The sequence below is a fragment of the Trichocoleus desertorum ATA4-8-CV12 genome, from assembly GCA_019358975.1.
GTDB lineage: Bacteria > Cyanobacteriota > Cyanobacteriia > FACHB-46 > FACHB-46 > Trichocoleus > Trichocoleus desertorum_A.
Genome location: JAHHIL010000023.1, coordinates 1 through 57,671, shown reverse-complemented (window position 1 = coordinate 57,671; position 57,671 = coordinate 1). Strand labels below are relative to the sequence as shown.

Here is a 57,671-nt window from a genome sequence, read left to right as displayed (position 1 = left end):
GTATCAATTGCAGGAATTGGCTGAGGAAAATACGGAATACTGCAATCTAGGGTTGAAGCCTATTAAAGTCCACCTAGCGTTGGTTTTTGAGGCTAACCTCAAGACCGACTCGGAGGCGATTTTCAACTTTTTCGCTCGATCAAGTTGGGAGCCTCGGCATCTACCCCCCAAGTTACTTCACTCATCCTGAAAATTGAAAGTCACAACGCTACATGAATGGAATTGCTAGCCGTCAACATAGCATGGGCTGGGTCCGTGATTATCCAGATCACCGAGATCTCAGGTTGACCAGCCGAGTCGTGCAACCCATGATGGAAACTCTCCTGGGTCGCTCCGCAGAACTCGTAGAAAAAAAGCAGTTCAAGAAACTAGACCTGCCCGCTTTTGTCGATCTACGTCCGGGTTTCTCTCCGGTTGAAGATCAAGGCAAAGTAGAAGCTTGTACAGCCCATGTCGTTACTGCGATCGCAGAGTACTTGGAGCAAAAAGCTCTCGACGAGTACAGCCACCGCTCCCGCTTGTTTCTCTATAAAGCCACCAAAAACTTATTGAGGCCAATTATAAGTCGATCAATTATGTCCGCTTAGATACCCCAAACATCCAAGTTGATGAATTGTTGTTAACTATCAAAACTCAATTGGCGGCAGGCTTTCCCTTGGCGTTTGGCACCATGCTTTTTGATGCGCCTTTACTACATGCCACGCAACCTGAAACCTTGGGTCAACTTCCCTATCCATGCAACAGCGATCGCCCCAAAGGAGGTCATGCAATGGTTGCAGTTGGCTACGACGATTCTATGGTGATTGAGCATCCTAAAGCAGGGGGAAGCAAGAGCAAAGGAGCGATCCTAATCCGAAATTCCTGGGGTACGAGTTGGGGTAAAGAAGGGTATGGCTGGTTGCCCTACAAATATATTCAGGGTGGGCTTTCGGTGGACTGGTGGGTGCTTCTAAAACAAGATTGGGTAGATACTGGCGTCTTTGGCCTGAGTTGCTAAACCCAATGATCTTCAGCGTCATAGTCCTAGCTAAAAGTTTTTTCACTGCAACAGTCAGCAGCCTGAGAGTAATCTCTCCTGTTTCGCCTGCTTCTCAGTTGAATTGCTTTCTATTAATCAAAAACTAAGGAGATCTTAAACATGGCTCGCAATCGCAAGCAGAACAACGATTCCAACACTGATAACTCAGAGCTACAACCTCAGCTCGAAGCGATCGCCCCTGTAGATGAAGCAGTCGCAGGTGGGGTAGACCGCTTGATGGAAGTGATTGAGCGTAGTGTTGAGAAAATTGGCAGTGATGATGCAGAGCGTGAACTGCTACGCCAGGGAGTTACCACAGTTGTGCAGGATACGTTGTTAGAACTCCTGCGACCCCAAGATGCCAATATGGAATCAATGCCGATGGGCTTGGTGGCTCCAATTAACGAAAACTTGGCAATGGGTAATGGTAATGGTACGACAGAGCGGGCGATCGATGCAGCGGTGAGAGGTTCCCAGCAAACCGGGATGGCGTTTGTTGAATTCACTCAAGGATTAATCACAGGTACTTTCAACTCGATCATCAAAGCGACTATTGATCAGATGAAAGCTTACAGTGAGATGGTTGCTGAGCTGACCAAGAGCCTGAAAGAATTTGCTTCTGACAACGTATCAGACGATGCAGTCGCAGAAAAACTTGACCAACTGACGTTTACAGAAAAGGATACTACTGGAAAGGACAAAGCGTTCGGAGTCGTAGTGGGTGAGCCTCGACGAGCTTACCATCTCAAGCGCCTCTACTACATGGCACCTGTTACAGGTGGACACCGAGCGGAGATCTTGAGGCTTTTCGGGCAAGATGACATCGTTAAGTCCACCACTAATGTCATTGATGAAACAAAAGTCAAAGAACTCTTTGAAAGCGATTTTGATAAGGCCGATGGCATTGAGGCCAATAGTTCCAAAGTCTACATCAACACTGATATCAGTACCATTCAGACTGCCATCAAGCATGGTCTAGCCCGTGATGGCATGAACCAACTGCGGCAGATGGCACGCGAAGGGATGGCTCGGATTGTCATCACCGAGGGAGAAATTAATACCAAGCTAATTTTCCGAGTTGCCTCTACTGAGTCAAGCAGCACGAACACTGCTAAGCGAAATAGCACAAGTTATGGAGGTTCGGTCAAGGCAGGCGCAACCTGGGGTTGGGGCAATGCTAGCGTCAGTGCCTACTATAACAACCTCAGCGTCAGCACTGTAGATCAAACTTCTGTGGGCAACATTGAAACCCTGACTCAAATGAGTGGGCAAGTCACCCTGAAGTTCAAAACAGATTACAAGCCGCTAAACGACGGTACAGGTTCAGTAAAAGAGTCTGATCTAGCTCCCATCGTCTAGACGAAGTAGTTGGCTCCCCTTCCACACCCAGGAAGGGGCTGGGGCTTAGGTTTAAATTTTACTTGCAACCAGCACTTCTAAAACCTCAACTGCAAATTTATATCTGTAGAAACGACATGCCTTCTATCCACTTTAGTGACCTAGTCGTGATGACCGCCGGGGAGATGTCCCAAATCCCAGCGACTCAAGGAGTAGAACCGGACGACCTACCAGATCTCCTGGCTCAAGCGAATTTGCCTGAATCCGCCTCGGAACTCACTTCGGAACTCTCTTTGCCGAGCCTGATTTTAGATGAGATTGCTATCGATCTCCCTGTGCATTTTCATCTTTCCCCACGCTCCACAGGTTCGCTAGCAACCGCTCGACTGATGACTACCCTACCCTCGCCCCTAGTCACAAAGTCGGTTAACGCATTGAGCCATTTTAGAGTTACCTTAAAGCTAAATCCTTAAGGCTGAACTTTTGTTCAGTGATATCCATCTCAACGTGACATAGCTTCTGTGACCAATAGCGACCGCCCCTTCATCTCCAATGAGTCTCTCTCCAACGAACCATCAGCGCTGCCCAATGATGAGTGGCAGTTGTCGGAGTTAATTCAAATCATTACGGCAGAGTTGGATCAAGCCCAAGATACTTTGATCCTCAAGTCGCAAAATCGGCGGCTGTCAATGATGGTGAACCAGTTAAACCTAGATCTCCAAGTGGATGTGCGCCGTGACCCCGCAGGGCATCTCATGTTTCGCACTGCTCCGCCTGGACAAACTGGGGCTACCGTGCTCAAACTAGGTTTCACGCCAGCATTGGATACGCAAGTCCAAGAAACTCGCAAGTCTATTGACCTAGAAACTAACGAATATCGAACGTTAGAAACCTTACCGGATATTCAGAGTTCAGAGATTCAAAAGTTAAAAACGGTTGGCATCCATTCTGTAAATGACTTGGAAATGGTAACGCTAACACCTGCCATGCTGACAGAGATCTCATCTAAGAGTGGGCTAGACGAAGCGCGGCTGCGGCTGTGGCGACAGTTACCGTTTATCACCCAAATTAAACCAGAGAGTGGGGCTCCAGGTAGTATTGTGGTGATTGACGGCGGCAATCTGGGTGGTACTGACTCAGTAGAAGTTTACTTTCAAGACCAAGCAGCCAAGGTGAGCGATCGCACCAGTACCCGTCTCACGGTGGAGATGCCCAGAAATGTCATTGGCAGTGGCTTAGTATTTGCCAAAATCGCGAATCAGAAAATCAATTCTCTGCCTTGGCGAGCAGATGTCTGGGATCTCTATGTGAAAGATATTGTTTTAGAGTCATCCCTACCGCTGATCCAGGGGCAGGAAGCGACGTTTCGGGCAGTTTTGAGTAATCAAGGAACCGTCGATGCTACTAACTTCAATGTGAGTTGGCAGCTCTTTCAGGTGAGGGTGCGGAGGTGGCCGCTACCCAGTCCTAAGACTGAAACCATGCTCAGGTTTGAGGACGAGGGAGACGAAATTCAGGAATCAATGCAGGCGATCCAACAAGTCGTCTACGCTCATGCAGCACTGCGATCGCAGCAGCAATCAACCGATAACTCAATCAGCTTTAAATACAAGTTTGATCAACCTGGGGTTTACAGAATTCGTTTCACAGCAGATCCAGAGAACAAAATCTCTGATCTATTGCCAACCAATAACAGCTTCATTCGCGAGTTTGTGGTCAATCGTTTGCCCCCACCTCCTGCCCCGCCTCCGCCCCCTGCTCCTGTTTTCAACCCGTCGCCCAATCAGTTCTCGCCGAAGTCAGGCAGAGCGGGAGATAATGTGACGTTGGTGGGCAACTACTTGAATGTTGGCGAAGTTTCGGTTCGGTTTGGGGCTACCAACGCCACGATTGTGGGCACACCTACGGCAACGCAAATTGTTGTCAAAGCGCCTTCCATTTCGTCAGGCAACTGGCCTATCACGGTTCAAACTGGAGGCGGTACTGTCACGACCACAGATTCATTTACCGTCGCTGCAACCAGTTACTACGGCTCTGGAGGCGCGATCGGGAGCAGTCTTTTATGACCCAATCCATCACTCGCTCCGTGTGGTCGTTCTGGACAAAACCCTTCCGGGCCCATCGGCAGACGATTTGGTTCACTGAGAAGCATCATTTACTGGCCTGGATTTTATCCCTCGAAACAGCAAGAAAACATTATCCAGAAACTGCGCTAGTGACTGATGATGCAGGGGCGAAGATGCTGGTGGATGGTTTGGGTCTAGAGTTTGATACGGTATCTACCGAATTGAATGCTCTCCAGCACCAAGATCCGGATTGGTGGATTTTGGGCAAACTGTGGGCCTACCGTAGTCAAAGCCAGCCCTTTGTTCATGTCGATAATGATGTGTTTTTGTGGAAGCCGCTCCCTCCAGAATTAGATTCAGCTCCGGTTTTCACGCAGAATCCGGAGTCATTTGTCTTTGGGGAACATCATGCGACTTGTTGGTGGTATCGACCTGAACTGTTTGATCAGCGCGTAAAAAGTAACAATGGCTGGCTACCGAAGGAGTGGCACTGGTATTTTTCGGGTCGTCGCAATTTAGCTTATTGCTGCGGGATTATCGGTGGCAACCATGTAGACTTTATTCACCATTATGCCGATATGGCCTTGCAAATTGCTGCAAACTCTGGCAACCAGGCAGCTTTTGCCCTAATGGATAACAAGCTGGGCGACTCTCTCCTAATTGAACAATATTTCCTAGCAGCTTGCCTGGAATATCATCAACAGTCTGCCGAGTCCCGTTTTCCAGATGTCACTATGCAGTGCTTGTTTGATTCTCCAGAAACTGCTTTTGGCTCTAAACGACCCGTTGAGGTAGGTTATACTCACTTGATTGGAGAAGCAAAACGAGATGCCGCGATCGCTCAACGCCTAGAGACACGGGTAGCTAAGGATTATCCAGACCAGTATCAGCGGTGCTTACAATATCTGGAAAAAGTGGACTTTTTTCTAGGGAGCGATCGCAGTAGACAGTAATCAGACCACGATCGTACTTCCGGGCGACTGAGTTTTGCATTTCTCTTTTCAACAACAAAGGCTTCTCCCAGATTCAAGCTAAGAGAAGCCTTCATGACTGATGTCTTTTATACGGTATTGCTACAAAATGTCTTTAAGCTTCTCGCTTCTGACGCTTGAGGGTAGCAGCACCTAGACCAACTAGGGCAAACAAACTTAAGACGGCGGTAGGCTCAGGAACGAGAACGGGGTCTGAAACAGTGACAGTTCCAATCGTTGAATCGAGATTTCCAGGTGAGAAAGATTCAACGTTGTCAGCAAAAGAGATTGCAAATAAGTACTCTAAATCTAGAAATTCATTACCAGAGCCAGAGGTGAATGTTCCCTGGTCAAGCCCATCTAGAAGACCAGGCTGATTCAATCTGCCATCTACATAAAAACTGGAGTCAAAATCTGCGATCGCGCCTGGCTCTTTAGAAGAAAAAGAGAATGCAGGCACCACATCATCACCGCTCCAGCTCCAGAGCCAGGATTTCAATTCATTACTAGAAACGATTCCGTCTTCAGCATCCTTCTCATCAGCCACAATCGTCCCTGAAATGGAAGCGTTCTCACTTCCTTCCCACCAGCCGCTATATTCAATATCCCAAGCAAATGTTGCAGCACTAGCAGGGGCAGCGAGTGATGCCAACCCTAAACCCAAACCGATAGCCAGAAAAAAGCGTTTCATAAAATCACCTAATGAACGAACTATGTGGAACTGGTTAACAAAGCACAACCATGAGCAAAAGAACCTTGAGCAAAAGCAAGTTTCTGGTAATGAGCTTCTTTATGGTCAGAATGCTCGAAAACTCACTGCCGAGCGATCTAGGAACCAATAATGCCGCCGTTTTTTCGGGTAATCACAACGGTTGCGTCGCGAGGGATTTTGCCGCTTCTTGGGGGTGCTGGGAAATTAGTTAGGCTGGGGTCGCCGTCGCCTGGATGCTGGAGGTTAACGAACATCGTGCGGCGATCGGGCGTTACTGTAATGCCCGTGACCTCACAACCCGTTACACCTGCAAAGATCCGGCGGATCTCACCTGTATTTGTATCCGCGACGAGCATCTGGTCATTCAGCTTGACGCCATTGATTTCTGGCTGATCTCCATCAGTTTCAATAAACAGCCGTCCGTCCGGATCGGCCCAAAGACCATCCGGGCTACCAAAGGCACTTTTCTCGATCGAGTGTGTGTCTTTAGCCAGAACAAAAATGTCCCAAGTAAAGGTAGTGCCAACGTGGTTGTTGCTGTCACGCCACTTGATGATGTGACCAAAAGGGTTGGGTGCCAGGGGGTTAGGAGGGGTCGCTTCTGTGCGTCGGGTGTTGTTAGTGAGGGTGCAATAAACATCCCCATTCGGAGCAGTCGCAATCCATTCTGGACGATCCATAGGTGTGGCACCCAGCGTGTCAGCCGCGATGCGGGTGTAAGTCAGAATCTCAGCTTGGTCAGCAAACTTAGCCTTGAGGGCAGGGTTATTGATGCTGAGTTCGAGCCAGTTGCCTGTGCCGTTGTCATTAAATTTAGCGACGTAGAGCTTACCTTGATCCAAGGGGCTAATGTTACGTGCTCGCAGCGATCGCCAGTTGCTATCTGAAACAAACTTGTAGATGTAGTCAAAGCGCTCGTCATCACCCATATAAACCACGACCCGACCGCCTTGTCCAACTACGAGTTCTGCATTTTCGTGTTTAATGCGACCGAGTGCAGTACGCTTTACAGGGGTTTGAGAAGCATCCATCGGATCGATTTCGACCACCCAACCAAAGCGGTTTTCTTCGTTGGTATAGCTGGAATTTGAGAGATCGAAGCGAGGATCGAACAAGTGCCAGCCATAGCCAGCGCCACCTGCACTGAAGCCGTAGCGGGCTTGAGCTGCGGTGGGTGTCCAAGCTCCAGTAGCACCAAAGTAACCGTTAAAGTTTTCCTCACAGGTGAGGTAAGTTCCCCACGGGGTTTTACCGTTGGCACAGTTGTTGACTGTCCCCAAGGTCGGATTCCCCGCACGGGTTCTTAGCAGTCTGCTTTTGGCTGCTGGCCCGCTAAAGGTGACGGGTGTGTTGACATGAATGCGACGAGCATTGGGGCTGCCAACATTCTGCCACCTACCATTCACCTTTCTAATCTCAAGGACTGAAACACCATGAGCATGTTGAGAGAGCCGCACATCTTCCAGGCTCTCTGGTACTTCTTTGCCCAATACATGCTGATTAGTACCGAACTCGTGGTTAATCGCCAGCATGCCGCGATCATTTCCGTTACCAATTGGAAAGAGCCACATGCCGTCATGACCAATTCCCACCTGTTGAGTTTGTTGGGCAGCAGTGGGACGAGTATTGGGGTCGCCCTCGTAGGTGGAGCCACCGGGTTGAAGTGGAGTGCCCCAAGGGATCAGTACATCATACTGGTAATCGGATGAAATGCTAGGTGTGGGGCCTACAGCATCGGTAGGGCGGACAAAGGAAAAGTTGATCAAGCTGCCAGCCTGACTCTGGGCGATCGCAGTACTGGAGCCTGGAGACATAGCACCACTCCCACCTTGGGCGGTAGCCGCTTTAACCCCTTGAGCTAGAAGCTTGTTGCCAGCCAGTGCTGCTAAAAAGCCAGTAGCTGACAGCGCCGCTCCATGCCCCAAAACGTTACGTCGAGACATTCTGACTCGCAGCACATCCTCAAAGGAACGATTGCCCGATTTGTTGCTACTTCCATTATCGTGAATCACCTGTACTCTCCTCTCAATGTTGAACGCTTACTGTTGAATCTGTTTTTCTGTTTTTCTGCTTCTCTGCGATCGCGAACCAAGACTGACTTTTTTGAGCTAAAACTTTTGAGCTAAAACATGGTTAATTTCCCAACCCAAAGGTTGGATTTTCCCTTACAAGAAACACTTCTTTTCTCATGAGCAATCGCATTCATCAACTGGGCAGGAATTCTGACACCTGCTCCTGAGTGGCTAACCTTATTTGTCAATCACGCTTCAATCACGTCAGCCATCCAAACATCAATCCAAGTCACTTAGATATTCCTGAGCAGGTTGTCCAGTTAGACGACCTGAATCAAAAGCTTCATCAATTTGAAAGGCTCGTTCTAGCCCACTCACAGTAGTCGATCTGCTTGGAGCCATTGCTACTATTTCTGTCTGCTCATGCCGTTGTAGTAGAGCCTGGGAAGCACTGTAGTACTTGGTCCAAGCATTGACTTGGGGATTTTCTTGCCACTGAGTCCGAGAAACCGTCGTAGTTAGAATCGGAATAATTTCGCCGTGGCGATCGCCTGTAACCACTACTTGAATAGTTGACAGGCCAGGATTTTGGCCAAACTGATCATTGATGGCATTGCTAACCAAGGACTCTGCCCGTGTTGTCAAATCGCTATATAGGGTTTGACCATACACAGGTATATCAATCACGACACCTTGCGCTTCTGCATGTGCAGGTTGATTAATGCCATTCAGGAACCCTAAAATACACGCTGCTGCAACAGCTATTAGAAGCTGACGAGTTAGAATCTTTTGCGTCACAAAACCAAGCACCTATCTAAAGTAGTTTAGGGAGGGATAATCAATCAGAATTGATATGACTTCATGAATTGCCATCCCGTTAATGCTCCCACGCATTACTTATGGGAACGTGAAGCTATGGTTAAATCAAGTTCAATCGAAGCTTAAAAGGCAGTAATATCTTGTAAAAGATTTGAAATAGACAGAATTACACGGAAACTTTGAGGTATTCAGGTGCCTTGAGACGACCGGTGAGCAGCCAGACAGTTTTAATGAATAGTTGCTGAGTTAAATGGTGCAATGTCACAAGTCAAAATTTATGGTCTGAGAGTGCAGCTTGACCCGATCAAACAAAAACTCTCCGATATCATCCATTCCTGTGTGATGGATGCGCTCCAATACCCTGCTGATAAACGGGCACACCGATTTTTCCCACTTGATGCCAATGACTTTTTCTACCCTAGTGGGCGCACAGAACGATACACCATTATCGAGTTCAGTATGTTTGAGGGACGTAGTGCTGAAGCTAAAAAGCAGTTGATTCGGTTATTGTTTGAACGGGTTCAATCCCTTGGGATCACAACGCAAGACTTGGAGATTACAATATTTGAAACGCCGAAGCATAATTGGGGATTTCGGGGTTTACCGGGTGATGAGCACCAACTCAACTACAAAGTCGAAGTATAAAGATGTGTTGTCAAGAAGGTAATTGGTGACAGTAGCACAATCGGGTAGCAAGGGGATTTTCTCCCCAGTCCCCACAACACCCCACGTGCGGCTCCGCATGGGGCGTTTCCCCAGAACGGTTTAGAGGTCAACGTGATGGCGTTGGGAGGGAAGGGATGATGGATGGTAGACGTAAGCCAGCCCAGCAATTAATTTGTGACAATCTTCTGCACCCAGATTGAACCTCTCCTGGGATAGCCATCTCCCCTCATCTCTGTGGCTAGAACATCACTAAGAAAAATTACGCAGGACTAGTCATCGGTGCCAGCGGAGTGGCCAGAGCCCGAAATTGAACTCGGAGCCCATCTTGCGGACGGGGAGTAGGAATGGTGGACAACTCCAGATTCTGGTCCGGTAGTAACTGCCACTCATAGCTCCGGAGGAGGGCGATCGCAAATAACTTCATTTCAAGACGAGCAAACTCTTTGCCGATACACTCGCGAAGGCCACCCCCAAAGGGCACATAGCCATATCTAGGCCGCTCAGCCGTTTGGGATGCATTAAAGCGCTCTGGGTCAAAACGATCGGGTTCGGGATAGAGGTTGGCTTCCTTATGGGTTGGGCCAATCTGGTAGATAGCGCTCCAACCTACAGGTACCTGATAACCATTGAACTCAAAGGGTTGCAATACCTTCCGGAAACCCGCTCCCACAGGTGGAATCAGGCGCAACACCTCCCGCAACACTTGATCGAGGTAGGTCATTTGCCGCAGTTCGTCCAAGGTGGGGGTCTCAGAGGCGGCAAGACCTTGTTGCTCTGCTCGCAAAGCAGCGGTGATATTTGGATGCTGCGCTGTCAGCATGCAGAACGAGGCGATCGCTGACGTGAGAGTTTCATGCCCAGCAAACAAGAGCAGCAAAACTTGATCCTTCAACTCTTCTAAGCTCAATCCTTGACCATTTTCGTCACGAGCCTCAATTAATAACTGTAAGGCGTCCTCAGTGCGCTCCTGTTGCTGCTGGCGATCGTAGATGATCCGCTCCAATTCTGCTAACAATCGTTTACGACTACGCCGTGCCCGCCCAAACGTAGTCCAAGGTAGAGGAATGGGGATTGAAAACAACCCGGCGCACCAAGTCTCAAATTCATGCCCCAACTTGGTTTGTGAACCTTGATCGAGACCGACGAATAATTTGCAAGCCACATCGAGCGTATAGTTCCGCAGTTCAGGATACCAAGTGAGAGTCTCTAGGCTCTCCCAACGCTTGAGATAGGTGCGAGTAATCTCTAACATCGTGGGGATATAGCTAGATAGCGATCGCGGCAGAAATGCTTGAGCGAGCAATTTGCGGCGACTTTGATGGGTGCCTCCAGTCTGCAAAGACAACGAGAGAGGGCCAAGTAAAACTTTGGTACTTGTTGGCCAACTAATCGCGAAATATTCATTTTCTTGCGACAGAACGAAGCGGTTAGCCTCAGCACCCCGCAAGAAAACAGTGGGCTGCCCCAGTAACTGAGTTCTAAAGACATCCCCATATTTTTCGTGACGTTTAAGGGCAAACTTCGCATCTCCAAAAAATGCCAAGGTTTCCCCTAACAAAGGCCAGCCAGATTGCCCGGGTGGTAGAGATTTTGAGGTAGTAGTATCAGACACAGATTTCATAGCTCAATGCACACAAGTAGCGATCGCAACGTACTGCAACTAATCATAATTGATGCTCCCGCTTGTCCATAGCGCTCAAGCTCAATCCTAAAGATGCAGAAGCGCGCCCGCAACTCCAGCAAGCAGAAGAACCAATAGCGCCGATTCGACTAACCCTCTCTTGACATCAGTAGTCTCTCGGCTTTGAAGGGGTTCCTCAGTTGCCCAAGCCACTACTCCCAATAAGCATCCCAATTGTCCTGGAAAGCTTGTTGGAGTTGCTCATATAAGCATAAGTCTTGATCTTCACCCTCCATAGCTCATCGCGATAGCGACCTCCCTTATACACCACGCCTCCAGCGACTCCGTACTTTCCATTGCGCACGTCCTCGATAAACTGACCCGTCAATTTACCCTGATAGATCACACGGGCAATACTGAGCGTCTTAAAATCTTCAATGAATTGTGCTGGCATCACCATCCCCTGCTCTGTTTGCACATCAAAAAGAACCAGTTCTTTCGAATCATCTTTTTGGTGCATGCCTGCGAAGGAATGAGGACCGAAGAAAGTCCTGGGTGAGCGGCGTTAAAGTCTGCAATCCCCATCGCATCGAAGTCAAAGCGATCGCGCATCCAGCTAAGGCCAACAACAGCCCAATTAAGCACGCCAAAATATTGATGGGCACGTCACGCCTCCCAAAAGCTGCATCTTCTCAATATCTTATGGGTTTTCTAGGAACTCCAGAAAAGATGGCAAAACCTTTGATTGGAATATGTGACGATGGATAGCATCCCACTTATCAGTCTAGAATTGAATAACCAGCAGGACACCTTAAATTATCTATTTCACTTTGAGATGGCTTCGGAGGCAATGCTGTAGTAGGTTGATTGCTCTGGCAGAGAATACTCACGGTTATAATCTCTCCACTAATTTCTCCCCCTCGCGTTGCCACAATACCAGTGTAGCTTTTCAGGCTTTCTACTTTTGCAAGCCCGATACTTTGGGCTATTCCTCTTTCACCAATTAGCCTGACAGAATACTTGTAGCTTTCATTATCTCCGTCTTGATACATGCCTAGAGAAGGTACATCAGAGGCAAAGCGACTTTCCTCCAAATGGAATGCTTGTTGCGCTCTATTGAGTGCACGGACATATAGTTTAGCTTCGAACTGTATCATTATCTTGATCTGATTTTCAAAAGATTCTGAAATTTGGGTGCCTATAGGAATGCTCCCAACATCCGAAATCTTCTTGATCTGTGTTGCTAGCTTAGTAGCTTCATTGTTGGATGGATCGATCAAGTACAACGTGCCGTCTGAAGTGATAAGTACCGTTAATATATCACCTGTCACAAGACGGACTTGCCACTGCCCTACCGAAGAATTTGAGAGAGTTTGAGCTTTAGCGCTTTGAGCTTTAACTGAGATAGACGAGGCCGCAGTTGGTCGAGCAAAACCACTGACTAGAAGCGAGATTATAGCTAGACAAGTAATAAATTTGAGCATGAGGTTGGCGATCTTTGCGGTAAGTAATAACTCCAACTTGACTCGCATTTTTCCAGAATGGTTAAATCATTCACCGTTGTGCAGTCAAATGACGAAGCCGCACCTGGCTATGAGCAGGCAGGCTCTTCAGAAGTGTTTCTGAATGCTGTACTACTCTGCTATCTCTACCCAACACGACGGTGACTGAAAGCGAGGGGGAGAGAAAGGAGAGGCGTGAATACTCCCGATTTCACTCCTAATGCGAGCGGGAGGCGATGGAAGTCTAGGAAGTGCCAACCTGAATGACCAGAGGCGATCGCTGCAACCTCCGATGTACAACTTGGGAGGATTGCACTGGAGGGAGGGAGACACAAAGCAGGATATAAATGCTCACTAGAGGGGAGAACTAGCAGAGACAGGCACACCTCGCATCAGGGCAGCCCAGAGCTGGAATGTCCGTTGGGGTGCTCGCGTCATTGCTAGCGATTGCTGAAGCGCCAGCGGTGCGTGGTCTAATAACTCCTCCAGTTGGGTTACAGCCGTAGGCGATGTTTGTTGCCGACTCACCCAATCCTCAAAGTCGATGGGCAAGCGCCACTGTTGGAGCAGTTCCAAGCTCATGCCGACTGCGGCGATCGCGGAGTGCCATTGAGAAAGTTGCCACTCCCAGTAGTGCGAGGGATCTCGCAACTGTTCGATGCGGTTGATGAAGTGAGCCAACTCGGGATCTTCGGGCGAGATTACATCCACCGCTAAAAACTGTCCCTTCGGCTTCAGGACTCGGTGAATTTCTGCCAAGGCAGGTTCGAGCGCCGAGAAGTGATGGGCGGCAAAGCGACAGGTAACTAAATCAAATTGTTGGTCCGCAAACGGGAGGGCTGTGGCGATCGCAGCTTGAAACCAAACATTCGTCAGCCCGCGATCGCTCAAGTTGCGCTCTGCTTCCGCTAGCATGCCAGCGCTGAGATCGACGCCTATCACTTGCTGCACAAAAGGAGCCAAGGCAAAGGTCGTGTGTCCTGCCCCACAGCCCACATCCAGAACCTGCCAATCAGGACTTGGGTGAGCGGCTTCCACGAGCCACTGCAAGTCTTGGCCGCGCCCAAACAGTGACGCGGTACTGTAGGCTGGGGCCGTCCGGTCAAACTGTTGGCGGGTGATTTCTTCTTGGTTCATCGTGCAGAGCAGGCTGAGGGGTGTTTCAACCATTTATTTTGCCATCGATTTAATGCACGCCCGGATGGACAAGGAGTCAGTCAGCCTCTGGCGGAAGATGGTGTGATGCTTCGGCTTGCGATCGCCTCCGGAATTTGAGTTGGATCAAAGTGACATCATCACCAAGGCAACACCTCTCCATTGGCGTGCCAGAACGTGCCTGTGTTCTCCAACGTCAACTGCTCCATTCGAGCTAACAACCCCTTCACAGACTCTTCAGGTGTGATGCCACTGGAAATAAAGTTCGTCATGCGGGTTTGCACGAGTCCAGGATGCAGAATGGCGACGGCAATGCCACGAGGTTTGAGGTCATGAGCCAGGGATTTGCCTGCCATTGACAACGCCACTTTCGACATGCGGTAGCCATAAGAACTGCCTGAAGTGTTGTCGGCAATCGAGCCCATTCGACTCGTCATCAACCCAATCTTGGAGCCTGCTTGCAGGTGCGGCAGCAGTGCCTGCGTCACCCGGAGAGGCCCCAGCGCATTCACCTCGAACTGTTCTCGGATGCTGTCGAAATCCAGGTTGTCCAGCGTCACGCACTTGACGATGCCTGCATTGTGAATCAAGACATCGATGACCTTGTCACTTAAGCGCTTTCGTAAATCTGCTACAGAAGCATCTGAGGTAATATCAATGCCTGCCTCCACCTGCACTCCTAGCTGCTGCAATGCCTCAGAGGTGCTGCGACAAACCGCAATGACGCGATCGCCTTGAGCTTGCAGTTGCCGACAGTACTCGTAACCAATGCCGCGATTTGCCCCTGTAACAAGATAAGTTGCCATGTGAACTCCGATCGCTTCGAAAGAGTATAGTGACCAATGCAGCCTGTGACTAGGAGTGGTTTTACCATGCCTGAGCGTCCCTATGATGTCATCCTCTACGGTGCCACTGGTTTCGTCGGCAAACAGACCGTGCAATACTTTTTCCGCCATATGCCACCAGTGCGATGGGCGATCGCGGGCAGAAACCGCCAGAAGTTGAAAGCGGTTCGTGCTGAAGTTGGGGCAGCGGTCGATGTGCTGGTTGCCGATAGCCAAGACAAAGCTGCGATCGATGCCATTGTCTCTCAAACCCGAGTGCTCCTCACCACGGCTGGCCCTTTTGTTCTCTATGGCAATGCCCTCGTGGATGCCTGCGTTCGCTTCAAAACTCACTACGTCGATATCACAGGAGAAACACCTTGGGTCAGAACCTTGGTCGATCGCTACCAGACTCAGGCAGCAGCCAATGGCACTCGCATCATTCCCAGTTGTGGTTTTGATTCAGTGCCATCAGACCTCGGCACCTACCTGGTGGTTCGGCATTTGCAACGAGAATTAGGAGTTCCTTGCAGGCAGGTGAAGGCTTATTTTCAGGCCTATGGCGGGTTGAATGGCGGTACTCTCGCTTCCGCTTTCCATCTTTATGATTCGGCAGGGGCAGCTCAGATGAATGAACCTTTCCTGCTTAATCCTCCCCCGCCTCCACCTCCCGCTCCAGATGAGCGTAACCGTGACCCGCACAGGCCCTCCTTTGACGCCGATCTCAACACCTGGGTCGCTCCCTTCTTCATGGGGCTCGTCAATACCCGCATCGTCCGTCGCAGTTGTGCCCTCTACGAGCAATGGCAAGAACCCTACGGACCTGACTTCACCTATCAGGAGTATCTCAAGTTCGATGAGCCCTTCGCTTGGTTAAAGGCAACGGGGGTGACCGCTGGGATGGGCCTGTTTACAGGAGTTCTGCAACAGCCTCAACTGCGTTCACTGCTGCAACCCATACTGCCGCAACCGGGTCATGGACCTTCTAAGCAAACGATGAATGAGGGATGGTTTTCCTGCGAACTGGTGGGCACTGCTGTAGATGGACGCCAAGTGCGGGGACTGATTCGAGACCAGGGAGACCCTGGCAATCGCGCCACGGTCAAGTTTGTTTGTGAATCAGCTCTTAGTCTGGCACTCCATAGCGATGAGCTACCGGGTGGTCGGACGCGAGGCGGCATTCTCACACCCGCAACGGGCTTGGGAGAGGTTCTGGCAGAACGCTTACGCCACGCTGGCATGACCATAGCCGTCCACTCGTAATGTTGCAGGTTAGGATTGGACAGAGGACATGAAATTGAAGTATGGCAAAGCAAGAAGAGCCCTTAACGGGAACAGCCTTGGTCAAAGAAGTTTGTCGGCGGATTCGAGTTGCCCGAAGTTACTGGGATGCTCATAATAATGCGGCTTGTCGCGGAGAGCGCGATCGCGCTTTAGCCCTTTACAATACCCTCACCCAGGAACAAAAGGCGCAAATTCCGCAGGCGTTACGGGTGTGGCTGCGCTATCGCAGTGAGAAGTACTTTGGCACGCGCCGAACCCCGCCTAAGTCAAAGCGTCAGTCGAAGGTTTAACGATCCCACTCATCTCATCACTCGTATTGGGAAATGAGGCAAAGGGATGAATGGCCCAGGTTCAACCGATGTCATGATCGCTAAAGGGGAAAGCAGGCATCAGCAATTTGGAGCCGACCGATTGAGTCACATACTGGGAGATAATTCAGGCCACTCGCTAAAGAAAGACGGAAGGGAGGCGATCGCTATGCGGGTCAAACTCAAGGAAATTGCCTTTGCCAATGGGGCAGTGATGGTAGACCTCTACAACATCAGTTTCAGGGTTAAAGCGCTTGTCACCACTCAGCCTGCTAAGGGGGAAGCAGGAAACTGTCGAGGGGAGCTTTTGCAAGGGGAAGAGATGGCTGTGGAGCGAGTATTCACGCATGCGGGTCGAATCTGGGTCAGCGGCAAAAACTCCAGAGGTGAGCGAGTGGATGTGGACCCCAAAGATTTGCTTTATGTGGAGCTGTAGCGATCGCGGTAGCCTGAACTAACTTGCAAGCATTCCTAGAAGACAGTTCTGTGCTAGTTCACTGCTTCCCTGATTCGTTGCCCAACATCCAGGAATTTTCGCCTGATTCAGAGAGTATCTGCTGCATCTCTTTAGGCCAAACGCATCTACCTTCAAGCACCCTAGAATCTGAAGTTTACTGCGCTCAACCGCGACGCTTGCTGAGTCAGCAAAGCTTTCAGCTCGTCTGCGGATGCTGGAATGTCTAATTTGAGTACACCCGACACGGTTCACTCTCGACATTCAGAGGGCTCTGCTTTTGTAACTCTATTTTGGAGAATTGGTATTAGGCGTTAACAAACGCATTTTTATCGGCTGAAGGACCATTCCAATGAAACGACAGGGTCTTCCTGATTACTCTGAAATAGTGGTAATTAATGGGTCGGGTACCGGGAAGGAGCGCTGCCTCAGCAGCGTAAACTGTCGTAATCCAGCATCATAAGCGAATACCTGACCGGTCTCTATTTCGTACATCCAAGCATGCAAATTCAGTTGCCTGCTATGCAGTTTGGACCGAATGACAGGATACGTTTCTAAATTCTCGATCTGTGTCAACACATTCTGCTCGATCGCGATCTTGAGCAATCGCTCGGGCTGCACGTTCGCATAATTATCTAACACTAAGCGCCGCGTCGCTTCTCCATGGCGCTTCAACCAGTCGTAGACCAGCGGCATCTGCTCACTCAGATTGCCGATTTGCAGCAACCCCTTCATGGCCCCACAGTGGGAATGACCACAAACAATGATGTCTTGCACACCGACTCCAGATACCGCATACTCTACCCCGGCGGCTTCAGCACTACTAGCAGCTCCATAAGACGGAATGATATTACCGACATTCCGCATCACGAATAGTTCACCGGGCTGAGACTGCGTGATTAAGCAGGGGTCAATCCGTGAATCGGAACAAGTAATGAATAGAACTTCGGGTGCCTGCCCGTTCGAGAGTCGTTCAAACAGTGCTCGATTTGTGGTGAAGTAGTCGCTGTGAAACGCATTGAGTCCCTGGATCAGACCGGTCACTGACATAAATCGATTCCTACTGCTGGCAAGGCTAGTGAGTGTACTCGCACTGCATCCTCAAAGCGGATGTAGTTCTATCCTTCCCTTGATACACACGAACCGTAACATTTTCCGTACTTCCGTAAAGAAATGCTAGCAAGTGGCTTGATCAGGGGGACACAAGAACACGAACAAATACCTCAATTCAGCCATGTTTTCGACAAACTAAGCTTGCTCTACTACATGCAAATACTGAAAAGCTGAAGGTATAAACCTCCAGCTTCTCACTCATTTCAATAGAAATCATCCGGTAGTGCATCAAATGATGGTGGGGTAGGTAACGAGGTCGTGCCAAGTTCAAGGCTTTTCGGCTAATCCTGCTCGTTGTGCTGCGGTTGTCTTCAATCGGCTATGCTGCCAAATTCAGTTGAAATAACTCACCATTGGTCCTCTCCAAGCGTTGTGTCTTGTCTTTAGCGATATGATGCAGAATTTCGGCAGGCAAGACTCGTCCATAGCCTCCCCAATCATCGCTATTGAATTGTTTACAAGCGGTTTTTCCTTCACTGCTGACCACTAATGCTTCGATCAATTCATCAGTGTGTTTTCCGACTCGGGCTGCCAGAATGAGTCCACTGGAATCTGCCAAGCTTACTGCAATCCAACAATCTCCCGCTTCTAGCTCCTGGGGCAGGCATTGCTTCTGTTTTTTGAAACAAACGACCACATCTCATCCGCACTCACTTCCCCGGTTTGCACAGCTTTCACCTGGGCGTTGTGAACTAACTGAGCCTTCTGACTGGCAACACGAACAATGCTCACTACGGTGTTGTAGGCAAGCCCACTGGTTCGGCTAATCCCTCGCAAACTGCTGCCTTCACTATGCACCTGTAAAACCTGCCGAATCTGTTCGGGCGTGACGTGGCGAGGTAATACAAGGTGTCAAACCGTTCATTGAAGGTTTGCTTGCATTGGGGGGCAGAAATACCGTTGGCTACCATTGGGGGCTTTACCATGTTTATGAGTGCTGGGATGACCGCACAGACGACATTCCATAGGTCTTGCTGGAGAGTAGTTATCCCTCTACTTTACCTAACCCACTACATCTTGATGCACTACCGCTTCCTCAAACCTTTTCAAACATCCTCTCAACTCAGAACCCTAACTTTCCGTTCAAAATCCTCCTCTGGTCTGAGATTGGAAAAACTTTTAGATAAAAACTGCAAGACTGTATTGTACAGAACAAGAACAGACTTGTTTGTACTCTTAAATATTCTCGTACTAACAGACTTGGTATAACACCCCACTTTGACAATTCATTTGTCTTACCTGTGCGGGCAAGGTTTTAGAATCCTAAACTCTACAACCTTAGTTTTCCCGTGAATTAAAAAGAAAATAATTCAGCAATTCCGAAACTAACATTCTTTACTTTCAATAGTTGATAGTCACTTACTCATTTCATCCACCGTTATTCATTCATCACTTGTCAGGGGTGCTTCATGCTCAAAACCATCAAGCGATCGGCGGTTATTTTAATGACTCAAGCCTTTGTTATGGGGGTGTTCCCAGTATCAGTGCTAGCTGCAACATTTGAGTTAGAAGAAGCAACGATCGCTGAAATCAACAGAGCATTTGATGCAGGTGCGTTAACTGCGGAGGAGCTAGTGCAGCTATATCTCAACCGCATTGAAGCCTACGAAGATGGCGGACCGAAACTCAACTCGATTACAACGATCAATCCCAACGCTTTAGAAACAGCAGCCGCACTAGATTTGGAGCGTCAGCTCTATGGCCCCAGAAGCCCGTTGCATGGAATCCCTATCCTGCTGAAGGACAACATCGACACGTTTGATTTACCAACTTCTAACGGTTCGGTCATCTTGAAGGATTCTATTCCACCCGATGACGCTTTTATCACTCAAGCATTGCGGGATGCTGGAGCGATCATCTTAGGCAAAGCAGCAATGGGGGAGTTTGCCGGAGGTAGCTACAACACGATCGATGGGCAAACCCTCAACCCTTACAATTTCAATCGCAACACAGGCGGGTCTAGTAGTGGTTCTGGAGCCGCTGTTGCTGCCAACTTAACTGTTCTTGCTATTGGAACCGACACTAGCACTTCTGTGCGAGGTCCCGCATCGTTTAACGGCATTGTAGGGCTCAGACCGACAACAGGACTGATCAGCCGAGATGGTATTGCGCCTAAAAATCTGACCTTTGATACAGCAGGTCCGATGGCCCGTACCGTAACGGATATGGCTCTTCTGCTCAATGTCATTGCTGGTGTTGATCCTGCCGACCTCCTTACCTTTGAGAGCGAAGGAAAGATTGCTGAAGACTATACCGATTTCCTCGTTAAAGGTTCACTGAAAGGAGCCCGCCTAGGTATTTCGCGTGATTTCTTTGGTGGTGCTCCAGAAATTGATGTGCTTGCAGAACAAGCGATCGCCAAATTAGAAGAATTGGGAGCCGAGATCATCGATCCTGTTCTCTTCTCTCCAGAATTTATTGATTTCTTTGTCCGGGGTCAAGGTCCTAACATTAGAACGATCGCCGATTACCGCTTTAAAGAGGATTGGGATGCTTACTTAGCAACCCTTGGACCAGATATTCCCAAAACTGTGGAGGAGTTTATCGAGATCTACGAAACGGAAGTCAATCAATCTCCGCTCCCTGTGGAGAACAGCGTTCTTAACTTATTGAAGAGAGCCGCTGCTACATCTACTGATGATCCCGCTTATAAAAACCTCATCGAGAATGTGTTACCTCAAGCAACTGAGCTAAAGCTTGCGCTCTTTGATGCCTACGATTTAGACGCGCTTGTCTTTCCGTACCAAACCAGTTTTGCGCCTCCCATTAATAATCCGGTTTACTCTGTTAATGATCCAAACTTTGTGCGATCGGGCATTCCTAGCCCTGCAACCATAGCAGGCTATAGTTCGGTTGGCTTCCCAGGCATTGTTGTGCCCATGGGGTTTGGTTCACAGGGACTGCCCACAGCTATTTCCTTCTTTGGAAAACCCTATGAGGAAGGAAAGCTAATCAGCTATGCCTATGACTATGAGCAGGCAACGAAGCTACGTGCTCCCTCGCCACTTGTTCCACCGCTTCCTGGTGAAAGAATTGAGTACAAAACTGTACCTGAACCGGGAATGGCGATCGCTTTAGGGGTTGCTGGGTTATCAGCTTTAGGGTTGAAGCGTAAAAGAACCCAAAGTTTAGCCTAATTCTCTCGTTTGGGTTGAGCTATGCAAAACCTAAGCAACATCCATCATTCACTTGAACACAGGAGCTAACACTGTGCTGAAAAGCATGAAGCGAGCGGCTGCTTTGATAGCGGCTCAAACAGTAACACTAGGGCTTTTTCCGCTAGGAGCGTTAGCAGCTACGTTCCGTTTAGAGGAAGCAACGATCGCCGAAATCAATCGCGCATTTGATGCAGATGCATTGACATCTGAACAGTTGGTGCAACTATATCTCGATCGCATTGAAATCTATGACAAAACGGGGGAAACACCGCTTAATTCTATTATTTTGACTAATCCCAATGCATTGGAAACAGCGCGAGCATTAGATTTAGAACGTGAACTTTATGGTTCGCGCAGCCCCTTGCATGGAATTCCAATTATTGTTAAAGACAACTACGATACGTTTGATCTGCAAACTACGGCAGGCTCTTTATCGCTTGCAGGTTCGATTCCACCTGATGATGCATTCCAGGTGCAACGGCTGCGTGATGCAGGTGCGATTGTGTTGGCAAAGTCAAATTTGGCGGAGTTTGCCTTTAGTGCTCAGCGCAGTGTGAGTTCGATTTTAGGAACGACTCGCAACCCCTATGATCTGAGCCGTGTTCCTGCTGGCTCCAGTGGCGGAACAGGAGCAGCAGTCGCGGCCAACTTTGGCACAGTGGGCTTGGGAACTGATACAGGTAACTCGATTCGAGGTCCGTCTTCTCACAATGCTCTGGTTGGTATTCGTTCTACGATTGGTCTAACCAGCCGTGATGGCATTGTCCCGCTCAACCTCTACCGTGATATTGGTGGGCCAATGGCACGAACGGTTGAAGATGCTGTACTCGTTTTTGAGGCGATCGCAGGCTACGATCCAGCGGATTCATCAACTGAAGTGGTGAAGAATCTAACGCTCCCTGACTACAGCGAATTTCTCGACAAAAACCGCTTGAAGGGAGCGAGATTGGGAGTGTTGGATGAGTTGTTTAGACCGTCCAGCGGAAGTACCAGAGCAGCAACGGCCAGTCCAGAAATTGAGAGGTTAATGGATCAGGCGATCGCTGATTTAAGATCCCAGGGTGCGATCGTTGAGCCTACTGTGATCCCTGACTTTAACGCACTGGTGACGGCTACAGGCGGCTGCAACAGATTTGAATACGACATTAATAACTATCTGAATAGTCTTGGACCCAATGCACCGGTGAAATCCCTGGACGACATTATTGCATCTGGAAAGTTTGATCCGACCGTAACCAATAGTTTGACTGCTGGGGCGGCTGTTGAGGACTTGCCGCCTGAGCAGCGAGAAGTTTGCCAGACAGCGGAGTCAAACCGGGATGTGATGCGCAAGGTGGTTTTAGATGTGATCGATTCCAACAAATATGATGCATTTATCTTTCCGACTTGGAGTAATCCACCTCGGTTAGTGGGCGATGAAAGCAGTCCAGATGGCAACAACAGCGGTATCACTGCTCCACCCACAGGTTTTCCAGCAATCACAGTGCCGATGGGTTACACCGTCAATAATACGCTCCCCGCAGGACTGCAATTCTGGGGCCGTCCCTTTGATGAACCAACGCTCATTGGATTGGGGTATTCCTACGAGCAAACCACTAAACACCGTCGTCCTCCATCACTTTTCCCGGCGCTTCCTGGAGAGGAGATCGAATATGAGACTGTACCTGAGCCAGGAGTGGCGATCGCACTAAGTATCACCGGGCTATCAGTTTTAGGTCTGAAACGTCAGAAAGCACAAAGCCCAGCTTAATTCTGTTAGCAAAGTTTTGCACATCAACCCAATCTAAATCATTCATTCAACTGGTCTATAGGAGTGAATACTGTGCTAAAAAGTATGAAACAAACGGCTACATTGGTAGCAGCTCAAACGGTAGCACTAGGGCTTCTTCCGCTAGAAGCGTTGGCAGCAACGTTTCAGCTAGAAGAGGCAACAGTTTCTGAAATCAATAGAGCATTTGATGCGGGCGCGCTGACATCTGAACAATTGATTGGGCTCTATCTCAATCGAATTGATACTTACGATGACAGCCTTAATTCAATTATCACGGTTAATTCAGATGCACTAGAAATTGCTAGGGCGTTAGACCTAGAGCGCCAAATAACCGGGCCAAGAAGCGCACTACATGGCATTCCAGTCATTCTCAAAGACAACTATGACACCTTTGATATGCCCACAACGGGGGGTTCAGCGGTTCTTGAAGGGTCGGTGCCTCCAGATGATGGATTTTTGGTGAAGCAACTGCGGGATGCAGGAGCTGTTATCTTTGCCAAGGCAAATATGTCAGAGTTTGCGGCTGGTGTTCCGGGTGGGTCTCTCGCTGGTTTAACAAGCAATCCCTATAACTTAGAGCGCAGCCCGGCTGGATCTAGCGGTGGTACTGGAGCTGCGATCGCCGCTAACTTTGGCGTGATTGGTACGGGTAGTGACACAGGTGGCTCGATTCGAGGTCCAGCGACGGCTAATGGACTGGTGGGAATTAAACCAACATTAGGCTTGACAAGCCGTGACGGCATTATTCCGCTGGCCCTGTCATTTGATGTGGGGGGACCGTTAACGCGAACCGTTGAAGATGCTGCTATTACTCTTGGCATCATGGCAGGTATTGACCCCGCTGATCCGGCAACGCTAGGAAGCGAAGGTAAGTTTTTCAAAGACTATACGCAGTTTTTAGATAAGGGCGCATTGCAAGGTGCACGAATTGGCGTAGCGCGTGATTTCTTTGGTCGTAATCCTGAGGTCGATCAGATTGTTGAGAATGCGATCGCCACCATGAAAAGGTTGGGAGCAACTATTGTTGATTCTGTCTTTTACCCGCCCGAGATTCTTACAGCCAAAGAAACGATCTACACACGGGTTCGATGGCCAGAGTTTAAGGATCAAATTCCTGATTACTTAGCAACCGTAGGCGATGAATATCCCAAAGATCTTGATGACATCATTGCTCTTGCAGAACAGGATGACTTTTTTAAGCAGTATCCAACGCGCTTAAATTTGTTTAGGAATGAGCAGGCAAGTGCATCTATTACTGATCCTGATTACATAGATGCATTTACCAATGGCAGAGCGTTAGTTCGCAATACGGCTCTAGACTTGTTGAATGGCAATAATCTCGATGCCTTAATTTACCCCACATCAGGCTGTCCAGCGAGTCCGCTTCCCGGAATAACTGACCCCACGTTTGTGTGTAACCCAGGGATATCGCCTACAAATATTGCAAACATTTCAGGCTTCCCAGATATTCAAGTTCCAGCAGGGTTTACTTCCGATGACTTGCCAGTGACGATTTCCTTCTTTGGACGGGCTTACAGTGAGCCAACGCTATTGGGCTATGCCTACGCCTTTGAGCAAGCGACTAAAGCTCGTCGCTCTCCGGAATTGTTTCCTGCACTTTCCGGGGAGGAGGTTGAGTATGAAACGGTGCCTGAACCTGGCATGATTCCAGCGCTAGCAGTTTTAGGGATTAGTGCTTTTGGAGTCCAGGTCATTAGGCGGGGCAGGAAACAGAACAAAGATCAGCCTGAAACCGTTGTCCTAGTTTCATAAGTGTTTCAATCCTTGTAGCAGCAAAAGGTACAGATGATGAAACTAGCTAGTCGAGGTGCATCACCATCTACGATCGCCCAGACCTTAAAAATTGCTGGCGTCGTTCTCATTGTTTTATTTCTGATTGACTGTATCAGCTTTACTCTGTCGCCTAATCTACTTAACAGCCGATGGTTAACCAATTGGATTACCCAGATCGCTGATCGCGGGGTTATATCAATGGTAGGCATTGCTCTACTATTGATGGGGCTTTGGATTGGCAATAGTCCTAAACCAACTGAATCAAGAAGGCGATCGCGCCCTAGTTTAATTACGATGACGCTGCTGCTCTCTGGGTTATTGGGGGTTGTCTTTTTGCTGTTTGCACCGCTACATTTCAATGCCAGTCGATTGATCAATGCAGAAGTGTCAAAGCAGATCAATGAAGAAGCATTACGTGCTGAAAGTAACCTGAACAGCCAACTGGAACAGCAGCGTAGTCAGGTCAATGCTTTGTTGTCTAATGATGAGCAGTTAAAACAACTGGAGCAACAGCTCCAAGGAGATGAGGTAACAGAAGCACTACGTGTACAGTTGCAACAAGTTAAAGAAAATATTCAGCAGGCAAGAGCAAACCCAGCATTTGTAGAACAGCGAGTCAAAAGACTGCGGGATCAGGGATTGATCCAAATTCGTCAAACTCAGCTACAGACAAAAAGGCAAATCGTAGCTGAAATTCGCAAGTCACAATTTCGCGTTACAGTTAGCAGTTTATTACTGTCACTTGGCCATTTGGGCATCTGTTGGAGTGGAGCCAGCGTAACCCGAAAGAACGCACAAACTGTGGCTGCCTCTATTCGATAGGCTTTTGATTTAGGTTGTGTATTTACCTGTTTGAGGCAATAGAACATGTTCAAATTAACAAAGCAAACAACGGTTGCCTTAGGAGTTCCAGTAGCGCTTTTGGTTCTAGGTGCTAAACCTGCTCAAAGCGCCACCTTCAACCTGCAAGAAGCCAGCGTTTCTAGCATCAATCAGGCATTTGAGGCAGGTGCATTAACCTCTGAAACGCTTGTTCAGCTCTATCTCAATCGAATTGAAGCTTATGATGATGCAGGTCCGACACTAAACTCTCTGATTACAGTTAATCCTAATGCACTTCAAACAGCAGCAGCACTCGATTTAGAGCGGCAAGCCACCGGACCGAGAAGCATTCTGCATGGCATCCCCGTGATTTTGAAGGATAATTTTGATACTTTTGATCTGCCTACAACAGGTGGTTCATTTGCCCTTGAAGGATCAATTCCACCGGATGATGCATATGTCGTTAAACAGCTACGCGACGCAGGAGCAATCATTCTCGCTAAAGCTAATTTAGATGAATGGGCACATGGAGGAGCACCTGGTGGTGGTTACAGCTCTGTAGGCGGGCAAACTAAGAATCCGTATAACCTCAATCGGGGTCCGGCAGGCTCAAGTGGTGGTCCTGGAGCTGCGATCGCTGCTAACTTTGGCACAATTGGTTTAGGAACCGATACAGGCGGCTCGATTCGCGGTCCAGCTGCTGCTAACGGGCTAGTTGGCATCAAACCCACGCTGGGTCTCACCAGCCGAGATGGCATTATTCCCTTCTCGTTAACGCTAGACACGGGCGGTCCACTCACCCGAACTGTCACCGACGCCGCAATTACACTGGGCTTTATGACGGGTATTGACCCCAATGATTCAGTTACTAAAGAGAGCGAGGGTAAATTTTTTACAGATTACACTCAGTTTTTAGATAAGGATTCACTCCAAGGTGCACGCATTGGAGTTGCTAGAGATTTCTTTGGACGTAACTCTGATATTGATCAAGCAATTGAACAGGCGATCGCGGACATCAAAGCATTAGGGGCAACCGTTGTCGAATCAGTCACCTTTCCTCCAGAGGTGTTGGCAGCTCGCGGAGGAGTATACAGCACCATTTCTGATACAGAGTTTAAGGCGCAGATTGCTGATTATCTAGAAACACTCTCGGTTGACTATCCCAAAACATTAGCGGAGGTGATTGAGATCAGCCAATCACCGGAAGTCGTTAACTCGGAGTTTCCGGTGAATCCTAGTGTGTTAGCGCGGCTGATTGAGGCAGAAGTCAGAGGTCCGCTGACTAACCCTGACTATCTAGATGCTTTAAACAATGGACGTACCCTGATCAAAAATGCGACGTTGAATGTCTTGAACTCAAACGATCTGGATGCAATTATCTACCCGACATCTGGATGTCCAGCAGCCCCACGGAGTGGCATTGTGGACCCGACCTATGTGTGTAATCCTGGTACATCAGCCACCAACATCGCCAACCTAACTGGCTTCCCTGACGTACAGGTTCCAGCTGGATTTACCTCTGACGGATTGCCGATCGCCCTCTCCTTCTTTGGCAGTGCCTACAGCGAACCCAACTTATTGGGTTATGCCTACGCGTATGAACAAGCCACTAAGCTACGTCGTCCATCCTCCCTTGTTCCATCCCTTCCCGGTGAGAGGATTGAGTATGAAACCGTACCTGAACCGGGAATGGCGATCGCTTTAGGAGTGGCTGGGTTATCAGCTTTAGGTTTGAAGTGTAAGAGAGTTTAAAGTTCAACCTGATTTCCTTGGGTATTACTGAATCCCGTATGATTTTGCCCCTATATCCTTTGGCTCTGCCTCACATTAACTTCGTGCTCTCAACTCGTCTGTGAAACCTGTTGTCAGCAGATACCGAAAGCACTTATTTAACGGATCTTTGCACCACTACGAAGGCCGTCTATCAAGGAGATAAAGATATTGTTTACATTGGCTAGACGCACTGCTGTGTACTTGGCAGCTCCAGCTACACTTATTGCATTTGTTCCCAGTATTGCTGAAGCAGCAGTTTTTACGCTGGAAGAGGCAACCATTGCCGACATTAATCAAGCCTTTAATACAGGAATACTGACCTCTGAGAGCTTAGTGCAGCTTTATCTGAATCGGATTGCTGCCTACGATGATGCAGGCCCCACCATCAATTCGGTTCTGACTATTAATCCTAATGTTTTAGAGACTGCCATACAGCTCGATCTGGAACGCCAGATCTCTGGACCTCGTAGTCCACTTCATGGCATCCCTATTTTGCTCAAGGATAACCATGATACGTTTGATCTGCCAACGACAGGTGGATCAGCTGCGCTGATCGGCTCCATCCCTCCAGATGATGCCTTTGTCGTCCAAAAATTTCGTGAGGCAGGCGCGATTATTTTGGGCAAGACTGAAATGGATGAGTATGCGATCTCTGGATCGGGCTATAGCTCTATTGGCGGAGCTACGGTTAACCCTTATAATTTCTTGCGCACTTCCGCTGGTTCAAGTGGAGGTACGGGTGCGGCAATTGCCGCTAACTTTGCAGTGCTTGGCATGGGTAGCGATACGGGCGGGTCGATTCGGACACCTTGCTCATTTCAAGGTTTAGCTTGTATTAGACCAACGCGGGGTCTTGTCAGTTTGGATGGCATCATTCCCTTCGTATTATCTAGAGACATGATTGGTCCTATGGCACGGACTGTGACGGACGCAGCATTTGCTTTGGGTACAATTGTAGAGTTTGACCCCAACAACCCAAGTTTCATCACGCCAATTGCAGCGCCCGAGGTTGAACTGGACAAGTTCTTTACCGATTACACGCAGTTTCTCAACTCTGGTGCCCTAGAAGGCGCACGAATCGGTGTGGTTCGCAATTATTTAGGGCTGGAAAACGGAGTTGATCCAGAGATTACTCAACTAACTGAGGAAGCGCTGGAAATTATGCTGAGTCTCGGCGCTACCACGGTTGATGTCTCCTTTGAAAGAAGCTTCTTATCTACCCTGAATGGTCTGTATGGCACTGCTATTCCGGTTGAGCAAAAAGTGTATTTGGAGGATTATCTATCAACGCTGGGTTCTGAGTACCCGAAAACGATTGATGACCTGATTGCCGTTTTAGAATCTCCGGAAGTAGCAGAGTCTGAAACACCCTCGATTATTCTCAATACTTTGAGGAGATCAGCAGCAAGTGAAGGCTTTTCTGATCCTAACTACATCAATGTTGCTGATGTTCTGACTCCTTTTGTCAGGAACACACTGTTGGATACGTTAGATTCGATGAATCTAGATACCTTTCTTTTTCCAACCGTAAATTCTTTTGCTCGTCCACTGTTTGGAACGACAGATCCGACCTTTATTAGTTATCCAGGTGCCCCTCCAGCACGTCAGGCAGAATTTGCCAGCTCGGTTGGATTTCCAGACATTACCGTTCCTGGTGGTTTTAGCTCAACTGGACTGCCGATGACACTTTCGTTTACCGGACGCCCGTACAGTGAGTCAAAGCTGTTGGGGTTGGCCTATGCCTTCGAGCAGGCAACTCAATTCCGCCGTCCGTCTCCCTTACTGCCACCTCTGCCAGGAGAAGTCATTGATCAGGAACCTATCCCTGAACCTATTCCTGAGCCTGGTATGATTCCAGCGTTTCTGGCCTTCGGCGCGAGTGCCTTTGCAGTCAAGCAAATGAAGCGCAAGCGTAAAGCTGACTACAAAGCTTTCTTGGCACAGACCTCGATGGAATCCTGTAAGCTCGTGAATGCTTCTACGGCGGTTAGTTCTGCCCGAAGCTGAAGGGCGCGATCGCCCCTCTGGCTATGTGGAGGAGCGGTCGTCTGATAGAGTCACTCTAAATCCTAGTTTGGCTCTGTCTTCGCTTTAGCCCTACTGCCGTGACGCCGAATATCACTAGCGCAACCACAGTACCCGGTTCTGGAATCGTTTCCCCTTGGAGAGCGGGGGTACTGCTAGGGGGACGGCGGACTAAAGTTGCTTGTTCAAACGCATAGGCAAATCCTATCAGTTCAGGTTCTGTATAGGCCTTACCCAAAAAAGTGATGCCGTAGGGCGCGAGATTAGACTGGTACCCTGCTGGGACGATGATACTGGGATAACCCGCTTTCGCACCAATCGAGGCTCCCGTTGTACCGGGGAAGAACACAGTGTCTAAGTTGTAGGTGTCAATAAAAGCATCGAGTCCTTTCTCTTTGGACAGCAACAGATCCGTAGCCCGATCAGAAAGATATTTAGCAGTATCATCACTGCCTAGAGAGAGATCAATTGCCTCGGATGCCAGAGCCCGGGTTTGTCCATATTTGAGTGCAATGTCCGCGTTTGCTTCGTTGAAAGCAATTACGTCTGCCAGGGTTTTAACTGGAGCATCCGGACCCAGGCTGGCGAGGTAGGCATTGAGGTCACGTTTAAATTCGTAAGTCAGCACGGATGAGCTAAATCTGGAGAGTTCTCGTGCCGTCGGAATTTCTGCCTCGATAATTTCGGCTCCCAGGCTTTCCATTGCCGCGATCGCAGAGAAGGCGATCGCCCGTTGTTCTTCATTCAGAAAATCCCAATATAAATCTTTGGGCACCCCAATTCTTGCGCCTTTGAGTGCGCCTGCATCCAGAAAAGATGTGTAGTCGTTGTAAAACTTACCCTCACTAGTGAGCGTAGCCGGATCGCTTGGATCAACTCCCGTAAGTGTGCCTAGAAGAATCGCAGCATCTGTAACAGTTCGCCCAAAGGGTCCTGCCGTATCTTGACTGGCGGCGATCGGAATCACACCATCACGGCTAATTAAACCCACCGTTGGCTTAATTCCAACCACTGAGTTTTGGTTGCCAGGGCTAAGAATAGAGCCAGAGGTTTCCGTTCCCACAGATACCGGGACCAAGTTTGCAGCCACGGCTGCGGCTGCGCCAGCGCTAGAGCCCCCCGGAGACAGGATCGCTCTGCCATCTCCATCGGGCAAAGGAATTGGATTGTAGGGGTTAAACGTATAGCCGTTGAGAGAGCTGTAGCCCGCAGGCATCCCATTGGTCAAGAAATTGGCGAACTCAGTCAGCCTAGCTTTGCCCAAAATGATTGCGCCCGCATCCCGGAGTTGCTGAGTCAAAAAGGCATCATCTGGAGCAATTGACCCTTCCAGAGCCACCGAACCTGCCGTTGTCGGTAAATCAAAAGTATCAATGTTGTCCTTCAACAGCACCGGGATACCATGTAGCGGGCTGCGCGGCCCAGACAAATCTCGTTCAATATCCAGGACAGCAGCGGTTGCTAACGCATTGGGATTAATTTTAATGAATGTGTTTAGTCCGGGACCATTGATGTCATAAGCTTCAATGCGGTTCAGGTAAAGCTGCACCAATTTTTCAGAAGTTAACTTGTCAGCATCAAACGCCTGGTTAATTTCAGGAATTGTTGCTTCCTGAAGGGTAAAAGAAAATGCCTGGGCGGCAGATGGAAAAACGCTCACCATCGCCGTCTGCATTGCTAAAGAGGCGATCGCCTTCGTGATTGAATTTTGCATAGATGCACCAGTTCCACTCCTGATTCAGCCAATTGAAAGAACTGCACTAACAGATGCGTTACTCAGAATAGTGCCTGTGCAGATCTCTCATGCCTAAAGTTATGAGTTCCCCCAAGAAATAACTGTTCAGTGAGATACAAGCATTCAACACTGGGGAACATTTAACCTCATCTCTAAATTCTGCGTATGTCGTGAACATAGGATTTGAGGCGATGGTCAATCGAAGCTAAGTGAAGTTGCCGTAAAGATTGCAGTGCATAACATCGTTACTTTGAAGGTTAAGTCAAGCGATCCTATCGTTTGTAAAGTGGGTCACAGTATTTGCACGCAAGAGTTTCTCATAATAGCCCCGTGTTCTTGATACTGTTTACCTCTGCTTAGCGGCTAGAGCAGTACAGCGTTCACATAACCCTGCGATCGCGTTTGGGTGCTGTTTACCTGGAGGCTAAAGTTTTGTTGACGATCGCCCATAAAATTGCTGTAGGAGTTGCAACCCCAGCCGCGTTTTTAACGCTGTTGCCCGGAATTGCCAACGCTGCAACATTCCGCTTACAAGAAGCAACTGTTACCAGTATCAACGAGGCATTCGACGCTGGGGTGATTGATGCTGAACAACTGGTGCAGCTTTACCTCAATCGGATTGCTGCTTATGATGATCAAGGACCTGCACTCAACTCTCTCATTACCGTCAATCCAAAGGCTCTAACAGAAGCGGCGGCGTTAGATTTAGAGAGACAAACAACAGGAGCCAGAAGCCCGCTCCACGGCATTCCGGTCATCCTCAAAGACAACTACAACACATTTGACCTTCCTACCACAGCGGGTGCAACAGTCTTTAAGGACTTTATTCCTGAGCAAGACGCTTTTCAGGTGCAAAAGCTACGCGAGGCTGGTGCAATTATTCTGGCAAAAGCTAATCTGTCAGAATTTGCATTTTCGGGAGGCTCCTCTGAAAGTTCTTTAGGCGGCATCACACGCAATGCTTATGACCCGCTAAGAACGCCTGCGGGTTCGAGTGGTGGAACGGCAACGGCGATCGCGGCCAACTTTGGGGTGATTGGCTTTGGTACAGACACAGGCGGCTCCATTCGCAACCCAGCATCTGTAAGTAATCTAGTTGGGCTTAGACCCACCATTGGTCTTTCCAGTCGCTCTGGCATTGTTCCCCTGGCACTCTCTCAGGATGTCGGCGGTCCAATGACACGCACTGTCACGGATCTAGCGTTTGCTTTAGATGCCACAGTCGGTTTTGATCCTCAAGATCCGATCACGGCTACCAGTATTGGCAAAATCCCTGATACTTACACCAGCTTCCTGAACTTAAATGGGCTGCAAGGCGCAAGGATTGGGGTGGTGCGATCGCTGTTTGGGTTAGATGCTGACCCAGAAGCCGCAAAGGTCAATCAGGTGATCAATCAGTCAATTGCTGACCTGAAGCTGTTGGGTGCAGAGGTCGTGGATGATGTCACCATTCCCAATCTGGACACCATTCTTTCTTATCCCAGTTTGAGTGCATTTGAATTCAAGTTCAACTTGAATGACTATTTAGCTGCAAACCCCAATGCTCCTGTGCAATCTCTTACTGAAATTATTGAGAGTGGCGGCTTTTTGCCTTCTAACTTGAATACGTTGATCACCAGAAACAGCGTAGAACCTCTTGAGACAAACGCCAGATATCAAGAGATTATCCGCGATCGCCCCAAACTGACCCAGCAAAGCCTTCTTCAGGCTCTCAACTTGTTGGATTCAGACTCATCGAACAATCTGGATGCGCTGATCTATCCCACTAACACGAGACCCCCCGGACTCATTTCGCCGCCTTCTAATCTAGGATCAAATAGTCGTCTTAGCCCCTTCTCTGGCTTCCCAGCCCTGACAGTTCCTGCCGGATTTACATCTGGCAATCTCCCCATTGGTCTAGAATTTTTGGGACCAGCCTTCAGCGAATCAACCCTGCTGCGACTCAGCTATGCTTATGAGCAGGGAACCCTGAATCGTCGCCCTTCCTCCATTGTGCCACCGCTTGAGGGCGAGACAATTCCTGAGCCCGGTCAAACCGTAGGCTTAGCAGCGATCGGGTTGTTGCTCATAGGAGGCAGACTGAAACAGCGACATGGCAACCAAACTAAGCTTAAGACTTTGTGAGCTGACAAAGCTTAAAAGCCAAAATTCAACCAGCAATTCAAGGTTGGTGCGTCTATAGCAACTCATTCATCTCACGACTGATTTAGAACTGGGCGTTGCCGATTTGGTAATGGTATAGCTATCTCAAAAGCAGATTTCTTCGTGAAAAAATCATTACTTTTCAGCAACACCTAGAGCTGTTATAGAACACAGAGGGGCTGGGTTTTGCGGAAGCTTAGTCCTTCTGTGTTCAGCAAATATTGCTTAGCTGACGTGATAAATAGTTTCTAACTTACTTGTACTATCTGCCTCATGTCTGCTTTGTTAGGAATCATCCTCCTCTGCATTAACTCAACCACAGTGAGCAATCTCGAAAGCTTATCTTTGGCAGAAGAACCCATTCTTTGGCTATGTGAGGCGGAAAGTCGGTTGCGTTCTTATAAAGTTGCCCAACTCGATCGAGCTGTCGCACACTTTGTTTTAGAAATTTACAACGGTTCTGTGTTTGCTCCTGACCATTATCTTGAAACCATACAGATTGCAGTAGAGCTTGTAGGAAAACGACAACCCATGGGTTCCGGGCAGACGTCAGCAGGCACAACGGTTCGAGTTAGAGCGTTTGGTGGCAACATTGAGTGTCACGTAGAAGACAACTCTTGGGGTGCCGCAGCAGGCCGGTGTGAACGCATCGGCGATCTCAACTAGCTACATAAAACTAGTAGCAGTAGTACGTCAGAATGATGTGGGATTGAGCAACACCAGCAGATTAACGAGTTAATAATGGCGAGGGCTGAGGCACAGTTGGAGGTGAGCTTGGTAGAGTGAAGGCAGCGTTTGTTCGGGTAGGCTTGTGGTCAAGTAGCAAGCCTCAACTTTTTTCCACTCTCCTAGATGCGATCGCAGACATTGGCATCCTCCTATTAAGCTAGCTTGATCAGTTCTTCAGTTTCATCATCATTGCTGCTTCATCCCAGTAAGATGATACCTTTTGAATCTTGCCGGTATCATTAATTTCAAAGACACTAATTCCCTCACTTGTAACATTGCGACCGTTTTTTGCAGCGACCTGCATTGTCCATTTGACCGCTGCCCCATCTTTCACAAAGAAAATGTTGTCTTTTGACAGTTCTATCTTTTCAAAAAAGTTAGCCAACACCTTAAAGAACTGCTGAGCATCATGATGTATATGCTTTGGGGGAGCGCCAACAGGGTCATAGATGATGGCATCTTCTGAAAAAATCCCTAACCAACCTTCTGCATTCATCGCCGCCATGTTATCAAAGTAGACAGTCAGCAACGCTCCAATCTCTTCTGTTGACATGTTATCTTCCTTCTCATACGAATCGAGCTTTGCAGAATCTTCGGCAGATCCTACAAGGTTTACTTTTAGCCCAACTTTACAGTTGTATTTATGTACAAGAGGGGCATAAGTGGCGCTTATAGATCCCAATGAGTTACATACATTAATGGCATTTATGTTGATAAATAGCTGAAATGTATGGGCGATCGCTCACATTCAAGTTAGTAATTAGTTGCTCCCTACATATTGGGACAGGTTGGCATATCCTCTCCAATCAGCAGTCTTGCCAGACTGGGCAATGCTTCACCATAGGTTGGGTGAATGTGAACTGATTGTTCGAGTACCTGCCATGTTGCTTTAGCTTCCATGAGTGACAAAAAGACATGCACGAGTTCAGCCACTTCGTATCCCACTAGCGTTGCGCCTAAAATCAAATTTGTCTGAGTGTCGATGACCATGCGGTAAAACCCTAGATCGTGTCCCCACTCAATGCTGCGAGCGATATGAGCCATTGGCAGGGTGACTTCGCAGGCAGCAATGCCCTGTTTCTGAGCCTGCTCTAATGTCATCCCCACTCGTCCCAGTTGCGGCTCTGTATAGACGGCATAGCCTAACACGCGATCGTTGCGTGTCCGGTGTTCACCACACAGAATAGCTTTCAAGCGACGATAGTCTTCCCAAGAAACATGGGTAAACGCAGGCTGTTTGGCAACGTCTCCGATCGCATAGATTCCAGAGCAAGTCGTCTGAAACTGATCGTCAACTTTAATAAAACCTTGGGCATCTAATTCAACCCCTGTTGCCGCAGTATTTAATGCCCCAGTATTGGGCTTGCGTCCAGTCGCAATCAGCAATGCTTCCCCATCGAGTCCTTCACCATTACTCAGCGTTAGGGTAAACACACCATCGGTATAAGCAACTTGCTTGACCGTCGTGTTGAAATGCACCCCAATTCCGTCTTGCTTCAAGGCATCCAACAGCACAGCACTGACATCAGATTCCTCTTGAGCTAGCAGGCGATCGCCCCATACAATCAATTCGGTCTGACTTCCTAATCGCGCCATTCCCTGCCCTAACTCCAGGGCAATATAGCCACCGCCGACTACGAGCAACCGGGGCGGCATCTGCTGCAACTCAAAGAAATTTCGGTTGGTGAGATAAGGCGTTCCCGCTAAACCAGGAAAGTCAGGAATGGCAGAGGATGTCCCGGTGTTGATAACCACGATTGGAGCCTGCACCGTCACACCGCCGCCGCTGACCGTTCGCTCTCCGGTGAACGCAGCTTCAGCGCAGATGACTCGAACCCCGGAACTATCTAATCGCCGTTGAGTGCCCTGGTTAAACTGGCTGCGAATGCCACGTACCCGCTCCATCACCGCCGGAAAATCGACTTCAACCTGTGCGTGGATGCCGAGCTTTGCAGCTTGTCGAGCCCGACCTGCGGCATGGGCAGCGGCTAGAAAGGCTTTGGAAGGCGTACAGCCATAGTTGATGCAACTGCCGCCCAAGGCATCGCGCTCAAATAAAACCACGTTCTTTCCTGCTTTGGCAAAGTCAGCCGCGAGGGGAACTCCACCCTGACCACTGCCAATCACAATCACATCTGCTGTTTCCATGATTCCTCTGTTGATCGTTGGTTATTAAGGTTCCTTGGGTGAATCGATTGGTCTTAAACTAACGCAGTGACCTGAACGCGGCGCGGATCTCCTCAGAGAAGAGCTGTGACTCCTCCCACGCGGCGAAGTGACCGCCTTTATCCGCCTCGTGGAAGTAGATCAGGTTGCGATAGGCACGCCGGACCCACGTCTCTGGTGCTGGATAGATCTCTCCCGGAAATACCGTGATGGCCACCGGGAGCGAAATCTCATTAGTCTTCTGCGCGATCGCGTTTAAAAGGCTGGTGCTGCCATTCTCCCAGTACAGCCGAGCTGATGAGACTGCGCTGTTTGTTAGCCAGTACAGCGTGATGTCATCCAGCACCTCATCTTTTGTCGGGGACTTTTTGGCATCGCTGCTTGTCCAGTGTGCAAAACCTGGATGCCCTAAAAGCCACGCTGCAAGACCGACCGGCGAGTCTGTCAGTCCGTATCCGACCGTCTGCGGTCGCGTGCCCATCATCACAGCGTAGGCTCGGTCCTGTTTATTGAACAGGTTGAGTGAATCGAACGCTGCCCGTTCCTTCTGGGAAAGCCCTGCTGGTGCAGAACCGCCACTGGCGAGCACTGGGGCTATATCGGGCGGAATCGTTGCTGGCAAGTTGAGGTGGATGCCGAGTAATCCTGCGGGTGCTCGGTGCGCCATCGCGGTGGAGATAGGAGACCCCCAGTCACCACCCTGGGCAACGTAGCGGGTATACCCGAGGCGCTTCATCAGCTCCGTCCAAGCTCGCGCGATGCGATCGGGGTCCCAACCAGTGTCGGTTGGCTTGTCGGAGAAGCCATAGCCAGGAATCGACGGAATGACTAGGTCAAAGGCATCCTCTGGTTGTCCTCCGTAGGCAGTGGGGTCAGTCAGCGGGCCGATGACTTTCAGCTGTTCAACGACCGATCCGGGCCATCCGTGCGTGATGATCAACGGCAAAGCGTTCGGATGTTTGGAGCGGACGTGGATAAAGTGAATATCTAATCCGTCGATGTTCGTGACGAACTGCGGTAAGGCATTTAGCTTCGCCTCGGCTTTCCGCCAGTCGTACTCTGTTCCCCAGTAACGGACGAGATCCTTCATTGTCGCCAGTTGCAAACCCTGTGACTGGTCGGTGACCGTCTCTTGGTCAGGCCAGCGAGTTGCGGCGATGCGTTGGCGGAGATCGTCGATCGCCTCTTGCGGAACATGAACTTGAAAGGGGCGAATTGCAGTTGTGCCAGTGGACTGCGCGGTTTCAAGTTGGGTTATGGCAGTCTCATTGCTAAAGGGACGGAGTGTGTTGTCTTGGGTCGCGATCGCCTCGATTACAACCTGGGCTTGTGCGCCAGTCTGGGCGGGTTGCTGCGCCAGCACGCGGTTGAGCGGTGCTAGAAACACCGTTGCTACCAAGAGCGCAACGAGAAATCGTGAGAGGAAGAAAGCACCTACCGTGCGGGCTTTGGTTGGGTAATATGCTCTTTTCAGTTTGATCATGGTGTTTTCTCCGCGCTGCAAATTGTCCGTTTCACGACTTAGGCAAAACACCATCAGTAACCGTCAACTTCGACGATCGCATTTGCAAACTCTCGCGGCGCTTCTTGCGGTGGGTTGTGCCCAACTCCGCCATTGATAACCCGGTGTGAGTATCTGCCCGAGAATTTCCTGGCATAGGAATTGGCATCCGGGTGCGGCGCACCGTTGGCGTCACCTTCAAGGGTGATGGTGGGCACGGCGATCGCAGGAAATGTGGCGAGGCGCTTCTCAAGCTCATCGTACTGCGGCTCACCTTCGGCCAGACTGAGCCGCCAGCGGTAGTTGTGGATGACGATGCTGACATGATCTGGATTGTCGAAAGACTCGGCGCTGCGATCGAATGTCGCGTCATCGAAGTGCCATTGTGGCGAAGCAAGCTTCCAGATGAGCTTGTTAAAGTCATGTCGGTATTTTTCGTAGCCCGCGCGGCCCCGCTCCGTCGCGAAATAAAATTGATACCACCATTCGAGTTCAGCTTGCGGAAGCAGTGGCATCTGGTTGACTTCAGGGTTGCCGATCAAATAACCACTAACGGAGACGAGAGCCTTGCAGCGTTCGGGCCAAAGCGCCGCGATGATGTTGGCGGTGCGCGCTCCCCAATCAAACCCGCCGATGATCGCCTGATCGATCTTGAGCGCATCCATCAAAGCGATGATATCGACCGCAAGTGCTGACTGCTGCCCATTCCGAGGCGTCTCGCTTGAAAGAAAGCGCGTCGTACCATAGCCGCGTAGATACGGGACGATCGCCCGATATCCCGCCGACGCCAACAATGGGGCGACATCAACATAGCTGTGAATGTCGTAGGGCCATCCATGCAGGAGGATGACTGGACGACCATTCGCAGAACCAACCTCAGCGTATCCAACATTCAGGACACCAGCCTCGATCTGCTTGAGTGAGCCAAATGATGTGTTTGTCCCTGACTTCATCCTGGGCAGAGCTGCTGGTTTTGTTTGGCTCGATTGGGCGATCGCAGAACCGAAGATGCCTAGCTGTGTAGTCGCAATGGTCATAGCCGCAGTACCCAAAAAGCGACGGCGCTGGCGGTTGATTTTTTCAGACATTGCTCTTTTTCCAATTGGATTTAACTCAACTTGCTTTCACTCGGCGTGAATTCAGCAGCGTGCAATTTCACGAAGTCGTACATACTCGTCGGCATCTTGCCCGTGAGCTGGAACAGGTCATCCGTCATGCGGTCATACCGCCCCTGCGCGTGAAGCTCGGCCATCACCGCGAGGTGGTGGGCTAGGTGCGTTGGCACCCCAAACTCACGCAGCTGATCAGTCCACCCGGAGAGCGGCACATCACGATAGCGGATTGTTCGACCGAGGGCTTCGGACAAGACACGGGCGTAGTGGTCCAGATCGGCTGACTCAAATCCGGTCAGATTGTAAATATGGCCAATGTGTGGGCCAGGATCGTCGAGGATCACGGAAAGGGCGCGCGCTACATCAACCGCCGAGATCGGCGAGGTCTTGCTATTACCCAGCGGCAGAGCCAGTTCGTCGTTATCCCGGACGCTAGCAGCGGCGAGACGCAGGAAGAAGCCTTCCAGGAAGACCGTCGGTCGTACCGTGATAACTGGCAACCCCGACCATGCCAATGCCTGTTCCGCCAGCCAGTGCAGCTTGTGCTGTGGGCTATCCGTGGTCTCGGTAATGCTCATCTGCGTTACTGTCATCTGCGATATATTCACGAAAGCTTCGACCCCGTGGTGCTTTGCCACCGCAGCAGTGTTGACCGTGGCTTCGAGATACGCCGCCGAGACCGACATGCCGAAATAGACGCGCTTAACCCCTGCGATCGCCCGGTGCATTGAGGTAAGGTCGGTCAGGTCACCCTGCACAACCTCGGCCCCAAGCTGGCGCAGAGCTTCAGCGCGTTCATCCTCCCGCCGGACCAAGGCGCGCACCTTGTGCCCCTTGTCGAGCAGCATGGCGGTGAGGTTGCGACCGATCGCACCGATATCTCCGGCGGCTCCGGTGACGAGGATGGGGCTGTCATGGGTGGAGTTTATCGTCATATCATTTACCTTGCGTTCACTGTCTTGTCTGCGTTCACCATCTTGTCGCTCGTTGCGAAAACATATCTGTTTGCGGGCTCAACCGAATGTGAACGCAAACGCCTCCACCCCAGAATCCAGAAACTCGATTTCGAACTGGCGATCGCGGATGGGCTGTGGCTGTCGAATCAGTTGATACAACCGCTGCTCAGTGACTGTGCCTATGCCTCGCTCATCGACATCAAGCCCATGAGCCGCGACTGCTGGTTGCCCGTCTAGGAGCACGCGAAACCCCACCGACGTTCCTGGCTCAGTCGGCCCCATGACGAGATGCAGGTCGCGGGCATGAAAGCGGTACACAATCCGCCCGCCGGGCTGGTTCAGGACAATGGCTTGTTTTCCGATTGTCCAATCGCCCGAAAGCGCCCATTGATTACGTTGTAGTTGTGTGGGGGCGGTATATGCATGAGGCTTGTTTAACACCGCGCTGCCGAAAGATGCAAAATTCTCTGTTCTTTCGTAGCCGAGGTAGTTTTCAGGCGATCGCAGACTGTCCCAATCGGCGGCAGCCTCAAAACCACGAGCGTTAACTTCAACCATTTCCTGACCGACACGACCAGCCCCAGACTCAGACAGAAGCTGTTGAATGACCCGTTCCGATTGCTCATACTCGCCCTCGCCGAAGTGGTGATGCCGAATGCGTCCTTGCCTGTCTATAAAATAAAGGGCTGGCCAATAACGGTTTTCAAAGGCGCGCCACACCGCATAATCGTTATCCACGGCGATTGGATAATCAATGCTCATATCCGTCAAAGCTCGACGGACATTATCGATATGCTTGTCGAATTCAAACTCGGGTGTGTGCACACCAATCACGGTTAGCTCCTGATCCTGATACTTCTCGGCCCAAGCACGCACATAAGGGAGTTGCCGCAGCCAATTGATGCAGGTATAAGTGCAGAAGTTGATCAGCACGACTTTTCCGCGCAGTTCGTCAACCATTAATGGCTGCGAATTGAGCCATGCGATCGCGCCGCCAAGAGAGGGAAGTTTGCCTTCAATCGGTAACTCAGCCGTTGTTGGCGTAGCGTGCTGTTTGGTGCAACTGATCATGCCGAGCTGGGTGGCAGCAATGGTTTTAATCATGGTTGTTAAAAAGGAGCGGCGATTAGGATTGATTGCTTTGAACACACGCTGACCTCCCTGTCGTTGCGTTCAGAGGTGCGGTGGAATTAGCATCGGACTGGCAAGGATATTTTTCATAATTAGCGCAGCGACCTGAACGCCGCCCTGAGTTCCTGAGTAAAAATTGTTGGTTGCTCCCACGCTGCAAAGTGTCCACCTTTGTCGAGCTGGTTGAAGTAGATGAGATTGGGATACGCCCGCTCGGTCCAGCTTCGTGGGGCCTGATATGCCTCGCCGGGAAAGACGCTCACGGCCACCGGAATGGAGACGCCCTTGGCGTCCCAAAAACCACCTTTATACTCCCAATAGAGGCGAGACGCAGAGACCCCCGTGTTCGTCAGCCAATACAGCGTGATGTTGTCGAGAATCTCGTCCCGCGTCAGTTCGCCCGTGGTGCTCGTGGTCCGGTTCAGAGCCGCGACGACCGCCGCCGCTGGCTGACCGCCATCATCATCGTGGTCAAGCAGCCAAGCGGCCAGTCCGACGGGTGAATCCGCAATGCCGTACAACGTTTGCGGGCGCGACGCCATATATTTGGCATAGGCAACTTTTTGCTTCAACGTTTTGTCCAGCTGCTCATAGGCGCGTCGTTCCTCAACCGAGAGACCGGATGGCACCGGGTCGCCAGCCAGGAGAGCCTTATAGACATCGGCTGGAACGGCACCAGGGTAGTTGGTGTGGATGGCGAGCAATCCCGCCGGTGCCTGTACACCCATCAGGTCAACCACAAACGCACCCCAGTCACCACCCTGAGCGACGTAGCGGTTGTAGCCGAGACGTTTCATCAACACGTCCCAAGCACGTGCCATGCGCTCGACGCCCCAGCCCGTAGTAGTCGGCTTGCCGGAGAAGCCGTAGCCAGGCATCGACGGAACCACCACATGGAAAGCGTCCGATGCGCTTCCGCCATGTGCCGTGGGATTAGTCAGTGGATCGATAATCTTTAGCTGCTCGATGATTGAGCCAGGCCAACCGTGCGTGACGATGAGCGGCAATGCGTTCTCATATTGCGATCGCACGTGAATGAAATGAATGTCTAGCCCATCGATCTCGGTGATGAAGTGCGGCAGGGCTTTCAGTTTCGCTTCGACCTTGCGCCAATCGTAATCGGTTGCCCAGTAGCGTGTGAGTTTCTGCATCGTCGCGAGCTGCAAGCCCTGCGAGTAGTCAGCGACCGTCTCCTTTTCAGGCCAGCGGGTCGCCGCGATGCGTTGGCGGAGATCGACAAGCGCCTCTTGCGGGATGTTGATACGGAAGGGGCGGATGGCGGTTGGGTCGGTGGACGGCACGGTTCTGGGTTGAGCCGTGGGGGGCTCCTGGGGTTGTGTTTGGCTTGATTGGGCGATCGCCGAACTGATTCGACCTAGCTGTGTAGTTGCGATCGTCATGCCCGCGATACCTAGAAAGCGGCGGCGTGGATGGTTGATTTTTTCAGGCATTGATCTTGCTCTAATTGCGTTTCACTGAGGTTACGGATTGTCTGTCTACGTGGCTCAGTTGTGATGGTGGGGCGAGAACCCAACTTGGTCGATGCCATTGCGATCGCATCATTTGGCAAGAGCAGGCAAAATCTTCTCCATGTAGCGGTCAGCGGCGGCGGCTGCCTCTTCTGGAGTACTGCCACTCTGACGGGCACTTAGATAGGGCGCATACCAGTCCCACCAATGATGCTCGCCGTGAGCCTTCTCGTAGGAGTCGTGGTGCTCTGCCGTCTCGCGGAGCAAGGTTGCAAGGGTTGCAACATCTAGGTCTTGTGCTGGCGTAGAGTCCCATAGGCGACCAGGAAGCCGCGTTTGGATTTCCTGGAGCAACCAGACATTCCCGTCCGGATCTTCGAACGAGGCAAATGAGAAGTAGGAACGACCTTCCGGGTCACGCCCACCGACATGGGAGTTTTCCACGGCGTTGTTAAAAGGCCCACCAGCGTAGTGGAAGATCTCACTCACATTGACACCGCGATCGCTCAAATCTTTGCGGACAGCATCGAGATCATCCACGGCGAGGACTAGGTTTTGCGTCGAGCCAGAATTGTTGGGAGTGACTCCCTTACCGAAGATAATCGAAGCGTCCGAGTTGGGTGGCGTCATCTGGATGCCACGAAAGTCGCCACCCACCACATCGATGTCGAACCGCCAGCCGAGATTTGCGTAGAATGCTTTCGCGCGATCGATGTCGGAAACGTTGAATAACACCACTTCGAGTTTCATGTTTGGACTGACGTGATTGCTGCTCATCTTGATCTCCTTTTTGGTTGGTAAGTTTGATGTTTAGACTGGTTACGTTGCATTCTTCTGCGATCGCCCCATCGCTCACTTCACTGAGGAAAAGGCAGTCGGGGCTAGCAACTCGCTGCTGATGTTTTGCACGAGTTGTCCATCCTTCTCGGTTTCGGTTTTGATCGCGATCCATTCAGGGTCGGCGAGGAATGCACTCCAACGATCCTCACGCTCAGCCATGCTGTTCCACGCCAGCAGGTAGATGAGGTTACTCTCGCTCTCGCCAATTAACGTTGTCCAAAATCCAGCCTGACGGATGCCATGCTTTTCCCAAATCTGTATTGTGTGGTTCTGGAAGCGCGAAAGCAGCGCGGGTAGTCGTCCGGGCATGGCGCGATAAATGCGTAATTCGTAGATCATGCCTTTAATGCCCCGCACTCTGTCCACCATCGACGTGCAGGATTTCGCCCGTTACAAAGTTGGCTGATTCGAGGTAGAGGATGGCATCGACGACATCGGAGATCTCGCCCATATGTCTGATCGGGTGTAGGGCATCAAGCTGTGCATGGGTCTCCGGGGGATTCATTGGCGTCTTGATGATACCCAGCCCGATCGCGTTCACCCGGATACCGCGCTTGGCATACTCGATCGCGAGGGATTTGGTCGCGGCATTCAGTCCGCCTTTTGTCAGAGACGCGAGTACAGAGGGTACACCAGCGATCGCGTTGTCAACTAGGCTCGTCGAGATCTGCACGATATGTCCACTACCCTGTTTCTCCATCTCAGCGATCGCGAGTTGTGTCATGTGAAAGAAGCCAGCAACGTTAGTGCCCAGGTACACCTCGTAATCATCCTTGGTGTACTCGGTAAATGGCTTGGCGATGAAGATGCCAGCGTTGTTGATCAGTGTGTCGATGCACCCAAATCGGGTCACACCTTCGACGATCGCCCGCTCCGCAGTTTTTCGATCGGCGATGTCACCAGATATCGTTATGACTTCATCGTCATCTGAGGGTTGTATTGAGCGTGAGGTTGCAATTACCCGGTAGTTGCGATCGCGGTACGCCTTGACCAGAGCTGCACCGATGCCTTGCGACGCACCAGTGATTACAGCAACTTTCTGTTCAGTGCCCATCGTAAAACTCCTTTGGAAATCATGTGTGAATGTTGTAGGTCAGGCTGTGGTCGCAGCCGTAACGCGATGGTCATGGTCAGTACTGAGGCATACTGGTAGCCATGTTTCGAGTTCCTGTGACATTTTTGTGGCATTCTTCTGGCACAGATCGACCGCATCTTTTCCGAGGGGCAAATGCAGTGGTGGACGTTCTGTATTGGCGAGTTGAATCATCACCTGAGCCAACTTTTTCGGATCACCGGGCTGGTTTCCATGTAGCGTATCGGCTCCCCTACGCATCGCTCCTACCGTTTCCTGGTAATCGGCGATAATAGTTTTAGCAGCAACATAAGATTCAGTGCTCAAGAAGTCGGTACTAAAAAGGCCAGGAGCCACTGCTGTAACGTGGATGCCAAAGGGAGCCAGTTCGACTGCTAGCCCTTTGGAGATGCCTTCGACGGCAAATTTAGTGGACCCATACAATCCCCAACCCGCAACGGCATCGTAGGCAAACAAAGACGAGATATTGATCACTCGCCCGCACCTTTGTTGGCGCAGGTAGGGCAACAGGGCACGAGTCACATTCAGTAAACCAAACACGTTGGTGTCGTACTGTTTGCGAACTTCAGCATCCGTAGCTTCTTCGATCGCGCTCACCATGCCAAACCCAGCATTATTGACTAGAACATCAACCCGACCAAAACGGGCAATACCTTGCTTTACAGCCTCTCGTACCTGGCTTTCCTGGGTGACATCCATCTGCACCACATACAGATCCGGGTGGTTGTGCAGGGTAGCAGTAAGTTGTGCGGGATCACTGCGAACCGCTGCCACAACGCGATCGCCTGCCGCTAGGGCTGCTTGGGTAATTTCTAACCCAAAGCCTCTGGAAGCTCCCGTAATGAACCATACTTTCTGCGTTGTCATCTGACGTCCTCGCTATAGATGTTGTCTAGTGTGTTGGCTCTAACTCTTTGGGTTCGTGCCTGACTGCTGCACCCATGATGAGGATCAAAAGGAGGGAAAAGTCTGTTATGCGACTGAGTCTGTTTTTACGGTGGTTTGCAGCTGGTATTCGAGATGTAGAATTTCTGCTGCCCGCTCCCCGACGATCACGCAGGGAGCCATCGTGTTGCCCGTGGTTATTCGCGGCAGAATCGATCCATCAGCAATCCGGAGATTGTCAATTCCATACACTCTCAGGTTGCTATCCACCACCGACATAGAATCTCGACCCATCTTCGCGGTGCAGGTTTCGTGCCAGAAACTGGTCGCAGCATCTCGAATAAAGCGTTCAAGTTCAACTCCTTTCAAATTACCTGGCATGACTTCACGCTTGACGAACGGACGCAGCGGCGCACAGTTACCAACTTCGCGACAGAGTTCGACGCAAGCGATCGCAGTTTTGAGATCGTCCGGGTCAGACAGCGTGTTGGCATCAATCAGAATTGGGTCGGATGGATCGGCTCCCGTCAGGCGTAGACGGCCTCGGCTTTTGGGATGTGAGAGCGCCCCAAATAACGTCCAGCCTGCACCAGGCAGCCCAAACCGGACGGCATTCTCAGCACTGGATTTTGGCACCTCGGCCTGACAGACAAATAAGTCTGGACTGTCCATCCCGGACTGGTGGCCCGTGAAAAAGATTGCCTCGGAGAAGTTGTTTCTGGGTTCGAGAGCGGTTTCATATTCCCAGACACAATCGAAGGCAACGTGGTCTTGAAAATTTTGCCCCACACCGGGAAGGTGCTGCACGACAGGAATGCCAAATCGCTGCAACTCAACCTCATCGCCAATACCCGATTGCATCAGCACTTTCGGCGTATGGATTGCACCAAGCGACAGCACGACTTCGACTGCCGCACCAATGCGATAGATCGCATCCTGATAAGCAATCTCCACGCCAGTAACCCGTTTGCCCTGGAACGTTAGCCGTGTGACCAGTGCCTGACTGAGAACCGTCAGGTTTGGTCGATCCAGATACGGGAAGACGTAAGAACGGAATATGGATTCGCGCTTGCCATTGCGGACTCGCACATCGCTGATAGCAGCACCCTTCGCCGCTTCCATCATGCGTCCGTTGGGATTTTCAAACGTCGGAATACCCACCACCCTTGCTGCTTCGACCGTGGCGGGTGCGCTCGGGTTTGGATCTGGTGCGGGCTGGACAAAGACTGGTCCTCCCGTGCCGCGATACATTGGGTCCGGTGCACCATGCCAATCTTCCAGACGGCGATAAATCTGCAAGATGGATTCATAACTCCAGGCAGGATCGTTGGCAACGGATGCGAAGAGATCCCAATCCTGCTTGTGTCCGCGTGCCCAAACCATGATGTTGATGCTCGATCCACCGCCGAGTACCTTGCCCATAGAGAACGGAATCGAACGACCGTTCACATGTCGATTCGGCTGTCCCTGGAAGCTCCAGTCGCGATCGCTGCCAAGGTTAATCGGCCATTGATTCGCTTCCATGACACTGGGCACATCATCGCTGCCTCCAGCTTCAAGCAGCAGAACGCTGACATCCGGATTCTCGGCTAGTCTGCGGGCAACTACCGAGCCAGAAGATCCAGATCCGCAAACAATAAAATCGTACTGGTGCCTCAGCTCCGAGGTGAGCTGGCGCTGGTTGCGGCGAACACGTTCGGCGAAAATATCATGGCTATCAGTTTCATGTAGATAGTTCTCACGTTCATCCTCAAAGAACTTGTGCTCAAAATTCGTCTTCATCACGCTTACCTCGTCTTTAAAAGCGATCGATATCCTGTTACCGTCCAGGAAGCCGCACCCTAACCTCTTGAAGTACCCAACCGTTGCCGTCTGGATCACTGAACGAGGCATACGAGGCATAGTCGCCACGTTTCGGATCGGTACCCGGTACCCGTCCCTCAGTTCCGGCGTGGTGGAAGATGCCGTCGATGTCGTGAAATATCTCGCTCACCTCCACACCCCGCTCAACGAGTTCGGCGCGGGCTGCCTCGATGTCATAAACGATGAGGTACAAACCTTGAACTGAACCTGGCTCGGCTAACGACACTCCCTTACCAAAGATGATTGAGCACTCCGATCCGGGAGGAGTTAATTGCACCACCCGGAAACCATTCTCGCCAGGAAAATCAGCATCAAGTCGCCATCCCAACGTTTTATAGAAGTCTTTGGAGCGATCGACATCGGCAACGGGGATCACCACAATTTCGAGTTTCATATTTTGGCTGCTTACAGTATTGCTAGTCATCTTGTTCTCCTTTAGGTTGGTGGATTTGATGTTCAGATTGGTTGCTTTTTATTCTTCTGCGATCGCCCAGCGCACATCACTCAAGTTCTTTGAATTAAAACGCGACTTAAATGGAAATCTGCTTAGTTTGAGCTGCCGTCGAAGTTGATGCGTCCATATCCTAAGAACTGCCCTAGCCCATTCTCTCCATCTGGATAAGCGGTAACGCCGAGCAGATAAACAATCATCTCCTTACAGCATGAACGGTTAGTGACAGTCATGGAGTTTAGAACAATAGAATTGCTACATCCTCGTTGCAACGGTGGGTAAAGTTCCGGGTGGGCCTAGAATCTCATCGCCAATTTCAGCACTCATGCGCTCAAATAGAGCCATATCTGATGCTGTTGTTTCATCCTGTGTTCCCACCGCTGCAATCAACTGGGCAAAGGCACTGGGGGCAGCAATGACTAATCCGCGAGCTGGCTTGTCACTGAGTGCAGCAACCACATGAGTTGTACCGATAGGAATGAAGAAACTTTCACCTACGCCTAACACAACTTTGTTCTCATCTGCCCAGATCGTAAACTCACCTTCCAGCACATAAAGCTGTTCAGAGTAACGGGTGTGGCGATGGGGAGGAGTCTGTGAACCTGGTGGAAGATAGCCTTCAATCAAATCATAATGACCTCCGGTTGTGGTGCGATCGGCAACGATGCTGAGGCGAGAACCAAAAAACCAGAAAGATTGTGTCATGAGATGAAGACCTTTGAGATAACCATCAAAAATGTTGATTAACTGCCACCGCAATGGCTGCTATCAATTGCTCAATCGTCCAACGTTCGCGGTAACGAATCCCATTCACAAACAGAGCGGGTGCAGTTTCTACGCCACTTCGATGTCCACCTTGAATGTCTGTAAGGATGCGATCGACATATACTCCTTTGGATAAGTCCTGCAAAAAATGAGGAATATCAAGCCCTAGACGCTGGGCATACTCGACCAGATAGCCGTTTTCCAACTCCTGTTGATGAATGAACAGCATCTCGTGCATCTGCCAAAATTGACCTTGGGTTGCTGCTGCTTCCGCTGCTTCCGCTGCTCGCTGGGCATGAGGATGCATTTGCACCTGGGGAAAATGACGAAAGATAAAACATGAATTGTGATCTCCCAAAGAGTCTCTCAACTCTTGTTGAGCTGCTTTAATTGACCGATAGCCAGTTGCACTCTGAAAAGATTCATAATCTCCATACAGGACGAGCACTACAGTGGCATCTAGCAAACCGTGACAATGATCATGATCTGAAGGTGGTATAGCTAAAAAGCTATTAAAATGGTCGTAAGTCATGTTTCTGAAGGCAAACGTGAGCCTCACAACCTAGCTACGTCAGCCTTTATAGGCAACAGTATAGGTATTTACCTCTTTCCTGTCGTCCACATAAAGTTGACACTTCTGTGCGAACGAGTGATGGATGATCTAATCCATCTCTTAGGTAAAGTTAAATCCACCTAAAGTAGGATTTAAAACCCAACTTAAGTACGCCTACAGACTGACAAGCCCACGCTTAACGGCAATAATCACGGCCTGAACGCGGTCATTCACTCCCAGTTTGCTCAAAATACGATTCACATGTGATTTGATGGTACTTTCACCAATACTTAAAGCTGTGCCAATTTCTTGATTACTCATCCCTTGCGCCATCAGACGAAGCACTTCTAACTCTCGTTCGCTGAGTTCTGGATTGTTCATCCTCTGTAATAATTTCGCACCCACAGCTGGTGGAATATATTTTTCACCGCTATGAATGGCGCGAATGGCATTTAAAAGCTCGTTGGGCTTAGCATCCTTGAGCAGGTAGCCCTGAGCACCTGCCCGCAAACCACGATAAATATCTTCATCCCCATCGTAAGTTGTGAGCACAGCAATCCGGGCCTGTCTAAATTCGGCACAAATCGCAGTAATGGCTTCAACTCCTTCCATTCTGGGCATGCGCAGATCCATGAGCGTGATATCGGGTTGGTGTTGACGATAGAGTGCGATCGCCTGCTGACCATCTTCGGCCTGAGCAATGACGGTCATTTCTGAATCATGGTTGATGATAGTTGCCAGTCCCTGCCTGACAACGGCATGATCATCAGCAATCAAAACACGAATCGGAGTAGATTGTTTCATCGTCATCCTCATGCTCGATTAACAATGACAGTAATTTCTGTTCCCTGCCCAGGTTGGCTTTGAATCGTCAGTTGTGCGCCAATCAGCTCTGCACGTTCGCTCATACCTAACAAACCAAAACCGCTGCCCAATGGGATAGTACCAACTCCAAAGCCTTGTCCGTCATCTTTGACACGTAAAAGGCACTGGGTGTTGTTGTATGTCAATTCAACCAAGATCCCACTGGCATTAGCATATCTCATGGCATTGGTGAGCGCCTCCTGTCCGATCCGGAGTAAATGATCTTCTACTTCGGCTGGCAGAGAGAAAGCTTCACCTTGGGTCCTGTAAATCAGATTGGTATTAGCAGTTGCTCGGATTTGATTGACAAGGCGCTGCAAAGCACTCTGTAGATTGCCCTCTTCCAGCAGCTGAGGACGGAGAGCTGTCACAGATCGACGAGCTTCAGCCAGTCCGGTACGGGCTAGCTCATCAATGATTTCTAGTATTTCCAGATGCGTTTTGGAGATAATCAAATCGTCGGAGAGCATTTGCGTTGCTGCCCCGACTTGAAGCAGAATGCCAGTAAAGGACTGCGCTAACGTATCGTGGATTTCTCGTGCCATGCGGTTGCGTTCTTCCAGAACTGAGGCTTGTTCGGCCCGTCTGCGTTCACGTAGTGCAGCGTCTCTCTGTTCGGTAAGGTCTGTGATCAGACTGTAGAACCCTCTCACCTGAACATTGGTATCAAAATCAGGGATCAAGGTCGCACTGATGTACCGTTTACCAAGCGGAAGAGGGATTTCTGCCTCGAAGTTGACCGTCTGTCCTGCAAACACCTGATTAATATACGGCTCAACCCGTTGGTAAACCGCTTCACCGAGAAGTTGACGAACCGGGTTGCCCAGAATTTGATCACGGCTACGGTTGAACCAGACTTCATAGGTTCGGTTGATAAATTGATAGCACCGATTGGCATTGACGTAGCCGATTAGAGCTGGTAGAGCGTTGGCAATCAACCGTAGTTCCCGTTCTCGACGGCGCAGTTTTGCTTCGCTTCTCTGTAAAGCTGATGTCCGTTCTGCAACCTGCTGCTCTAAGGTGCGATTATAATCAGCAAGTAGTTGTTCAGCTTGTTTACGTTCTGTAATGTCTTGAAAGGCTGCGATTGCATAAACTACATTGCCCTGTTCGTCAAAAACTGGAGTTCCCCACACCTCAATTGGAATTCTGTCTTGGTGAATTTCCATATCATCAACTGTGGTGCGTTCGCCGCTCAACGCTCGGATAATTGGCAGCCTCTCTGTCGGATAGATTTGATTCGTTCCCGCTAGATAAAACTGATAAACTTCTGGGATTTCATCTGGTGCTACGGAAGGATCAATTCCCTTACCCATTAGTTGAACGCCGCGTTGATTGGCATAGTAGGGGCGACCTGCCGCATCAACAATGCCAATCCCGACTGGAATTGCTTCTAGAAATTGAGCCATCTGACTTTCGCGGGCGCGGAGCTTTGAGTAGAGCCTTGCATTTTCGATCGCGATCGCAGCCTGAGTTGAGAGTAGATTGAGAAGTTGCGATCGCTCTGCTGTGAATACCCCAGTGACTAATCGATTTTCCAGATACAGCACACCAACAAGATTGCTTTGATTCAGCAACGGCAAACACAGGACTGATTGAACTTGATGATGTTGAATGTAAGAATCATTAATAAATTTACTGTCACGAGCAGCATCATTGAGAATCACTGATTCATGGGTCCGAATCACATACTGAATAATTGATTCAGGTAAACGATTTGCTATTGGAGCTGATAGCAGCACTTGCGTAGCACAGACCTGCTCACCATCGGTAAGTTCACAAGCAGCTGCGATCGTCCATTCTCCTGCATTTTCTAAAAGTAGATATCCGGTTTGTGCCCCAGCATTCTCAATTAGGAGCTGCATTAAAGAATAAAGTAACTGTTCTAGCTCAATCTCGCTTGAAATTGCTTGAGATGCTTTCATCACCGCTGCTAAATCGAGAGCGCCCTGTGAGGTGTTAGAAGTCGTTCCAGCAGTGGTGCGAATGGGTATGGAATCTATGTTGCCTGACTGAGGAAAGGATGAGGGATAGCGGATCTCTAAATCTTTGACCTTTGCCATTGCGCCCCACCGCTCATAGCAGTAGTGAGCTTCCTTCATATAAAGCTGAGCAAACTTTTCTCGACCACGAGCCAAGTAATGTTTAGCTGCTAACTCATAGGCTAAGGCTTCTTCTTGAAGATACTCGTTTTCTTTAGCACCTTGAATGGCTTGTTCGTAAAACTCCTCTGCTTCAAAAAACTGACCCAACACTCTTGCTTTCTCTGCTTCAACTAACTGAAATTTATGCAAAAAATTCATGGGGGCGTGGTGTGCCCATTTCTGCATCTTCTCCTGGTTGGCATTAACGCGATACAACCAAGCTGCTTTTTCAGGGTTTGAAGCATTTGCCCACAAGCTCAAAAATATGAGGGAGTCATAGAAATGAAATGGCGGTACAGAGACTAATGCTGTGGCTGCGCTTAAATATTGTTCTGACAAAGTAGCCGTTTTTGCAGCTTGCTCATAATCCCCGAACAGATAGCATAAAACCAGCTTATTTAAGTAAAAGTAGTGAAGGCTAGTTCCATCCTTGACCGCGATCGCCTGTGATAGTGTTTCCTCTTCGTCATAGAGATAACCCACTAAGCGACTTGGATTTTCAGATTGACCTCGCAGGTTAAGGATCGTTTGCTGCAACATTGCGAGCCAAGTGGAAACAGTCTCTCGTCTAATTTGACTGGCAGCTTTACGATAAATCGCTGTTTGTTGTTCCAGTTCTGTCAGTTCTTGTCCTGCAAAAAAGGGGCAATAACATAGACTAAATGCACAATAACCCGCAAATTCAAACTCTCCACTTTCTATCCCGCTTTGATAACCATCGGCTAAAACGGGGAACGTCTCTTTAAGGTGGTCTTTCCAGTGAATTATGTGGAAACCCGCCACTAGCAATGCTTTGCAGTTACCTTTCTTGTTACTTGATCTTTTCGCTAAATTTAAGGATAGTTTGCCAAATCGATAGCCCAGTTCAATGTCTTGTACAACTCCACAGAGCATCATGCCATAGGTAGCATAACCAAGCAGCGACCAGATAGCGTTTCCATTGGTAATCGACAAATTCACCATCTTGCACACAATCAGCACCATCAGAGCGGGTGACACCATAAAAGCCGCACCCACTGTGCTTGCTAAAATGTAGATTGCTGCTAGTGGGACAGGTTCAGCCATCTCTGGCAGATCAATCAAATCTTCGATTTCCCGCCCAGCCAATCGTGAAGCGGTTTCCTCTAATCCTGCTTCAACGTCTAACTGACTTGGGGCTTCTACTAAACTAATTCCCAAGAGTTGCAGCACTTCCAAACCAGCTTTTAGGGCTTCTTTAGAGTCTCCCCGCGACAGCCAAGCTTGAATCCTGCTGTCGTAAGCTTTCACGGTGTCTAGCACTGTCTTTGTATGACTGAGCACTGCTTCGACAAGCCGCTCCATTTCGTCAAAGTGACCACTGAGGTAGGCTGCCTCTGCTGCCCCCGAATGCAACGCCAAGGTCAAGTCATACTCATGCTGCCAGCTCTCTACATCAAGCAGTTCAAGCCCTGCCTTGAAATACTGGAAAGCAGCTTCATAAGCCGTCGCTGCCAGCGCTTTCTCACCTGCTTGCAAATTCAATTTGGCAATCTCATTCCGTTCAGCTTGATCAGTGGCGAGAGCAATCCCATGATTGAGATGATCAACAATTTCAAACAATCGCTCTGTTATCCGCTCTAGTGAGGATTTTTCCAGTAGATTGCGACCGATTTGAAGATGAACAATTTGTTTCTGCGACTCATCAATTAAGGCGTATGCTGCTTGCTGTACGCGATCGTGCAAAAACTTATACTCTTGAACTAACAAGTTCTCGTCTAACTCAGAGAAGGGTTGAATGAGTCCAGCTTGGATGGCTGCTAACAAATCCTGAAAAACTGTTTGAGGCGATTGCTGAAAGACGATCGCCAACGTCTCCAAATCAAATTCAGCTCCGATGCAGGCGGCTAATTGAAGCAGTTGCTGGGTGTTTTCTGGCAGTTTCTTTAACTTGAGCAGCAGCAACTCCACTACATTATCAGTAATATTCTGAGCTTCAATCTGAGCAATGTCCCACTGCCAGCTTCGCTGTTCAGGATTAAAGCTCAACAGATTCTCACTGTATAGCGATCGCAAAAATTCGCCCACAAAGAAGGGATTGCCTTCTGTTTTGTGTAGCACTAACTCGGCTAGGGAAGCAATCTTGTCTGCACTCTGATGCATCGTCTCGGCAATTAACTGATTCAGCGGTTCCAGTGTGAGGGGTGCTAGAACGATTTTCTGAGGCACTACCCCTCGCTTTCGCAAGTGCTCCAATGACAGCGCTAGTGGATGGGTTGCAGTGACTTCATTGTCTCGATAGGCTCCGATCAGAAATAGCGCTTGGGTTTGCTCATCGAGCAGTATCAACTCAATTAACTTCAGGGTGGCAGAGTCAATCCACTGCAAATCATCCAGGAAGATAACCAACGGATGTTCTTCAGAACAAAACACCCGAATAAACTGTTGAAAGACTCGATTAAAGCGATTTTGCGCTTCCGTTGCCCCACCTTCCGTTACAGGGGGCTGTTTGCCAATGATCAGTTCGACTTCGGGAATGACATCAATAATCAATTGTCCATTGCTGCCTAAGGCAGTGAGAAGGCGCGATCGCCACCGTTGTAACTGCTCATCTGGTTCACTCAGCAGTTGCTGCACCAGTTTTCGCAAGGCATCCACAATTGCACTGTAGGGAATATTGCGCTGCAACTGGTCAAACTTACCTGAGATAAAATACCCGCGCTTTGCCGTAATCGGCTTGTACAGTTCCTGCACTAAGGCTGATTTACCAACCCCAGAATAGCCAGAGACCAACATCATCTCGACTTTGAATTGCAGCTTTTCTATGCTCTCTACCTGGGCATCTTCGTCGATATCCTTCCCTTCAGCTACTCTGTCAAATATTTCCAGTAATGCTGCAAGCTCTACCTCTCGCCCATACAGCTTCTGAGGAATCTGAAATTGATCGGAAACATCTTGCAAACCCAACCGAAAAGGATTAATTTGACCCTTTGGTTCGAGTTGAACAGCGCAGTTCTCTAAATCTGCTTTGATGCCCCAAGCGCTTTGATAGCGATCCTCGGCATTCTTCGCCATCAATTTCAAGATAATATCTGAAACTGGCTGGGGAATCTGAGGATTCAATTCATACGGTGGTATAGGAGGTTTGGCAAGATGACAATGGACAAGTTCAAGGATATCCGTTGTCGGAAACGGCACTTGTCCGGTAAGTAATTTGTAGAACGTCACTCCAAGTGAGTAAAAATCGGTGCGGTAATCGATCGGACGATTCATCCGCCCAGTCTGCTCCGGAGAGAGATAAGCGAGAGTGCCCTCTAATACATGCGAACCTTTAAACCTGCGATTGGTGCGATTAAATTGAGTAGCAATTCCAAAATCGATGATTTTGACAACGCCAGTATTGGGATTGAGAACGATGTTGCCAGGATTAATATCTTTATGAATGACATTAGCAGTATGGATTCTGCCTAAAATTTTGCTGAGCTTGATGGCAAGCGGAAGAAACTCAGAGACAGGCATGGGGCAGAAAGTTTCTGAGCGCTGCTGTATCCAATACTCCAGGGACTCCCCGCCAAAATCTTCTAGAAGAATGACGAGCGTACGTTGATAGTCTTGTTGGCTGTAGGCTCTGATTACACCTTCTACATCTAGCGATCGGGTAATGGCATATTCCTGCCTGTAGCGCGTTAATTCCTGGGGAGAAGGATAATCCTGCTTGAGCAGTTTGATAATGATTTCCTGACAATCTTCTTCCCTAATGCCCCGATACACTAAAGACGCCAAGCTCTCATAAATCTTGCTTTGGATCGTAATTCCAGATAGGGCAATCATAAAACTCTCCCCAAATGCAAGCTGTGATTAATTGTAATTAATACTGTTAATTACATGACTTTCATTATGGACAAAAAAATCAGAAACTCAGCAAATTGACTTTGGGAGATGATGACCTCTGGAGCTTTCTCTGCAACCTGATGTTAGTTCATCTCGAAAAATTCATGAAGAGGTATTTTAGGCCGAGACAAATTATGAGATCGTAGTGATGAAGCGGTCGAGGTAGATTCAATGAGCCAGCCAGGGTTTTGGGATTGGGAAAAACGCCAAAGCAAACTCAATGAGAAGAAGGATTTGCTGGTTCGACTCAATGAAATCATTAGACCTGCTTTGAAAATCAAGAGCTATCCCTAAGGTTGAGCAACAGTAAGCGGAACGAGTTGAACCTGATAGCCCAACCGCTCGACCTGTTGTTGCAGCCTCTTCAAACGTTGTTCTTGGGAGCGTTTTCCAGTATCGCTAGCCCGGTAATCTCGATAGGGCTGATGCTGCTTCAACATATGGTAGACCGCGATCAACAATCGATGGGCCACGGCAACAATCGCTCGCTTGTGTCCTCGCCTTGGAGCTAAGCGACGATAAACACTAGCAAAGTAGGAGGTTTTACAGCGTACCGCCGCATTCGCCATCTGCACCAACATCCCCCGCAGCCAACGATTACTCGGTGGGGTCTTACCCGAATACTGCTTGCCCGCACTCTCATGATTGCCCGGACAAATTCCCGCCCACTTACACAAGTGAGCCGCACTGGGAAAGCGTCCCATATCTACCCCAACTTCTGCCAACAGCAGTTCAGCGCTTCGACGAGCCACCCCAGGAATGGTATCGAGGAGCGTCATCGCCTGCTGCCAGGATAACCATCGCTCAGAGCCATCATCTGTGGAGTCGGCAGGTGCTAGGGGCTCAGAGCCAGGTGGGAGAGATTGAGATTGAATCAACTGCTCAATTCGCTCATCGAACTGTTGCACATGGGCTTCGAGAAACTCGAGTTGCTCAAGATGGGTTTGGATCAAAAAGCGATGATGCTCTCGCACTCGACCTGTGAGTGCTTCGCTCAAAGCAGATTGTTTGCGCCGCAATCGTCCTTTCGCATGCTCTGCCAAAGCTTCTGGGCTCTCGGTTCCATTGACTAGTGCTTTGAGCATGGCTCTGGCAGAGACGCCACTAATATCAGTCACGACCGATGCCAGTTTGAGATTGGCCCATTCCAGCACCTTCTGCAAGCGGTTGATCACACAGGCCTTGTCACGGATGAGGGTGGTGCGCTGGCGGGTTAAATCTCGTAAGTCGCGCTGGGGGAGCGGTGGAATGAAACTGCCTCGCACTAGCCCATAGCTCAGTAGCTCAGCCAACCATTCCGCATCTTTGACATCGGTTTTGCGTCCCGGGACTTGTTTGAAGTGGTGGGAGTTGACCACCCTCACCTCAAAGCTGCTTTCGAGCAAGTTGTAGACAGGTTTCCAATACTCCCCCGTGCTCTCCATCGCCACATGGGTGATGTGTTCACTCGACAACCAGTCACACAAGCTCAGCAGCTCCCGGGTGGTAGTACCATAGGTTCGCGTTTCCCGATTTGGTTTGCCGTTTTCACTCGAGTTTAGGCAACAGACCACAACGGTCTTTTTGTGGACATCGATTCCAGCGCAGCGCTCATGGGTTACTTGCATCTGCTGATCCTCCAATGGAGTTGAACTGGTTCGCCCGCCATGAAGGTAATCGATCCTGCTTTGCGTGCTACCTCGTGTTGAACGAGATGCACAAGGGGTTGTGCCGTTAGCGGGCGCGGTCAGTCTCCTGCTCAGGCTTGGGGCACTAGTTCCAATCCGACTTCTGAACCAGTTTGTCAGTGTGACTTTACCACTTTCATTCGCGGTTGTGAGCAGTCGCTCATGATGTCTCCTGCACGAATAGGAAAGGGTGTGACACTTAGCGATCGCCGGAAGGAAAAGCGCGCTAAATTCTGAATAAGCATGAGTTCAGAAGCAGCGATGCAGTACCGAGAGTCGGAGCATTTATCAAATCGTGAGTTCAAGCGCTGGTGCGGCGTGAGCCGAGGGGCCTTCCGTGAGATGGTCGAAGTGGTACGCCCCCACCTAGATCGGCAAGGACGACGGGGTGGGCAGACGACGCTAAGTGTCGAAGATCAAGTACTAGTGGCCTTAGCCTACTGGCGAGAGTATCGCAGCCAGTTTCACATTGGCGTGAGTTGGGGGTTGCATGAAACGAGCGTCGGACGAATTGTGAAAAAAGTGGAAGACCTGCTGATCAAAAGCGGCA

50 protein-coding genes and 2 pseudogenes are annotated in these 57,671 nt (G+C 49.8%); 21 read left to right on the top strand and 31 right to left on the bottom strand.

Annotated features, from left to right (window positions below; all coding sequences use genetic code 11):
• Positions 1–212: 212 nt before the first annotated feature.
• The 6 genes from KME12_16495 (at position 213) to KME12_16470 (ending at position 5,375) form a co-directional block, all read left to right on the top strand.
• On the top strand, positions 213–587 hold the full coding sequence (locus KME12_16495) for a hypothetical protein (protein MBW4489389.1): 375 nt from the start codon (positions 213–215) through the stop codon (positions 585–587).
• A gap of 29 nt (positions 588–616) precedes the next feature.
• Positions 617–997: a hypothetical protein gene (locus tag KME12_16490; GenBank protein MBW4489388.1), complete on the top strand. Its 381-nt coding sequence runs from the start codon at positions 617–619 to the stop codon at positions 995–997.
• Positions 998–1,138: 141 nt separating this feature from the next.
• Positions 1,139–2,377 (top strand): hypothetical protein, encoded by a 1,239-nt coding sequence (locus tag KME12_16485; GenBank protein MBW4489387.1) that lies wholly within the window; start codon positions 1,139–1,141, stop codon positions 2,375–2,377.
• A 116-nt stretch (positions 2,378–2,493) separates the two neighbouring features.
• Entirely contained in the window at positions 2,494–2,829 is a 336-nt protein-coding gene (locus KME12_16480) for a hypothetical protein (GenBank protein ID MBW4489386.1), read from the top strand.
• Positions 2,830–2,877: 48 nt separating this feature from the next.
• Positions 2,878–4,422, top strand: a complete 1,545-nt coding sequence (locus KME12_16475; GenBank protein MBW4489385.1) for an IPT/TIG domain-containing protein — start codon at positions 2,878–2,880, stop codon at positions 4,420–4,422.
• A complete protein-coding gene (locus KME12_16470) occupies positions 4,419–5,375 on the top strand; it encodes a hypothetical protein (protein ID MBW4489384.1) in 957 nt (318 codons plus the stop codon). Before KME12_16475 ends, KME12_16470 begins: the two co-directional genes overlap by 4 nt.
• Before the next feature lie 133 nt (positions 5,376–5,508).
• On the opposite strand, the gene KME12_16465 is transcribed toward KME12_16470, so the two are convergent.
• The 3 genes from KME12_16465 to KME12_16455 all read right to left on the bottom strand — a co-directional run bounded on the left by KME12_16465 (position 5,509) and on the right by KME12_16455 (position 8,915).
• Positions 5,509–6,084, bottom strand: a complete 576-nt coding sequence (locus tag KME12_16465; GenBank protein MBW4489383.1) for a PEP-CTERM sorting domain-containing protein — start codon at positions 6,082–6,084, stop codon at positions 5,509–5,511.
• Between the two features lie 137 nt (positions 6,085–6,221).
• Positions 6,222–8,117 (bottom strand): PhoX family phosphatase, encoded by a 1,896-nt coding sequence (locus KME12_16460; GenBank protein ID MBW4489382.1) that lies wholly within the window; start codon positions 8,115–8,117, stop codon positions 6,222–6,224.
• Positions 8,118–8,396: 279 nt separating this feature from the next.
• Positions 8,397–8,915, bottom strand: coding sequence for a hypothetical protein (locus KME12_16455; GenBank protein ID MBW4489381.1), 519 nt, complete (start codon positions 8,913–8,915; stop codon positions 8,397–8,399).
• A gap of 279 nt (positions 8,916–9,194) precedes the next feature.
• Between KME12_16455 and KME12_16450 the strand changes: the two genes are divergently transcribed.
• On the top strand, positions 9,195–9,581 hold the full coding sequence (locus tag KME12_16450; GenBank protein ID MBW4489380.1) for a tautomerase family protein: 387 nt from the start codon (positions 9,195–9,197) through the stop codon (positions 9,579–9,581).
• Between the two features lie 280 nt (positions 9,582–9,861).
• On the opposite strand, the gene KME12_16445 is transcribed toward KME12_16450, so the two are convergent.
• Positions 9,862–11,223, bottom strand: coding sequence for a cytochrome P450 (locus KME12_16445; protein MBW4489379.1), 1,362 nt, complete (start codon positions 11,221–11,223; stop codon positions 9,862–9,864).
• A 196-nt stretch (positions 11,224–11,419) separates the two neighbouring features.
• Positions 11,420–11,743, bottom strand: coding sequence for a hypothetical protein (locus tag KME12_16440; GenBank protein ID MBW4489378.1), 324 nt, complete (start codon positions 11,741–11,743; stop codon positions 11,420–11,422).
• Positions 11,744–11,778: 35 nt separating this feature from the next.
• On the opposite strand from KME12_16440, the gene KME12_16435 reads away from it, so the two are divergent.
• Positions 11,779–11,991, top strand: a complete 213-nt coding sequence (locus tag KME12_16435) for a hypothetical protein (GenBank protein MBW4489377.1) — start codon at positions 11,779–11,781, stop codon at positions 11,989–11,991.
• Positions 11,992–12,002: 11 nt separating this feature from the next.
• Here KME12_16435 and KME12_16430 read toward each other — a convergent pair whose 3' ends face one another.
• Together KME12_16430 and KME12_16425 are read right to left on the bottom strand one after the other, a co-directional pair.
• Complete coding sequence (locus tag KME12_16430; protein MBW4489376.1) at positions 12,003–12,755, bottom strand: type IV pilin-like G/H family protein; 753 nt, start codon at positions 12,753–12,755, stop codon at positions 12,003–12,005.
• A gap of 324 nt (positions 12,756–13,079) precedes the next feature.
• Positions 13,080–13,862: a methyltransferase domain-containing protein gene (locus KME12_16425; protein MBW4489375.1), complete on the bottom strand. Its 783-nt coding sequence runs from the start codon at positions 13,860–13,862 to the stop codon at positions 13,080–13,082.
• Here KME12_16425 and KME12_16420 point away from each other — a divergent pair.
• The gene (locus KME12_16420; GenBank protein ID MBW4489374.1) at positions 13,854–14,000 is read left to right on the top strand and encodes a hypothetical protein; all 147 of its coding nucleotides are present in this window, start codon (positions 13,854–13,856) and stop codon (positions 13,998–14,000) included. The genes KME12_16425 and KME12_16420 overlap by 9 nt on opposite strands.
• Positions 14,001–14,020: 20 nt before the next feature.
• Here the strand turns inward: KME12_16420 and KME12_16415 are convergent, their stop codons facing one another.
• Positions 14,021–14,686 (bottom strand): SDR family oxidoreductase, encoded by a 666-nt coding sequence (locus tag KME12_16415; protein MBW4489373.1) that lies wholly within the window; start codon positions 14,684–14,686, stop codon positions 14,021–14,023.
• A gap of 66 nt (positions 14,687–14,752) precedes the next feature.
• Here KME12_16415 and KME12_16410 point away from each other — a divergent pair, with 66 nt between their 5' ends.
• The 3 genes from KME12_16410 to KME12_16400 are packed head-to-tail and all read left to right on the top strand — an operon-like array spanning position 14,753 to position 16,732.
• A complete protein-coding gene (locus KME12_16410) occupies positions 14,753–15,967 on the top strand; it encodes a saccharopine dehydrogenase NADP-binding domain-containing protein (GenBank protein MBW4489372.1) in 1,215 nt (404 codons plus the stop codon).
• Positions 15,968–16,008: 41 nt separating this feature from the next.
• Positions 16,009–16,278, top strand: a complete 270-nt coding sequence (locus KME12_16405; GenBank protein ID MBW4489371.1) for a Precorrin-3B methylase — start codon at positions 16,009–16,011, stop codon at positions 16,276–16,278.
• 46 nt (positions 16,279–16,324) lie between these two features.
• Positions 16,325–16,732 carry a hypothetical protein gene (locus tag KME12_16400; GenBank protein ID MBW4489370.1) on the top strand — a complete coding sequence of 136 codons (408 nt, stop codon included), beginning with the start codon at positions 16,325–16,327 and terminating at the stop codon, positions 16,730–16,732.
• Positions 16,733–17,125: 393 nt separating this feature from the next.
• On the opposite strand, the gene KME12_16395 is transcribed toward KME12_16400, so the two are convergent.
• Together KME12_16395 and KME12_16390 are read right to left on the bottom strand one after the other, a co-directional pair.
• Positions 17,126–17,800: a carbonic anhydrase gene (locus tag KME12_16395; protein ID MBW4489369.1), complete on the bottom strand. Its 675-nt coding sequence runs from the start codon at positions 17,798–17,800 to the stop codon at positions 17,126–17,128.
• A 330-nt stretch (positions 17,801–18,130) separates the two neighbouring features.
• Positions 18,131–18,829, bottom strand: a pseudogene (locus KME12_16390) (IS1 family transposase).
• Between the two features lie 443 nt (positions 18,830–19,272).
• Here KME12_16390 and KME12_16385 point away from each other — a divergent pair.
• From KME12_16385 to KME12_16360, 6 genes are all read left to right on the top strand, one after another.
• Positions 19,273–21,000 (top strand): PEP-CTERM sorting domain-containing protein, encoded by a 1,728-nt coding sequence (locus KME12_16385; protein MBW4489368.1) that lies wholly within the window; start codon positions 19,273–19,275, stop codon positions 20,998–21,000.
• Positions 21,001–21,073: 73 nt separating this feature from the next.
• Positions 21,074–22,771, top strand: coding sequence for a hypothetical protein (locus tag KME12_16380; GenBank protein ID MBW4489367.1), 1,698 nt, complete (start codon positions 21,074–21,076; stop codon positions 22,769–22,771).
• A gap of 84 nt (positions 22,772–22,855) precedes the next feature.
• Complete coding sequence (locus KME12_16375; GenBank protein ID MBW4489366.1) at positions 22,856–24,565, top strand: amidase; 1,710 nt, start codon at positions 22,856–22,858, stop codon at positions 24,563–24,565.
• A gap of 33 nt (positions 24,566–24,598) precedes the next feature.
• Positions 24,599–25,408 carry an HpsJ family protein gene (locus KME12_16370; protein MBW4489365.1) on the top strand — a complete coding sequence of 270 codons (810 nt, stop codon included), beginning with the start codon at positions 24,599–24,601 and terminating at the stop codon, positions 25,406–25,408.
• A 45-nt stretch (positions 25,409–25,453) separates the two neighbouring features.
• On the top strand, positions 25,454–27,160 hold the full coding sequence (locus KME12_16365) for an amidase (protein MBW4489364.1): 1,707 nt from the start codon (positions 25,454–25,456) through the stop codon (positions 27,158–27,160).
• Between the two features lie 189 nt (positions 27,161–27,349).
• Positions 27,350–29,188, top strand: coding sequence for an amidase (locus KME12_16360; GenBank protein MBW4489363.1), 1,839 nt, complete (start codon positions 27,350–27,352; stop codon positions 29,186–29,188).
• A gap of 55 nt (positions 29,189–29,243) precedes the next feature.
• Here the strand turns inward: KME12_16360 and KME12_16355 are convergent, their stop codons facing one another.
• Positions 29,244–30,920, bottom strand: coding sequence for an amidase (locus KME12_16355; GenBank protein MBW4489362.1), 1,677 nt, complete (start codon positions 30,918–30,920; stop codon positions 29,244–29,246).
• 423 nt (positions 30,921–31,343) lie between these two features.
• Here KME12_16355 and KME12_16350 point away from each other — a divergent pair, with 423 nt between their 5' ends.
• On the top strand, positions 31,344–33,065 hold the full coding sequence (locus KME12_16350; protein ID MBW4489361.1) for an amidase: 1,722 nt from the start codon (positions 31,344–31,346) through the stop codon (positions 33,063–33,065).
• A 291-nt stretch (positions 33,066–33,356) separates the two neighbouring features.
• A complete protein-coding gene (locus KME12_16345) occupies positions 33,357–33,749 on the top strand; it encodes a hypothetical protein (GenBank protein MBW4489360.1) in 393 nt (130 codons plus the stop codon).
• 229 nt (positions 33,750–33,978) lie between these two features.
• On the opposite strand, the gene KME12_16340 is transcribed toward KME12_16345, so the two are convergent.
• The 20 genes and pseudogenes from KME12_16340 to KME12_16245 form a co-directional block, all read right to left on the bottom strand.
• Complete coding sequence (locus KME12_16340) at positions 33,979–34,365, bottom strand: nuclear transport factor 2 family protein (GenBank protein MBW4489359.1); 387 nt, start codon at positions 34,363–34,365, stop codon at positions 33,979–33,981.
• A 218-nt stretch (positions 34,366–34,583) separates the two neighbouring features.
• Positions 34,584–35,960, bottom strand: a complete 1,377-nt coding sequence (locus tag KME12_16335) for an FAD-dependent oxidoreductase (GenBank protein MBW4489358.1) — start codon at positions 35,958–35,960, stop codon at positions 34,584–34,586.
• A 58-nt stretch (positions 35,961–36,018) separates the two neighbouring features.
• Positions 36,019–37,461 (bottom strand): epoxide hydrolase 1, encoded by a 1,443-nt coding sequence (locus KME12_16330; GenBank protein MBW4489357.1) that lies wholly within the window; start codon positions 37,459–37,461, stop codon positions 36,019–36,021.
• A 53-nt stretch (positions 37,462–37,514) separates the two neighbouring features.
• A complete protein-coding gene (locus tag KME12_16325; GenBank protein ID MBW4489356.1) occupies positions 37,515–38,567 on the bottom strand; it encodes an alpha/beta hydrolase in 1,053 nt (350 codons plus the stop codon).
• Positions 38,568–38,587: 20 nt separating this feature from the next.
• Complete coding sequence (locus KME12_16320; protein MBW4489355.1) at positions 38,588–39,526, bottom strand: SDR family NAD(P)-dependent oxidoreductase; 939 nt, start codon at positions 39,524–39,526, stop codon at positions 38,588–38,590.
• A 78-nt stretch (positions 39,527–39,604) separates the two neighbouring features.
• On the bottom strand, positions 39,605–40,618 hold the full coding sequence (locus KME12_16315) for a redoxin domain-containing protein (protein ID MBW4489354.1): 1,014 nt from the start codon (positions 40,616–40,618) through the stop codon (positions 39,605–39,607).
• Positions 40,619–40,770: 152 nt separating this feature from the next.
• Positions 40,771–42,129, bottom strand: coding sequence for an epoxide hydrolase (locus KME12_16310; protein MBW4489353.1), 1,359 nt, complete (start codon positions 42,127–42,129; stop codon positions 40,771–40,773).
• Positions 42,090–42,227 carry a hypothetical protein gene (locus KME12_16305; GenBank protein MBW4489352.1) on the bottom strand — a complete coding sequence of 46 codons (138 nt, stop codon included), beginning with the start codon at positions 42,225–42,227 and terminating at the stop codon, positions 42,090–42,092. Before KME12_16305 ends, KME12_16310 begins: the two co-directional genes overlap by 40 nt.
• 10 nt (positions 42,228–42,237) lie before the next feature.
• Entirely contained in the window at positions 42,238–42,924 is a 687-nt protein-coding gene (locus tag KME12_16300) for a VOC family protein (GenBank protein MBW4489351.1), read from the bottom strand.
• Between the two features lie 75 nt (positions 42,925–42,999).
• Positions 43,000–43,356 carry an NIPSNAP family protein gene (locus KME12_16295; GenBank protein MBW4489350.1) on the bottom strand — a complete coding sequence of 119 codons (357 nt, stop codon included), beginning with the start codon at positions 43,354–43,356 and terminating at the stop codon, positions 43,000–43,002.
• Positions 43,331–44,041, bottom strand: coding sequence for an SDR family oxidoreductase (locus KME12_16290; protein MBW4489349.1), 711 nt, complete (start codon positions 44,039–44,041; stop codon positions 43,331–43,333). Before KME12_16290 ends, KME12_16295 begins: the two co-directional genes overlap by 26 nt.
• A gap of 39 nt (positions 44,042–44,080) precedes the next feature.
• Positions 44,081–44,947: an SDR family NAD(P)-dependent oxidoreductase gene (locus tag KME12_16285; protein MBW4489348.1), complete on the bottom strand. Its 867-nt coding sequence runs from the start codon at positions 44,945–44,947 to the stop codon at positions 44,081–44,083.
• A gap of 105 nt (positions 44,948–45,052) precedes the next feature.
• A complete protein-coding gene (locus KME12_16280) occupies positions 45,053–46,747 on the bottom strand; it encodes a GMC family oxidoreductase (GenBank protein ID MBW4489347.1) in 1,695 nt (564 codons plus the stop codon).
• Positions 46,748–46,784: 37 nt separating this feature from the next.
• Positions 46,785–47,252 carry a VOC family protein gene (locus tag KME12_16275; GenBank protein MBW4489346.1) on the bottom strand — a complete coding sequence of 156 codons (468 nt, stop codon included), beginning with the start codon at positions 47,250–47,252 and terminating at the stop codon, positions 46,785–46,787.
• 122 nt (positions 47,253–47,374) lie between these two features.
• Positions 47,375–47,473, bottom strand: a pseudogene (locus tag KME12_16270) (DUF2808 domain-containing protein).
• Between the two features lie 61 nt (positions 47,474–47,534).
• Positions 47,535–47,984 (bottom strand): cupin domain-containing protein, encoded by a 450-nt coding sequence (locus KME12_16265; GenBank protein ID MBW4489345.1) that lies wholly within the window; start codon positions 47,982–47,984, stop codon positions 47,535–47,537.
• A 25-nt stretch (positions 47,985–48,009) separates the two neighbouring features.
• Positions 48,010–48,576 carry a DsbA family protein gene (locus KME12_16260; protein ID MBW4489344.1) on the bottom strand — a complete coding sequence of 189 codons (567 nt, stop codon included), beginning with the start codon at positions 48,574–48,576 and terminating at the stop codon, positions 48,010–48,012.
• Between the two features lie 195 nt (positions 48,577–48,771).
• A complete protein-coding gene (locus tag KME12_16255; protein MBW4489343.1) occupies positions 48,772–49,401 on the bottom strand; it encodes a response regulator transcription factor in 630 nt (209 codons plus the stop codon).
• Positions 49,402–49,409: 8 nt separating this feature from the next.
• Positions 49,410–55,394, bottom strand: a complete 5,985-nt coding sequence (locus KME12_16250) for an AAA family ATPase (GenBank protein MBW4489342.1) — start codon at positions 55,392–55,394, stop codon at positions 49,410–49,412.
• 350 nt (positions 55,395–55,744) lie between these two features.
• Positions 55,745–57,061: an IS110 family transposase gene (locus tag KME12_16245; protein ID MBW4489341.1), complete on the bottom strand. Its 1,317-nt coding sequence runs from the start codon at positions 57,059–57,061 to the stop codon at positions 55,745–55,747.
• 402 nt (positions 57,062–57,463) lie between these two features.
• Between KME12_16245 and KME12_16240 the strand changes: the two genes are divergently transcribed.
• The coding region (locus KME12_16240; GenBank protein ID MBW4489340.1) for a transposase family protein at positions 57,464–57,671 on the top strand (208 nt) is incomplete at its 3' end.

Excerpts from the sequence above, each read along its gene's own strand:
- KME12_16410 (MBW4489372.1), top strand. The coding sequence starts at position 14,753 with ATGCCTGAGCGTCCCTATGATGTCATCCTCTACGGTGCCACTGGTTTC.
- KME12_16345 (MBW4489360.1), top strand. The coding sequence starts at position 33,357 with ATGTCTGCTTTGTTAGGAATCATCCTCCTCTGCATTAACTCAACCACA.
- KME12_16275 (MBW4489346.1), bottom strand. The coding sequence starts at position 47,252 with ATGACTAGCAATACTGTAAGCAGCCAAAATATGAAACTCGAAATTGTG.
- KME12_16265 (MBW4489345.1), bottom strand. The coding sequence starts at position 47,984 with ATGACACAATCTTTCTGGTTTTTTGGTTCTCGCCTCAGCATCGTTGCC.
- KME12_16300 (MBW4489351.1), bottom strand. The coding sequence starts at position 42,924 with ATGAGCAGCAATCACGTCAGTCCAAACATGAAACTCGAAGTGGTGTTA.
- KME12_16340 (MBW4489359.1), bottom strand. The coding sequence starts at position 34,365 with ATGTCAACAGAAGAGATTGGAGCGTTGCTGACTGTCTACTTTGATAAC.
- KME12_16245 (MBW4489341.1), bottom strand. The coding sequence starts at position 57,061 with ATGCAAGTAACCCATGAGCGCTGCGCTGGAATCGATGTCCACAAAAAG.
- KME12_16495 (MBW4489389.1), top strand. The coding sequence starts at position 213 with ATGAATGGAATTGCTAGCCGTCAACATAGCATGGGCTGGGTCCGTGAT.
- KME12_16365 (MBW4489364.1), top strand. The coding sequence starts at position 25,454 with ATGTTCAAATTAACAAAGCAAACAACGGTTGCCTTAGGAGTTCCAGTA.
- KME12_16385 (MBW4489368.1), top strand. The coding sequence starts at position 19,273 with ATGCTCAAAACCATCAAGCGATCGGCGGTTATTTTAATGACTCAAGCC.
- KME12_16290 (MBW4489349.1), bottom strand. The coding sequence starts at position 44,041 with ATGGGCACTGAACAGAAAGTTGCTGTAATCACTGGTGCGTCGCAAGGC.
- KME12_16445 (MBW4489379.1), bottom strand. The coding sequence starts at position 11,223 with ATGAAATCTGTGTCTGATACTACTACCTCAAAATCTCTACCACCCGGG.
- KME12_16280 (MBW4489347.1), bottom strand. The coding sequence starts at position 46,747 with ATGAAGACGAATTTTGAGCACAAGTTCTTTGAGGATGAACGTGAGAAC.
- KME12_16465 (MBW4489383.1), bottom strand. The coding sequence starts at position 6,084 with ATGAAACGCTTTTTTCTGGCTATCGGTTTGGGTTTAGGGTTGGCATCA.
- KME12_16450 (MBW4489380.1), top strand. The coding sequence starts at position 9,195 with ATGTCACAAGTCAAAATTTATGGTCTGAGAGTGCAGCTTGACCCGATC.
- KME12_16425 (MBW4489375.1), bottom strand. The coding sequence starts at position 13,862 with ATGAACCAAGAAGAAATCACCCGCCAACAGTTTGACCGGACGGCCCCA.
- KME12_16250 (MBW4489342.1), bottom strand. The coding sequence starts at position 55,394 with ATGATTGCCCTATCTGGAATTACGATCCAAAGCAAGATTTATGAGAGC.
- KME12_16305 (MBW4489352.1), bottom strand. The coding sequence starts at position 42,227 with ATGGCATCGACCAAGTTGGGTTCTCGCCCCACCATCACAACTGAGCCA.
- KME12_16285 (MBW4489348.1), bottom strand. The coding sequence starts at position 44,947 with ATGACAACGCAGAAAGTATGGTTCATTACGGGAGCTTCCAGAGGCTTT.
- KME12_16375 (MBW4489366.1), top strand. The coding sequence starts at position 22,856 with ATGAAACAAACGGCTACATTGGTAGCAGCTCAAACGGTAGCACTAGGG.
- KME12_16330 (MBW4489357.1), bottom strand. The coding sequence starts at position 37,461 with ATGATCAAACTGAAAAGAGCATATTACCCAACCAAAGCCCGCACGGTA.
- KME12_16315 (MBW4489354.1), bottom strand. The coding sequence starts at position 40,618 with ATGATCAGTTGCACCAAACAGCACGCTACGCCAACAACGGCTGAGTTA.
- KME12_16440 (MBW4489378.1), bottom strand. The coding sequence starts at position 11,743 with ATGCACCAAAAAGATGATTCGAAAGAACTGGTTCTTTTTGATGTGCAA.
- KME12_16320 (MBW4489355.1), bottom strand. The coding sequence starts at position 39,526 with ATGACGATAAACTCCACCCATGACAGCCCCATCCTCGTCACCGGAGCC.
- KME12_16325 (MBW4489356.1), bottom strand. The coding sequence starts at position 38,567 with ATGTCTGAAAAAATCAACCGCCAGCGCCGTCGCTTTTTGGGTACTGCG.
- KME12_16405 (MBW4489371.1), top strand. The coding sequence starts at position 16,009 with ATGGCAAAGCAAGAAGAGCCCTTAACGGGAACAGCCTTGGTCAAAGAA.
- KME12_16400 (MBW4489370.1), top strand. The coding sequence starts at position 16,325 with ATGAATGGCCCAGGTTCAACCGATGTCATGATCGCTAAAGGGGAAAGC.
- KME12_16335 (MBW4489358.1), bottom strand. The coding sequence starts at position 35,960 with ATGGAAACAGCAGATGTGATTGTGATTGGCAGTGGTCAGGGTGGAGTT.
- KME12_16480 (MBW4489386.1), top strand. The coding sequence starts at position 2,494 with ATGCCTTCTATCCACTTTAGTGACCTAGTCGTGATGACCGCCGGGGAG.
- KME12_16260 (MBW4489344.1), bottom strand. The coding sequence starts at position 48,576 with ATGACTTACGACCATTTTAATAGCTTTTTAGCTATACCACCTTCAGAT.
- KME12_16310 (MBW4489353.1), bottom strand. The coding sequence starts at position 42,129 with ATGCCTGAAAAAATCAACCATCCACGCCGCCGCTTTCTAGGTATCGCG.
- KME12_16415 (MBW4489373.1), bottom strand. The coding sequence starts at position 14,686 with ATGGCAACTTATCTTGTTACAGGGGCAAATCGCGGCATTGGTTACGAG.
- KME12_16430 (MBW4489376.1), bottom strand. The coding sequence starts at position 12,755 with ATGCGAGTCAAGTTGGAGTTATTACTTACCGCAAAGATCGCCAACCTC.
- KME12_16370 (MBW4489365.1), top strand. The coding sequence starts at position 24,599 with ATGATGAAACTAGCTAGTCGAGGTGCATCACCATCTACGATCGCCCAG.
- KME12_16255 (MBW4489343.1), bottom strand. The coding sequence starts at position 49,401 with ATGAAACAATCTACTCCGATTCGTGTTTTGATTGCTGATGATCATGCC.
- KME12_16355 (MBW4489362.1), bottom strand. The coding sequence starts at position 30,920 with ATGCAAAATTCAATCACGAAGGCGATCGCCTCTTTAGCAATGCAGACG.
- KME12_16485 (MBW4489387.1), top strand. The coding sequence starts at position 1,139 with ATGGCTCGCAATCGCAAGCAGAACAACGATTCCAACACTGATAACTCA.
- KME12_16470 (MBW4489384.1), top strand. The coding sequence starts at position 4,419 with ATGACCCAATCCATCACTCGCTCCGTGTGGTCGTTCTGGACAAAACCC.
- KME12_16295 (MBW4489350.1), bottom strand. The coding sequence starts at position 43,356 with ATGGTGGACAGAGTGCGGGGCATTAAAGGCATGATCTACGAATTACGC.
- KME12_16395 (MBW4489369.1), bottom strand. The coding sequence starts at position 17,800 with ATGTCAGTGACCGGTCTGATCCAGGGACTCAATGCGTTTCACAGCGAC.